Origin of the sequence: Paenibacillus sp. TAF43_2 (assembly GCF_052113545.1) — a bacterium.
GTDB lineage: Bacteria > Bacillota > Bacilli > Paenibacillales > Paenibacillaceae > Pristimantibacillus.
This window is the reverse complement of sequence record NZ_JBFRDK010000014.1, coordinates 1-57,671: the sequence shown is the minus strand read 5'-3', so window position 1 is coordinate 57,671 and position 57,671 is coordinate 1. Positions and strand designations below refer to the sequence as shown.

At 44.3% G+C, this 57,671-nt stretch carries 53 protein-coding genes (1 of these 53 running past the window's edge); 40 read left to right on the top strand and 13 right to left on the bottom strand.

Annotated elements, in window-relative coordinates:
• Both AB4Z17_RS05295 and AB4Z17_RS05290 read left to right on the top strand, forming a co-directional pair.
• On the top strand, positions 1-169 hold the 3' portion of the coding sequence (locus tag AB4Z17_RS05295; RefSeq protein ID WP_441958564.1) for a VOC family protein. It extends 194 nt beyond the left edge of the window; only the last 169 of its 363 coding nucleotides appear in the window; its start codon lies off the left edge, out of view; the stop codon is at positions 167-169.
• A 27-nt stretch (positions 170-196) separates the two neighbouring features.
• On the top strand, positions 197-628 hold the full coding sequence (locus AB4Z17_RS05290) for a DUF6526 family protein (RefSeq protein ID WP_441958562.1): 432 nt from the start codon (positions 197-199) through the stop codon (positions 626-628).
• A 62-nt stretch (positions 629-690) separates the two neighbouring features.
• Here AB4Z17_RS05290 and AB4Z17_RS05285 read toward each other — a convergent pair whose 3' ends face one another.
• Positions 691-1,362 (bottom strand): DUF2306 domain-containing protein, encoded by a 672-nt coding sequence (locus tag AB4Z17_RS05285; RefSeq protein WP_441908097.1) that lies wholly within the window; start codon positions 1,360-1,362, stop codon positions 691-693.
• A gap of 342 nt (positions 1,363-1,704) precedes the next feature.
• On the opposite strand from AB4Z17_RS05285, the gene AB4Z17_RS05280 reads away from it, so the two are divergent.
• From AB4Z17_RS05280 to AB4Z17_RS05230, 11 genes are all read left to right on the top strand, one after another.
• A complete protein-coding gene (locus tag AB4Z17_RS05280) occupies positions 1,705-2,025 on the top strand; it encodes a thioredoxin family protein (RefSeq protein WP_441908096.1) in 321 nt (106 codons plus the stop codon).
• 127 nt (positions 2,026-2,152) lie between these two features.
• Positions 2,153-3,583 carry an MFS transporter gene (locus AB4Z17_RS05275; protein WP_441958560.1) on the top strand — a complete coding sequence of 477 codons (1,431 nt, stop codon included), beginning with the start codon at positions 2,153-2,155 and terminating at the stop codon, positions 3,581-3,583.
• Between the two features lie 116 nt (positions 3,584-3,699).
• A complete protein-coding gene (locus AB4Z17_RS05270) occupies positions 3,700-4,029 on the top strand; it encodes a metal-sensitive transcriptional regulator (RefSeq protein ID WP_441958558.1) in 330 nt (109 codons plus the stop codon).
• 183 nt (positions 4,030-4,212) lie between these two features.
• A complete protein-coding gene (locus AB4Z17_RS05265; protein ID WP_339206702.1) occupies positions 4,213-4,350 on the top strand; it encodes a hypothetical protein in 138 nt (45 codons plus the stop codon).
• Between the two features lie 101 nt (positions 4,351-4,451).
• A complete protein-coding gene (locus tag AB4Z17_RS05260; protein ID WP_441958556.1) occupies positions 4,452-4,655 on the top strand; it encodes a cation transporter in 204 nt (67 codons plus the stop codon).
• Between the two features lie 50 nt (positions 4,656-4,705).
• Complete coding sequence (locus AB4Z17_RS05255; protein ID WP_441958554.1) at positions 4,706-7,135, top strand: heavy metal translocating P-type ATPase; 2,430 nt, start codon at positions 4,706-4,708, stop codon at positions 7,133-7,135.
• Between the two features lie 25 nt (positions 7,136-7,160).
• Entirely contained in the window at positions 7,161-8,039 is an 879-nt protein-coding gene (locus tag AB4Z17_RS05250; protein WP_441958552.1) for a hypothetical protein, read from the top strand.
• A gap of 147 nt (positions 8,040-8,186) precedes the next feature.
• Positions 8,187-8,885: a response regulator transcription factor gene (locus AB4Z17_RS05245; protein ID WP_441958551.1), complete on the top strand. Its 699-nt coding sequence runs from the start codon at positions 8,187-8,189 to the stop codon at positions 8,883-8,885.
• A gap of 1 nt (position 8,886) precedes the next feature.
• Positions 8,887-9,822, top strand: a complete 936-nt coding sequence (locus AB4Z17_RS05240) for a sensor histidine kinase (RefSeq protein ID WP_441958549.1) — start codon at positions 8,887-8,889, stop codon at positions 9,820-9,822.
• A gap of 95 nt (positions 9,823-9,917) precedes the next feature.
• On the top strand, positions 9,918-10,844 hold the full coding sequence (locus tag AB4Z17_RS05235) for an ATP-binding cassette domain-containing protein (RefSeq protein ID WP_441958548.1): 927 nt from the start codon (positions 9,918-9,920) through the stop codon (positions 10,842-10,844).
• Positions 10,841-11,533 (top strand): ABC transporter permease, encoded by a 693-nt coding sequence (locus AB4Z17_RS05230; protein WP_441958546.1) that lies wholly within the window; start codon positions 10,841-10,843, stop codon positions 11,531-11,533. Before AB4Z17_RS05235 ends, AB4Z17_RS05230 begins: the two co-directional genes overlap by 4 nt.
• Before the next feature lie 172 nt (positions 11,534-11,705).
• Here the strand turns inward: AB4Z17_RS05230 and AB4Z17_RS05225 are convergent, their stop codons facing one another.
• Positions 11,706-12,785, bottom strand: a complete 1,080-nt coding sequence (locus tag AB4Z17_RS05225; RefSeq protein ID WP_441958575.1) for an AI-2E family transporter — start codon at positions 12,783-12,785, stop codon at positions 11,706-11,708.
• 562 nt (positions 12,786-13,347) lie between these two features.
• Here AB4Z17_RS05225 and AB4Z17_RS05220 point away from each other — a divergent pair.
• The 5 genes from AB4Z17_RS05220 to AB4Z17_RS05200 are packed head-to-tail and all read left to right on the top strand — an operon-like array spanning position 13,348 to position 19,052.
• Complete coding sequence (locus tag AB4Z17_RS05220) at positions 13,348-14,361, top strand: ABC transporter ATP-binding protein (RefSeq protein ID WP_441958544.1); 1,014 nt, start codon at positions 13,348-13,350, stop codon at positions 14,359-14,361.
• On the top strand, positions 14,348-15,283 hold the full coding sequence (locus tag AB4Z17_RS05215; RefSeq protein WP_076268766.1) for an ABC transporter ATP-binding protein: 936 nt from the start codon (positions 14,348-14,350) through the stop codon (positions 15,281-15,283). Before AB4Z17_RS05220 ends, AB4Z17_RS05215 begins: the two co-directional genes overlap by 14 nt.
• A 5-nt stretch (positions 15,284-15,288) precedes the next feature.
• Entirely contained in the window at positions 15,289-16,251 is a 963-nt protein-coding gene (gene opp4B, locus AB4Z17_RS05210) for an oligopeptide ABC transporter permease (protein ID WP_441958543.1), read from the top strand.
• A gap of 26 nt (positions 16,252-16,277) precedes the next feature.
• Positions 16,278-17,183 carry an ABC transporter permease gene (locus tag AB4Z17_RS05205; RefSeq protein ID WP_441908084.1) on the top strand — a complete coding sequence of 302 codons (906 nt, stop codon included), beginning with the start codon at positions 16,278-16,280 and terminating at the stop codon, positions 17,181-17,183.
• Between the two features lie 12 nt (positions 17,184-17,195).
• Positions 17,196-19,052: an oligopeptide ABC transporter substrate-binding protein gene (locus AB4Z17_RS05200; RefSeq protein WP_441958541.1), complete on the top strand. Its 1,857-nt coding sequence runs from the start codon at positions 17,196-17,198 to the stop codon at positions 19,050-19,052.
• An 81-nt stretch (positions 19,053-19,133) separates the two neighbouring features.
• Here AB4Z17_RS05200 and mgrA read toward each other — a convergent pair whose 3' ends face one another.
• Both mgrA and AB4Z17_RS05190 read right to left on the bottom strand, forming a co-directional pair.
• On the bottom strand, positions 19,134-20,129 hold the full coding sequence (gene mgrA / locus AB4Z17_RS05195; protein WP_441908083.1) for an L-glyceraldehyde 3-phosphate reductase: 996 nt from the start codon (positions 20,127-20,129) through the stop codon (positions 19,134-19,136).
• 26 nt (positions 20,130-20,155) lie between these two features.
• Complete coding sequence (locus AB4Z17_RS05190) at positions 20,156-21,664, bottom strand: glycoside hydrolase family 18 protein (RefSeq protein WP_441958539.1); 1,509 nt, start codon at positions 21,662-21,664, stop codon at positions 20,156-20,158.
• 280 nt (positions 21,665-21,944) lie between these two features.
• Here AB4Z17_RS05190 and AB4Z17_RS05185 point away from each other — a divergent pair, with 280 nt between their 5' ends.
• The 6 genes from AB4Z17_RS05185 (at position 21,945) to AB4Z17_RS05160 (ending at position 31,329) form a co-directional block, all read left to right on the top strand.
• On the top strand, positions 21,945-23,096 hold the full coding sequence (locus tag AB4Z17_RS05185) for an ROK family transcriptional regulator (protein WP_441958537.1): 1,152 nt from the start codon (positions 21,945-21,947) through the stop codon (positions 23,094-23,096).
• A 155-nt stretch (positions 23,097-23,251) separates the two neighbouring features.
• Positions 23,252-24,787 (top strand): beta-N-acetylhexosaminidase, encoded by a 1,536-nt coding sequence (nagZ, locus tag AB4Z17_RS05180; protein ID WP_441958535.1) that lies wholly within the window; start codon positions 23,252-23,254, stop codon positions 24,785-24,787.
• 202 nt (positions 24,788-24,989) lie between these two features.
• Positions 24,990-25,856 carry an ABC transporter permease gene (locus AB4Z17_RS05175; protein WP_441908239.1) on the top strand — a complete coding sequence of 289 codons (867 nt, stop codon included), beginning with the start codon at positions 24,990-24,992 and terminating at the stop codon, positions 25,854-25,856.
• Between the two features lie 22 nt (positions 25,857-25,878).
• A complete protein-coding gene (locus AB4Z17_RS05170; RefSeq protein ID WP_441908079.1) occupies positions 25,879-26,772 on the top strand; it encodes a carbohydrate ABC transporter permease in 894 nt (297 codons plus the stop codon).
• Between the two features lie 84 nt (positions 26,773-26,856).
• Complete coding sequence (locus AB4Z17_RS05165; RefSeq protein ID WP_441958533.1) at positions 26,857-28,518, top strand: extracellular solute-binding protein; 1,662 nt, start codon at positions 26,857-26,859, stop codon at positions 28,516-28,518.
• 150 nt (positions 28,519-28,668) lie between these two features.
• A complete protein-coding gene (locus AB4Z17_RS05160) occupies positions 28,669-31,329 on the top strand; it encodes an S-layer homology domain-containing protein (protein WP_441958531.1) in 2,661 nt (886 codons plus the stop codon).
• 108 nt (positions 31,330-31,437) lie between these two features.
• Here AB4Z17_RS05160 and AB4Z17_RS05155 read toward each other — a convergent pair whose 3' ends face one another.
• From AB4Z17_RS05155 to AB4Z17_RS05135, 5 genes are all read right to left on the bottom strand, one after another.
• On the bottom strand, positions 31,438-32,445 hold the full coding sequence (locus tag AB4Z17_RS05155; protein ID WP_441908077.1) for an iron-hydroxamate ABC transporter substrate-binding protein: 1,008 nt from the start codon (positions 32,443-32,445) through the stop codon (positions 31,438-31,440).
• Positions 32,446-32,531: 86 nt separating this feature from the next.
• Complete coding sequence (locus AB4Z17_RS05150) at positions 32,532-34,181, bottom strand: ABC transporter substrate-binding protein (RefSeq protein WP_441958529.1); 1,650 nt, start codon at positions 34,179-34,181, stop codon at positions 32,532-32,534.
• A 158-nt stretch (positions 34,182-34,339) separates the two neighbouring features.
• Positions 34,340-34,609: a hypothetical protein gene (locus AB4Z17_RS05145; protein WP_441958527.1), complete on the bottom strand. Its 270-nt coding sequence runs from the start codon at positions 34,607-34,609 to the stop codon at positions 34,340-34,342.
• Positions 34,610-34,771: 162 nt separating this feature from the next.
• Positions 34,772-34,996, bottom strand: a complete 225-nt coding sequence (locus AB4Z17_RS05140) for a hypothetical protein (protein ID WP_076268884.1) — start codon at positions 34,994-34,996, stop codon at positions 34,772-34,774.
• A 73-nt stretch (positions 34,997-35,069) separates the two neighbouring features.
• Complete coding sequence (locus AB4Z17_RS05135) at positions 35,070-36,227, bottom strand: GNAT family N-acetyltransferase (RefSeq protein WP_441908075.1); 1,158 nt, start codon at positions 36,225-36,227, stop codon at positions 35,070-35,072.
• Positions 36,228-36,584: 357 nt separating this feature from the next.
• On the opposite strand from AB4Z17_RS05135, the gene AB4Z17_RS05130 reads away from it, so the two are divergent.
• The 5 genes from AB4Z17_RS05130 to AB4Z17_RS05110 all read left to right on the top strand — a co-directional run bounded on the left by AB4Z17_RS05130 (position 36,585) and on the right by AB4Z17_RS05110 (position 40,442).
• Positions 36,585-37,469 carry a helix-turn-helix domain-containing protein gene (locus tag AB4Z17_RS05130; RefSeq protein ID WP_441908074.1) on the top strand — a complete coding sequence of 295 codons (885 nt, stop codon included), beginning with the start codon at positions 36,585-36,587 and terminating at the stop codon, positions 37,467-37,469.
• A 136-nt stretch (positions 37,470-37,605) separates the two neighbouring features.
• The gene (locus AB4Z17_RS05125; RefSeq protein WP_441908073.1) at positions 37,606-38,049 is read left to right on the top strand and encodes an OsmC family protein; all 444 of its coding nucleotides are present in this window, start codon (positions 37,606-37,608) and stop codon (positions 38,047-38,049) included.
• A 190-nt stretch (positions 38,050-38,239) separates the two neighbouring features.
• On the top strand, positions 38,240-38,692 hold the full coding sequence (locus tag AB4Z17_RS05120; RefSeq protein WP_441908072.1) for a hypothetical protein: 453 nt from the start codon (positions 38,240-38,242) through the stop codon (positions 38,690-38,692).
• A gap of 237 nt (positions 38,693-38,929) precedes the next feature.
• The gene (locus AB4Z17_RS05115; protein WP_441908071.1) at positions 38,930-39,538 is read left to right on the top strand and encodes a TetR family transcriptional regulator; all 609 of its coding nucleotides are present in this window, start codon (positions 38,930-38,932) and stop codon (positions 39,536-39,538) included.
• 160 nt (positions 39,539-39,698) lie between these two features.
• Entirely contained in the window at positions 39,699-40,442 is a 744-nt protein-coding gene (locus AB4Z17_RS05110) for an SDR family oxidoreductase (protein ID WP_441958525.1), read from the top strand.
• Between the two features lie 103 nt (positions 40,443-40,545).
• Here AB4Z17_RS05110 and AB4Z17_RS05105 read toward each other — a convergent pair whose 3' ends face one another.
• Positions 40,546-40,935, bottom strand: coding sequence for an SET domain-containing protein (locus tag AB4Z17_RS05105; RefSeq protein WP_054026376.1), 390 nt, complete (start codon positions 40,933-40,935; stop codon positions 40,546-40,548).
• Between the two features lie 179 nt (positions 40,936-41,114).
• Between AB4Z17_RS05105 and AB4Z17_RS05100 the strand changes: the two genes are divergently transcribed.
• The 7 genes from AB4Z17_RS05100 (at position 41,115) to mglC (ending at position 50,172) form a co-directional block, all read left to right on the top strand.
• On the top strand, positions 41,115-41,711 hold the full coding sequence (locus AB4Z17_RS05100) for a hypothetical protein (RefSeq protein WP_441958573.1): 597 nt from the start codon (positions 41,115-41,117) through the stop codon (positions 41,709-41,711).
• Positions 41,712-41,979: 268 nt separating this feature from the next.
• The gene (locus tag AB4Z17_RS05095; RefSeq protein ID WP_441958523.1) at positions 41,980-43,632 is read left to right on the top strand and encodes a response regulator transcription factor; all 1,653 of its coding nucleotides are present in this window, start codon (positions 41,980-41,982) and stop codon (positions 43,630-43,632) included.
• Entirely contained in the window at positions 43,629-45,386 is a 1,758-nt protein-coding gene (locus AB4Z17_RS05090; RefSeq protein ID WP_441958521.1) for a cache domain-containing sensor histidine kinase, read from the top strand. The genes AB4Z17_RS05095 and AB4Z17_RS05090 overlap by 4 nt, the downstream gene beginning before the upstream one ends.
• Positions 45,379-46,362: a substrate-binding domain-containing protein gene (locus AB4Z17_RS05085; RefSeq protein ID WP_441908066.1), complete on the top strand. Its 984-nt coding sequence runs from the start codon at positions 45,379-45,381 to the stop codon at positions 46,360-46,362. The genes AB4Z17_RS05090 and AB4Z17_RS05085 overlap by 8 nt, the downstream gene beginning before the upstream one ends.
• 125 nt (positions 46,363-46,487) lie before the next feature.
• Positions 46,488-47,498 (top strand): galactose ABC transporter substrate-binding protein, encoded by a 1,011-nt coding sequence (locus AB4Z17_RS05080; RefSeq protein WP_441908065.1) that lies wholly within the window; start codon positions 46,488-46,490, stop codon positions 47,496-47,498.
• Between the two features lie 109 nt (positions 47,499-47,607).
• Positions 47,608-49,125, top strand: a complete 1,518-nt coding sequence (locus AB4Z17_RS05075) for a sugar ABC transporter ATP-binding protein (protein ID WP_441908064.1) — start codon at positions 47,608-47,610, stop codon at positions 49,123-49,125.
• A 30-nt stretch (positions 49,126-49,155) separates the two neighbouring features.
• Positions 49,156-50,172 (top strand): galactose/methyl galactoside ABC transporter permease MglC, encoded by a 1,017-nt coding sequence (gene mglC, locus AB4Z17_RS05070; protein WP_441958519.1) that lies wholly within the window; start codon positions 49,156-49,158, stop codon positions 50,170-50,172.
• Between the two features lie 137 nt (positions 50,173-50,309).
• Here mglC and AB4Z17_RS05065 read toward each other — a convergent pair whose 3' ends face one another.
• Positions 50,310-51,155, bottom strand: coding sequence for a Cof-type HAD-IIB family hydrolase (locus tag AB4Z17_RS05065; RefSeq protein WP_441958517.1), 846 nt, complete (start codon positions 51,153-51,155; stop codon positions 50,310-50,312).
• Between the two features lie 15 nt (positions 51,156-51,170).
• Positions 51,171-52,598, bottom strand: a complete 1,428-nt coding sequence (gene pdxR, locus AB4Z17_RS05060; protein WP_441958516.1) for a MocR-like pyridoxine biosynthesis transcription factor PdxR — start codon at positions 52,596-52,598, stop codon at positions 51,171-51,173.
• A 130-nt stretch (positions 52,599-52,728) separates the two neighbouring features.
• Between pdxR and AB4Z17_RS05055 the strand changes: the two genes are divergently transcribed.
• From AB4Z17_RS05055 to murI, 3 genes are all read left to right on the top strand, one after another.
• The gene (locus AB4Z17_RS05055) at positions 52,729-53,196 is read left to right on the top strand and encodes a RidA family protein (RefSeq protein ID WP_441908060.1); all 468 of its coding nucleotides are present in this window, start codon (positions 52,729-52,731) and stop codon (positions 53,194-53,196) included.
• Positions 53,197-53,322: 126 nt separating this feature from the next.
• Entirely contained in the window at positions 53,323-55,209 is a 1,887-nt protein-coding gene (locus AB4Z17_RS05050) for an LTA synthase family protein (protein ID WP_441958514.1), read from the top strand.
• A 152-nt stretch (positions 55,210-55,361) separates the two neighbouring features.
• Positions 55,362-56,159: a glutamate racemase gene (gene murI / locus AB4Z17_RS05045; protein WP_076268780.1), complete on the top strand. Its 798-nt coding sequence runs from the start codon at positions 55,362-55,364 to the stop codon at positions 56,157-56,159.
• A gap of 58 nt (positions 56,160-56,217) precedes the next feature.
• On the opposite strand, the gene AB4Z17_RS05040 is transcribed toward murI, so the two are convergent.
• Positions 56,218-56,988 carry an exodeoxyribonuclease III gene (locus AB4Z17_RS05040; RefSeq protein WP_441958571.1) on the bottom strand — a complete coding sequence of 257 codons (771 nt, stop codon included), beginning with the start codon at positions 56,986-56,988 and terminating at the stop codon, positions 56,218-56,220.
• Positions 56,989-57,208: 220 nt separating this feature from the next.
• Here AB4Z17_RS05040 and AB4Z17_RS05035 point away from each other — a divergent pair.
• On the top strand, positions 57,209-57,671 hold a 463-nt coding region (locus tag AB4Z17_RS05035; RefSeq protein ID WP_441958512.1), incomplete at its 3' end, for an alpha/beta fold hydrolase.

The window sequence follows — 57,671 nt, the reverse complement described above, 5'->3', positions numbered from 1 at the left end:
TAATTCAATTACCGTGGCGGATCTGGATGAATATTTGGGCAAGGTCGAGCGGGCAGGCGGCAAAGTTACCTCCGCCAAGATGGAAATTCCTGAAGTCGGCGACTTTGCTTATTGCGAAGACTCTGAAGGTCTTGCATTTGGCGTGATACAGTTTTTCAAAAAAGAATGAATTAGTCATTATATTGGGGGAATATTTATGAGCAATGTGAAAACGCAAAGCTATGAGAACCATGGGCAATATGCACCTTTGTATCATTTTATACTGGCGCCCATTGCGCTTATCCTATTTATTGCGTCGATTGTTCATATATTTAAAGAGCAATTCAGCTTCTCTTCGCTATTAATTTTTGGTCTTTCTGTATGTGCAGTTCTATTGGGTGCGGTTGTCCGTCAGTTCGCAACGAAGCTGCAGGATCGCAGCATTGTTCACGAGGAGAATTTTCGGCATTTCAGGCTTACAGGCAAACCATTGGATACAAGACTTAGCGTGCAGCAAATCATTGCTTTGCGTTTTGCGGAGGATGATGCTTTTCCTGCATTATGCGTGAAGGCTGTTGAAGCGGGAATGAATTCCGGGACGATCAAGAAATCGATTACGAAGTGGCGAGCGGATCATAACCGCGTTTAAAAGCAGGACTATAACAAGGAAAGAGCAAGGATGGGCTCTAGCCGTCCTTGCTCATTTTCTGTTTATATCTTTGGATATATACCGGTCTCATGCGTCGTGCCAATACGCTTTTTTCTACTCATTAGCATTTCAATAAACAGTAGATTTGGTACCCAGCAAATCCAAGCAATAACGAAGAATGATTCATTCGTATCCGTTATTTTCCAAATGCCAGCTGCGAGTGCAGTATACAAGCGGAGTGTAATTGCAGCGCAGGTAAGAGCATAGTTTCTCGCCATCCAGCGTCCATGCTCAGCCTTATTCCGGTGGGCGATAATGCTTTTTAACGCGCGATAAAGGGAATACAGCCATAAAATAGATAAGGTGCCGAAGCCAACCTTTGCGACCAGCCCGCCGTTCGCGTAAAAAGCGAGATACAGGCCAGTGATGCCGCCAATTCCAATCATTGCAGCATAAATATAGCCGATCGTGCGGTGTACTTTTGGCGAGCGATGCCGAAACCGCTTGATGAATTGAAACCAGCCGATTGCAATCGCTATTCCAGCAGAAACGGCATGGCCCCATAGAACGCTGTACCATAGGTCAGGCATGCTTCCTTTTTCTGTGACAAAGCCCTGCTCCTTAATGCCGTCAGGTGATCCGTACAAAAGCAAAGCGTATGCCCCAACCGCTAACGCCAAAAAAGCCAATATTCCAAGCGACCACGAACGACCGGCACTTCCTCGTACACGCATCAGTTTACCTCCGAATTTCATCGTTATTTACTGTTAATGAAAATGTATCATTTAAGCTTATTCCGCCTCAAGCGGCTGGCGACGGAGCTGCGGCTACGTCTTAAGTCTAATAGGTCGATCCGCTGATAAAGACCAAATTGCCTCAATTCCGACGGAGATTATGTTAACTTATAAATAGATTTTTATCTTAAATTTCAACTTGGCGATATTAGAGTTATTATAGTGTTTGCCAGATTTTATGAAGTTAAAGTATATTAAGATTCTCCATCAACATAAACTGTGTGTTGCGTGTGGTGGTTATGTACCTATCAGGGTGAATTACATAAGAGGAGGAATATAGCAATGACTATCTTAAATTTAACGGACAACACCTACGATAAGTTGGTTTCTGAACAGGATGCCGTCTTGGTGGAATTTTGGGCGGAATGGTGTACGCTCTGTAAACAAATGAAGCCGATTCTAGAGGAAATCGATCAAGCTTATGCAGGTAAAGTAACGGTGGCCATGGTGGATGTAGCCATGGAAACGAAAGTGACAGAGCAAATGGGAGTCATGAGTTTACCAGCTTTGTTTATTTACAAAAAGGGTGAGCTAGTCGGGAAAGTGACAGGATTTGTACCGAAAGAAACGTTAACGGGCGCCATCAATCAACTCATCCCATAGTGGATTTAAATCAAATCAAGTCACTGCTGATCTAAAGCCAGCAGCTTTTTTATGGAAATAGTTATTGACAATATAGGGTAGGGGGGTATACTATACGAATGTAAATCAAATCAAGGAGGAATACGAAATGTCAGGAAATTCAAAGGCTTTGACTAATGTGAATTCGCTAAGATGGAAGGCATTGTTTTTGCTATGCTTGGCTCAGTTCATCGTTATCATGGATACATCCATCATCGGGGTTGCTCTCCCAGCTGTTAAAGAAGCACTTGGTTACTCGCAAAACAACCTGCAATGGGTATTTAATGCGTATGTCATTTTCTTCGGGGGATTATTGCTGCTAGGGGGCCGACTTTCCGATCTATTTGGTCAACGCAAGATGTTTATGCTAGGGTTTATAATTTTGTCACTTGCTTCGCTGTTAGCCGGATTAGCTTGGTCCCAGGAGTCGATGAATATCGGCCGCGCCGTTCAAGGATTTGGATCTGCGCTAATCGCTCCAGCTGCATTGACCATCATCATGCAACTCTTTGCCGCTAACCCTAAGGAGTTAAACAAAGCTTTCGGCTTCTGGGGAGCATCCGCAGCAGCAGGCGGAACCGCCGGGGTTTTCCTTGGAGGAGTCATCACGGAATGGCTCAGTTGGAATTGGACATTCCTAATCAACATCCCCGTTGGTTTGTTCGCTATTTTGTACAGTCTGTATGTCCTTCCAAAAGGAACAAAAAGCAAAGGCAGCATTGATATCTTAGGCTCACTGACGGTCACAGCTGCGTTGGTGCTGGCGGTATATGCGATCGTCACTTCGGAGCATAACGGATGGGGGGCGCAAACATTTGGTCTATTGGCCATTGCTGCTGTACTGTTCATTCTGTTTCTGATCGTGCAAGCGAAGAAAAAAGATCCGCTCGTACCTCTACGGATATTTAGAGCTCCAAATCTACTTGCGAGCAATGTCATTTTGGCAACTCTTTCAGGTGCTTGGATTCCGCTTTGGTTTTTCTTAAATCTGTATCTTCAACAGGTTTTGAAGTATTCGGCATTCATGGGCGGGGTTGCTCTGGTGCCGATGACGATCCTCATCATGATCTTGATGGTCGCAGTCATGGGAAGGCTTGTCGGCAAGTTCGGCATCAAAGGAAATCTCGTCATTGGTATGCTTATATTAGCAGGATCACTGTTGCTGTTCGCTGGGAATACGCCAGAGGACGGAAACTTCGTTACCAACGTACTATGGGCTTCTCTACTCGGGGCACTTGGCATGTCAATGGCTTATATCCCGGCAACAATTTCCTCCTTGTCGGGGGCAAGGCCGGAAGAATCCGGTTTGGCGTCGGGCTTATCGAATATGAGCTATCAGATTGGTTCAGCCATTGGATTAGCTGTCATGGTTGCCGTATCCTCTTCCTGGACAAAAGGGGAGCTAGATAAAGGGATCGATCAAATCGCAGCATTAAATACGGGTTTTCACTCCGCATTCGTTGGAGCAGCTATCATAGCTATCGTGGGTGCGCTTATCGCGTTGATTTTTATCCGTAAAGGGAAAACGTCAGAGAATTGAAAATGAGATAGCATAATAATCAGTCGTGTTATTCACGGCTGATTTGCTGCTTTATCAGAGCTTTGCATCAGATAGGGTTAGGGGGTATAATAGAGCATAAGGGGAGGGGATAAGCCATGGAAAATGAATTAACGGTTGCATCCGCTGGACATGAAAATCATCACCATCATCAACATAGCCATCACTCCGAGAAGACCAAGATAAACCTGACCAGTCGCCTGAACCGAATTGAAGGACAAATTCGAGGGATCAAAGGGTTAATCGAAAAAGATACGTACTGCGATGACGTGCTCAATCAGATCGCGTCGGTTCAATCGGCTCTAAACGGCGTCGGAAAATTACTTCTCGAGAACCATATGAAAAGCTGTGTCGTTGAAAAAATTCAATCGGGCGAACATGGAGTCATTCATGAATTGCTGACGACAATAAATAAACTAATGAAATGATATTCGGAGCAAATGTGCGTGTGCACATTTGCTTTTAAATTTTATTCATCAACTTCGCTTGACAAATATAGGGTACGGGGGTATTCTATACTTATCGTTACCATTAATTACAAAGGTCGTGTTGGAGTCTTCGTAAAGCAGCTTTAGCAACCCCACTCTCATAAAGGTGCGGAAGAAGTGGGCATGCCATTCGTTCATTGGCTGGATGAAGCATTCACCGGCTTGGAAGTGTCGATTCTAATAAAATCGGATATGCAGGCTGCACCCTTGGAACAAGTGAACCGTTTGCGAAAGGGAAGTGTTACTAAGCTTGTCGGTTGAATCAACTTCAAGGAAGCCATCAATAATTTATTATTTTGTCGTTAATATACTATAGTGGGGTATTGTATGTTGACGAAACAAATGAGACGGAGGAATTAAAAATGAAAAACGTAATGTTAAATGTAGAAGGAATGACTTGCGGCAGCTGTGTTCGTAGGATTAAAGGTGCAGTCGAAACTCTCGGTGCAAAAGCAACTGTTGATCGAGCCGCAGGCCTGGTTGAATTGGTGTATGACGACAGTGAAATCTCATTGGATGCCATTGTCGAAACGATTGAGAAACAGGGTTACGATGTCGTGAAATAAAAACGTCGCATAGTTAAGATGGTAATACGACAGAAGAATAGGTGATGATCATGAGCAGTTCTAATCAAGCAGTATCTACCGGGCAAGCCACACTACAGATCACTGGCATGACTTGCGCAGCATGTGCGAGCCGTATAGAGAAAGGTCTGAATAAGCTGGAAGGCGTTGCACAAGCAAACGTAAACTTCGCCATGGAGCAAGCATCCGTCAACTTTGACCCTTCTCAAGTGAACATGTCCCAATTGGAACAGAAAATTCAAGCTCTGGGGTACGGTACGGTAAAGGAGTCCATTGACTTCGATATTGTAGGCATGACCTGCGCAGCATGCGCCACACGCATCGAGAAGGGCCTAAACAAAATGAGCGGCGTAAAAGCGACGGTAAACTTAGCTTTGGAGACGGCGCATGTGGAATTTATTCCATCCATGACAAGTGCTGCGGATATGATCAAGAAAGTCGAGCAGATCGGCTATAAAGCTAAACCAAAGAGCGAGCAGACGAATGAAAGCGATCATAAGAAAAAGGAAGTCCGCAGCCTGCAGATACGGTTGATTGTATCAGCTATTCTCTCTTTGCCGCTTCTCTGGGCTATGGTTGGGCATTTCTCCTTTACGTCATGGATATGGGTGCCTGAGATTTTCATGAATCCATGGTTTCAATTGATATTAGCTACCCCGGTACAGTTCATTATTGGCAGCCGTTTCTATGTCGGAGCCTACAAGGCGCTGCGCAATGGCAGTGCGAATATGGATGTATTGGTAGCGCTCGGCACATCTGCCGCCTACTTCTATAGTGTTTACTTAACGATCGAATCAATAAATGCATCCGCACATCATCAGGTTGAGATGTATTATGAGACGAGTGCTGTGCTGATTACATTAATTTTGCTGGGTAAATTATTCGAGACGCTGGCGAAAGGCCGATCTTCCGAAGCGATTAAAGCATTGATGGGCTTACAAGCCAAGTCGGCTATCGTCATACGGGATGGTCAGGAAGTTAGTATTCCAATAGAAGAGGTAGTAACTGGAGATGTATTCCTAGTTAAACCCGGCGAGAAAGTACCAGTCGATGGTGTAGTGCTTGAAGGGTTATCGGCAGTTGATGAATCGATGTTAACCGGTGAAAGTATCCCGGTGGATAAGCAAACAGGAGATCAAGTCATTGGAGCAACGCTGAACAAAAACGGCGTGCTTAAAGTTAGAGCGACCAAAGTCGGCAAAGAAACGGCGCTTTCCCAAATCATCAAAGTCGTAGAGGAAGCGCAAGGCTCGAAAGCGCCGATTCAAAGGGTGGCTGACGTGATCTCTGGCATATTCGTCCCGATCGTTGTAGGGATCGCGATCGTCACTTTCTTGATTTGGTACTTCGCTGTTGATGCAGGCAATTTCGCAGAGGCGTTGGAGAAGGCAATTGCCGTTCTGGTTATAGCATGCCCGTGTGCGCTAGGTCTTGCTACGCCAACATCGATCATGGCTGGTTCGGGTCGATCCGCTGAACTCGGTATTTTGTTCAAAGGCGGCGAGCATTTAGAATCCACGCATCGCATTAACACCATTATATTGGATAAAACGGGAACGGTAACGAAAGGCAAGCCGGAATTGACGGATGTACGGATTGAGCAAGGCTATCATCGGGAACAGCTCTTGTCCTGGATTGCTGCAGCGGAGAAGAATTCGGAGCATCCGTTAGCGGAAGCGATCGTGGCTGGCATTCAAGAGCAAGGTATTTCTCTCCCATCGACCGATTCCTTTCAAGCGATACCTGGTTTTGGCATTGAAGCTTCAGTTCAAGGGAACGAATTGCTAATAGGAACCCGAAAGTTATTGGCGAAAGCTAACGTGAACGCGGAGTCCGCTTTTGAGGAAATGAGCCGACTGGAGTCGGTTGGAAAAACAGCGATGCTGGTTGCGGTTAACGGAAAGTACGCTGGAATGGTAGCCGTAGCAGACACGATTAAAGATACGTCGAAGCAGGCAGTTGCCAGATTAAAGCAGCTCGGTTTGGAAGTCGTGATGATGACTGGCGACAATGAACGTACGGCGAAAGCCATTGCGAGCCAAGTTGGAATCGACCATGTGCTGGCGGAAGTGCTGCCTGATGGCAAAGCCAACGAGGTCAAGCGATTGCAAGAGAGCGGTAAGAAGGTCGCAATGGTTGGAGATGGAATTAACGATGCGCCGGCATTGGCAATTGCGGATATCGGGATGGCAATCGGAACGGGAACCGATGTGGCCATGGAGGCTGCGGATGTTACCTTAATGCGCGGTGACTTGAACAGTATTCCGGACGCGATCTCGATGAGTAAGAAAACGATGGTAAACATTAAGCAAAACTTGTTCTGGGCGCTTGCTTATAATGTCATCGGCATCCCGATTGCAGCGCTTGGATTCCTTGCACCATGGCTCGCTGGAGCAGCTATGGCTTTAAGCTCCGTCTCCGTTGTGCTGAATGCGCTGCGTCTACAAAGGGCAAAAGTTTAAAGTTATTCATATCCTGGAGGCTAAAATGAAACGAATTTATTTGATCGGATTGCTAGCTGTACTCGTTTTTGTTGCTGCTTGCGGAAAACAAAATAAACAAGAAACAGATAATCATGGTGCTCATGGCGGGCATTCTCAAGCTGCATCACCCGCTGCATCCAGTGCCGGAGAGCACGGAGCTCACGGAGGAGAACATGCTGGCGAGACGAAGAAGCTAGAGACGAATCCCGTTTGGAAATGGTCAGAAGAAACGCCGAAATCTGGAGAGAAAACCGTAATAACCGTACAAATTCAAGATACGGACGGAAAGGCCATCGAGGCATTTGATATTAATCACGAGAAGAAGCTCCATCTCATCGCAGTCAGCAAAGATTTATCTTACTTTGACCACATCCATCCGGAGTACAAAGGGAATGGGCAATTCGAAATCACGACATCGTTCCCTTTCGGTGGAGACTATAAGTTATTCGCCGACTATATTCCTACCGGCGGCTCCGCCACAACGAAGTCTGAATGGATCAAGGTAGAAGGGCTAGCCGCTGAACAAGTTCCGATTAAACCATCGGATGAACATTCCGTAATCGTGGACGGAGTAGAAATCACACTCGAAAACAATCATCCGGAAGCCGGTAAAGAAATGGAGTTGAACTTCAAACTTTCGGATGCGAAGTCCAAAGATCCGATAACGGATTTAGAGCCTTACCTAGGCGCAGTTGGGCACGTTGTGATTCTAAGCGAAGATACAGAGCAGTATTTGCATGTACACCCGCTGGAGGAAAAAGCGAAAGGCCCGGATGCGAAATTCATGACGACTTTCCCGAGTGCCGGTGTATATAAGATCTGGGGGCAATTTCAACGAAACGGTAAAACGTTTATCAGCCCTTTTGTAGTTGAAGTGAAATAAATGAATCTTAAGTCCGCGTAAAATCGCGGGCTTTTTTTTAGTTATTGGACAATGTTCCTGTCATCTGACACAAATAGGCTATGGTATAGTAAGGAAATAGATTGAAAATATATAATGACTTTACATAGATAGGATAGGTGGGACGGCTTGAAACAACGCATATTGCTCGTAGAGGACGATCGATCGATTAGCGAAATGGTAGAGGCTTATTTGACGTTGGAAGGCTTTCATATCGTACATGCGGCAGATGGTGAAGAAGCACTGCGGTTATTTTCTCAGGAAACGTATGATTTAATATTGCTGGATGTCATGCTGCCTAAGCTGAATGGCATTGATTTTCTGAAGAAGATTAGGGAGCATAGTCTTCTTCCAGTTCTCATTTTATCTGCTAAGGATGGCGATGTGGACAAAGCTTTAGGATTAGGATTCGGAGCGGATGACTATCTGGCCAAACCGTTCTCTATGATCGAACTGCTCGCAAGAGTAAAAGCTGCAATTCGCAGAGCAACGCTATACTCAGGTGTTCAGAATCAGGCAGCGCCTAGTGTACTTCATGTTCATGAGCTTATAATCGATACGGACAATATTGATGTAAACAAACGGGGCAAGTCGATTAAGCTTACTTCAAAGGAATGGCAGATCATAAAGCTTCTAACGATGAACCCAACCAAAGTGTTTACGAAGGAGCAAATTTACAGGTCGGTATGGAACGATGATTACTTTGGAGATGAGAACGTAATAAACGTTCATATCAGCCGTTTGAGAGAGAAGATCGAAGACGATCCATCATCGCCGCAATATATAAAGACGTTATGGGGCATCGGATATAAGCTGGGAGAATTTTAATATGGTTTATAGCTTAGTAGGTATCATTGTCATACTCGCCATTTTAAATGTCATTCAGTATCAAATGAAGCGGGCTAGAAGCTCCGACTTACGGTATATTGCAAACCAGATCAGCAGACAGCTGGAGCAGCACTCTTCGGAAATGCTGCTCCTCATGACAGATGATCGCGAATTGAAGCTGCTGCTGGTCGAGTTAAACCGCCTCTTCACAGATAATCAAAATAAGCTGGCACAGTTTACTAAAACGAACCATTCCATGAGGAAAATGCTTGCTAACTTCTCGCATGATCTAAAAACACCGCTAACCGTCGTGCTCGGCTATGCCGAGATGATACAAGGCAGCCGTGAGATGGCATTTGAAGAAAGAGAGCGTCTTCTGCGGCTGATTCATGAAAAAACGCTGGAGATCATTAAGCTGATGAACGGTTTTTTCGATTTAGCTAGATTAGAAGCGGGTGACAACGACATCACGCTATCGCGAATACATATGAACGAGCTGTGCAAAAAAAGCATTTTGTCCTTTTACGATCTGGTGCAGGCAAGCGGTTATGAAGCAGATATTCAAATTCCAGAAGAAGCGATCTATGCTTTAGGGAATGAGGAAGCGCTGGAGCGGGTGCTCAGCAATTTATTGTCCAATGCCATTCGTTACGGCAGCGATGGGAAGAGAATTGGGATTGCTATGAGCGTTGACGATTCGCATGTTAGGATTGACGTTTCGGATTGCGGCAAAGGCATTAGCGCTCGAAATCAGGAGCTTGTTTTTGAAAGGATGTTTACGCTGGAGGAGTCTAGAAACAAGGATTTCCAGGGAAGTGGATTGGGCTTAACGATTACGAAAAGACTCGTGGAGGAAATGAATGGCGAGATCACATTGCATAGCATCCCGTTTGAGAAAACGACGTTCACGGTTAAGCTCAAACGCATGACCTATTAGCAACTTAAGATTTTTGTTAGAAATAAGCAACAAATAAGATAAAGGTGTTCGATAAACTGAGAACTAGTTACAACATGGAAAGAAGGAGAGAACGAGTGGATTATATTTTGAGAACGAGCGGCCTGACGAAAGCTTTTGAGGGCAAAGAGGTCGTAAGCAATGTAAGCATGAGCGTGCGAAAGGGAGAAATATACGGCTTCCTTGGCCCAAATGGCGCAGGGAAAACGACCGTTATGAAAATGCTAACGAATTTGATTAAGCCGACTGCGGGGCAAATCGAATTGTTTAATGAGCCGCTTAGGCCTAACACGTATGATGTATTTAAAAGAATGGGAAGCATCATTGAAATGCCGGTTTTTTATGACAAGCTGACTGCCAAACAAAACCTGCAGCTGCATAACGAGTACATGGGCTGCCATGATGACAAGGTTATCGGAGAGGTGCTCGGCATGGTTGCCCTGCGTAACGTGGATGATAAAGCGGTCAAAAACTTCTCGCTCGGGATGAAGCAAAGACTGGCGATCGCTAGAGCGATTATGAACAGACCTGAATTGCTCATATTGGATGAGCCGATTAATGGGCTTGATCCTGCCGGCATTAAAGAAATTCGTAATCTGCTTCAAATGCTAAGTACAGATTATGGAGTTACTATTCTCATATCAAGCCATTTGCTCAGTGAAATAGAGCAAATGGCCAATACGATTGGCGTGATCAGCGGCGGCAGGCTCATTAAACAGGTGTCGATGGCAGATGTAAGGGGGCAGAACTCAGAATATATCGAGCTCATAACGCCGGATCGGACAAAGGCGTGCGCTGTGCTAGCCAACGAGCTCCAGCTCACTAATTTTAAAATTATCAATGACAATATGATTCGCATCTTTGAATCGGGAGCGATGCAGACGACGATTTCAAAGTCGCTTGCACTAAATGATGTGAATATCGAGTCGATGAACAAGAAGTACACTTCTTTGGAGCAGTATTTCCTCGATTTGATTCAAGGGGACGAGGTGAAGCATCCGTGATTAAACTTATGAAGCTGGAAATAGCGAAAATGGGATTAGGCTGGTATATGAAGGCAGCGATCATAGCGAATGTCGTAATTGTTGCGCTAATGTTCATGATCGGCTACTTTGAGGGTGTAGAAGTTAAAAACGAGATTGCAAATATTGGAGAGCTGTATATTATAGCTGGCGCTATGGTTAGATCGACGTTTATCGTCATGGCTGCCGTTCTAATTAGCAAGTTAATTATTGATGAGTATAAGAAAAAGACAATTCTAGTTATGTTTATGTACCCGGTTAGTCGCAAAAAGCTGTTTGCTTCCAAGCTGGCAATTGTAGCTATCCTTACTTTTGTTGCAATCGTCATCTCGCATATTTTCACATTGTCTATGCTTATTGGCATAAATCACTTTTTTCATATTATAGAGGAAGCGCCTGTACCGATGAATTATGCTGCGCAGCTAGCAAGCATCGTAAGTTTTGCCTTTGCATCAGCAGGAGCAAGTTTAGTGCCGCTTTATTTCGGCATGCGCAAGCATTCGGTCCCAGCAACTATTCTCTCTTCACTCCTAATCGTCATGCTGACGAGTTCGAGCAATCCTGTCTTCTCACTGGCAACCATCATTTACATTCCGCTTGCTTTAGCAGTATTTGGCGTAGCGATCGCCTGGTCAACGGTTCGGCATATCGAGAATAGGGATGTTTTGTAACACCAAAATCTATTAATTATCATAGAATATATGAGGGTGAATAAACTAGAATCGAGATTGGTGGTGGATGACGGCAATACGATTTTGGCAAAAACAGAAATCAACAATGGCTACGGGTAAGCAAAAGGGGACCACATCGATGTGATCCCCTTTTGCTTGTAAAGCTTAATACTTACGCGTCTTCCCATTTCTGTTTGAAGAACAGCTGATATACCTTGGTAACAACGATTTTCAGCATCATATATACCGGTATAATAATGATTACGCCTATGATTCCAAAAGCGTCACTGCCCACCAGCACCAATAGAATAGTTGTAATAGGGTGAATATCGAGCTGTTTTCCGAAAATATAAGGTGAAATAATATTATCCTGTATTTGTTGTGAGAGCAGAATGACCACTAATGACCAAATCGCAACAGATGGCGATTCAATTAAACCAATAATGACGATCGGTACAGCAGACAGTATGGCACCTATAAAAGGAATAAAGTTCATAATAACAGCAACGACAGTCAGTAAAAGAGCATAGGGCAAACCGATGATAAGGAAGCCGATATACATCAGAACACCGAGCGCCAGATTTACAACGACTCTTCCCACAATGAATCCGCTTAGAGCCGTATCAATCTCCTGCATCGTTTTTTCACCTTCAGCGTGGTATCTCTTAGGCATGAAGCTGACGATTTTCTGGCCGAATTTATCCCCTTCCTTCAACATGTAAAAAAGAAGAATAGGGAAGGTGAACAAAATGAGTGCGAAATTAGAAATAAAAGAAAACATCCCCGTTAAATAGTTAGTCAACAATGAAAATCCTTTATTCAGGTATTCGGTTATTTTTGAAAAAGGACTTACATCTTCAGGTAAAATGTCTGCTAAAAACCCGTTCTGTTCCAGATCTTGCAGCTGCTTGCCCAACGTATTGAAAAGATTAGGCGCGTTATTTACTAAATTGAAAAACTGAGTGCGAAGCGAAGGAAATACGCCAACGATAAATAAACTAAACAGCACAGCTGCTGCTAAATAAATAATGAGAATGACCCAAGGTCTCTTTAATTTAGGCTGCTCCATCCAGTTTACAAGCGGGCGTAATAGATAATAGAAAAAAGAGGCGAGCATCAACGGAATCATCACAATGCTGAACAAAGAAACGAAGGGCTTGAAAATAAAATCGACAAGTGAAGCTAAATAAATAATGGCAAGAACTAAAATAACAGCGAAACAAATTTTAATAAATCGGTTTAAAGAAATCAGGGTGCTCACTCCATCTGCTATGAATTGTTTTTAGTATCGAATATTATTATCGCCATTAATAAATTCGTTTAGACTAAGGGAAATCTTTTCTGTTTCTGTTTCATTTTAAAAGATTATGTACATATTATTGCATAAAAACTGAGAGGAATCTAACTCGTAAACTAATATTGAAAAATAGTTTATAAGAGTTTCGTTTGCTGAAAATTTCTTAAATATTTTTAAAGTAATGATTGAAGTAATGAGTAAAACGGAGATTATATTTACAAAAAGAAAATACATATTTTATAAAATGTAATTATATAACAGTATAAACCTAACAAATAACTACCGCCAAAATGTAATACATCACATTAAAGCTTGACAGCGTTTACTATAGACATTAGTATATGATCCATTAGAGTAATGAAATCCAAAAACAAGAATATATATATTGAATATGCTATAAATTATAGTTGCAGTTAAATTGTTTTATGCTTATATTAGATATGATAAATCTATGGTTTGAAAATTCGCAAAATTATGAATATTGTAAGTTTAGAATCACTACGTTAGGAGGATTCTATTGAAAAAAGAGCTGCTGAAAATTGAGAATTTGACGACTTCTTTTCGAATTGCGGATCGTTATTACGCAGCAGTGGATGATGTGACGCTAACGGTAAAAGAAAATGAGGTTCTTGCCATAGTGGGGGAGTCGGGCTCCGGCAAGAGTGCGCTGGCCTACTCCATCATGGGTCTGCATACGAGAGCAAAGATAGAAGGAAATATTTATTACCAAGGACAGGATATTGTCCAAATGTCGCCCTCCACGCTAAATAAGCTGAGAGGGAAAGAGATAGGCATGATCTTCCAAGACCCATTATCCGCATTAAATCCCCTTATGATTATCGGTTCTCAGATTGAAGAAGTTATTCTCCTGCACCAGCCCAAACTCTCTAGCAAGGAAAGAGCGAACAGGGCGATCGAGCTTTTAACTAAAGTGGGTATTCCTCGCCCAGAGCATACATACGGGCGTTACCCCCATGAATTGTCCGGCGGGATGAGGCAGCGTGTCATTATTGCCATCGCGATTGCCAATGATCCTAAGCTATTAATTGCAGATGAACCGACTACAGCGCTGGATGTAACGATACAATTGCAAATTCTTGAATTGCTGAGGCGATTGAAGGATGAAAGCAAGGCTGGCATCGTCTTAATCACGCATGACTTAGGCGTTGTGGCCGAGATGGCTGACCGAGTCGCTGTTATGTATGCCGGACAAATTGTTGAAATTGCCGATATCTACACAATCATTGCTAAAGCGCAGCATCCCTACACTAGATCATTATTGCAATCGATACCAACTGTCAATGAAGCAAAGTCTAAGCTCCATGTTATTCAGGGAATTGTGCCTTCTCTTCAGAACCTCCCGAGGCAGGGCTGTCGTTTTCGATTAAGGACGCCTTGGATTGCTGAGGCTGCACATGAAGCGAACCCGGAAATGCATGAGATTTCTCCGGGCCATTTCGTCAGATGCAGCTGCTACAAGCATTTTCACTTCCCTGACGAGAAGGAGGATCATCAACATGTCATTTCTTGAGATCAGCGATCTAAAGGTACATTTTCCGAATCGCGGGAGTCTTTTCAGTAAAAAGGGTCCACCGATCAAAGCGGTAGACGGTATACAATTCTCCTTGGAGCAGGGACAGACCTATGGACTAGTAGGCGAGTCTGGCTCTGGCAAGACCACGACAGGCAGGGCCATCATAGGCTTAAATGCAATTACATCAGGTAGTGTTCTCTTCCAAGGCCAGCAGCTTGCTGCTGGCGGACTTCGAAGCCATGCAGGCTTCCGCAGAGATATTCAAATGATCTTCCAAGATCCCTATTCCTCCTTGAATCCTAAGAAACGCGTGCTTGATATTATCGCTGAGCCGCTGCGAAATTTTGAAAAGCAGTCTGCTGGCGAAGAGAAGCGCAGTGTACAACAATTACTGGAGCAAGTGGGCTTGAGCCCGGAATCGATTTATAAATATCCTCATGAATTTTCAGGAGGCCAGCGGCAGCGAATCGGAATTGCGAGAGCCATCGCTTTAAAACCAAAGCTGATTATAGCCGATGAACCTGTGTCTGCGCTGGACGTATCCGTTCAAGCGCAGGTACTAAACTTCATGCAGGATATTCAGAAGGAGTTAAACCTTACTTATCTGATCATTAGTCATGATCTCGGCATTATAAGGCATATGTGCGATCATATTGGCATTATGTACAAAGGCCGTTACGTTGAACGAGGAACGACAGCTGATATATTCAATCAACCTCAGCATATTTATACGAAGCGTCTTATCTCGGCTATTCCTGACATTGATCCAACGAAACGAGAGGAAAAACACTCGTTTCGGAAGGCGGTTAAGGCGGAATATGAACAAGCCTATGAGAATTATTTTGACGAGGATGGTTTGGCTTATCCGTTAAAACCCGTTTCAGAAACACATTTCGTGGCTTTGCCTGGGAGAGGGTGAGGACGATGTGGCGCACAGTTTTACGAAGAATAGTCATTATGATTCCTCAAATTATATTATTAAGCGTTCTCGTTTTTATAATGGCCAAGGCTATGCCGGGGGACGCGCTGACGGGTCTGCTTGATCCGAGCATAGATCCGGCTGCGCTTGATGCCCAGCGTGAGAAGCTGGGGCTCAACAACCCATGGTATGTGCAATATTGGGACTGGATTACAAAGGCTGTTCAAGGTGACTTTGGGCAATCGTTTCGCTTCAAAATGCCGGTGTCTGAATTAATTGGCGAGCGTATGATGAACACCGTTTGGTTATCCATTGTAACATTAATACTTACTTACTTGATTGCGATACCGCTTGGGATTACAAGCGGACGATATAACGACACATGGGCGGATCGGTTTATAACCGGGTATACCTATATTGGATTTGCAGCCCCGCTTTTTATTTTCGCTTTATTGATGTTGTGGGTGTTTGGCTTTCATTTTGGTTGGTTTCCGACGGGAGGAAGCGTTGCACCGGGTCTGGTGCCTGGTACTTTCCAACATTTTATGAGCAAACTTTATCATTTGCTGCTTCCAGCCATATCGATGGCGCTTATCGCCACCGTATCAACTGTACAATATCTTCGAAGCGAGATTATCGATACGAAGCAAAGAGACTTTATTATAACGGCAAGAGCAAAGGGGGCATCTGAATCCCGCGTTTATAATCGCCATATTTTACGGAATTCGTTACTGCCGATCGCTGCTTTTTTTGGTTATGAAATTACGGGTCTCATCGGAGGTTCGGTGTTCATAGAGAGCATCTTCAGTTATCCGGGTATGGGTTACCTTTTCTTAAACTCTATCGCGCTGAGGGATTTCAGTGTCGTTACTGCGCTTGTTTTATTGTACGGAGTAGCCTCTATTATCGGAGCATTAATCTCTGACATCGTATTAAGTATCGTTGATCCGCGTATTCGAATTAAATAAGAACTCGAAACGTTGAGGTGAAAGAAATGAGAAAGACGAGCATTCCTATAAACGCGCTGCAAGAGTCGGACAAAAGTCCGTCAGGGTGGAAAATCGTTTGGCGAGAAATTATTCGAGACAAAATAGCCTTTATATCATTGCTGTTCATAAGCTTAATTATTTTATCTGTATACGGAATATCTGCTGTTCTGAATCAGGAGCAGATTGTAACGGTGGATTTGTTTTCATTGAAGAAGCCGCCGTCATCCGAGCATTGGTTAGGTACGGATTATGGAGGCCGCGATGTGTTTGGGCAGTTAATTGTCGGAACTCGGAATTCATTAACGATCGCTTTCATTGTTACTGTATTAACAGGTATTATTGGTATTTTTATAGGACTCATTTCCGGTTATTACGGAGGAAAAGTAGACAACATCTTTATGCGTTTTGTGGATTTTTTTATGATATTGCCGACTTTAATGATCGTTATTGCGTTTGTGACAGCTGTGCCCAAATATAATATCTGGTCTTTTTCGTTTATTATGACCGCTTTTTTATGGATGGGGATTGCCAGATTGATTCGCTCGAAAGCGCTGCAGGAGAAGGAGCTTGATTATGTTCAGGCATCCAAAACGTTAGGCTCGTCTAACTTTAAAATTATGATGGCACAGGTTTTGCCGAATTTAAGCTCCATTATTATTGTAACGATGACTTTGAATTTGGCGGCGAATATCGGTTTAGAATCTGGGCTCTCATTCCTCGGCTTTGGCTTTCCAGAGAGCATGCCGAGCTTAGGTACTTTAGTCAGTTACGCTAGAGACCCGCAAACGCTAGAGATGAGATGGTGGATATGGTTACCTGCATCGATACTGATTCTGGTACTGATGTTGAGTATAAACAATGTCGGTCAAGCGCTAAAGCGTGCGACGGATGCAAGACAAAGAAAAGGATGATAAGGGAGGAAAATGATGGTGAAGAAGAAAACAATGTTATCAAGGTCTTTGTTTCTACCGCTTATGCTCGCATTACTAGTCTTTCTTGCAGCTTGTTCATCTAACAATGGAAAAGTAGACACTCCGAGTCCGACTGATGGCGCGAAGCCGACAGAGAGTACCGCTCCTGCGGAAACCGAGAAGCCTGCTCCTGACGATGGTCTTTATTCTATTTCGGATTTCAGCAATGTGAAGAAAAATGAGGGTGAAGCCATTAAGGGGGGCTCCATTACATTTGGCCTTGTATCAGATACGCCATTTGAAGGGACGCTGAACTGGAACTTTTATTCCGGCGATCCGGATTCACAAGTGCTAAACTGGTTTGATGAAGGGCTGCTTACATGGGATAAAAGTTATGTTTATACAAATGATGGAGCAGCAACGTATGAAGTGTCTGAGGATGGCAAAACATTTACGCTTACGATCCGCGATAATGTAAACTGGCATGACGGCAAGCCTGTAACTGCAGAGGATTGGTTGTTMGCTCATGAAGTCATCGGGAATCCCAAATATGATGGACCGCGGTATGATTCAAATTTCACTAATATCGTAGGGATGACGGAGTTCCATGAAGGTAAAGCAAAAACGATATCTGGTATTGAAGTATTAAGTGAGAAGAAGCTGAAAATTACCTATATTCAATCTTCACCTTCCCTTTTGACTGGTGGTGTGTGGAACTATCCGCTAGCAAAACATATATTCGGCAATATGGACGTTGCTAAGATTTCTGCTTCTCCAGAGGTTCGTGTGAAACCAATCGGCTTCGGGCCGTTTAAAGTGAAAAGCATCGTTCCAGGAGAATCTGTTGTTTTTGAAAAAAATACAGATTACTGGCGCGGAGAGCCAGCCTTGGATGAGGTTGTTCTGAAAGTAATTAGTCCTACGACTGTCGTTCAACAATTAAAAACCGGCGGAGTTGATCTTGTTGATGCATTCCCGACAGATCAATACCCAGATAATGCAAATATATCTAATCTTGAATTCTTAGGTGCAATTGATCGTGCATATACGTATATTGGCTTTAAACTAGGCAAGTGGGATGCCGAGGCTGGCAAGGTCGTTCCTGATCCAAAAGCTAAAATGGGCGATGTGAACTTGCGGAAAGCGATGTGGCATGCGGTTGATAACGATCAGGTCGGCAAACAATTCTATCACGGCCTGCGCTGGAATGCGACGACACTTATTCCGCCTTCCCACCCTGAATACCATGATGCTACTAATAAAGGCCTTGCCTTTGACAAAGAACTAGCTAACAAAATTTTGGACGATGCCGGTTACAAAATGAATGGCAAATTCCGTACAAATCCAGATGGCAGCGAGTTAGTTATTAACTTTATTTCCATGACAGGCGGGGATATTGCACAGCCGCTGGCCCAGTATTATGTACAGTCATGGCAAGCAATCGGCTTGAATGTAAATCTGGAAATGGTGGAGTTCAACACTTTCTATGATCGTGTCGGAAGCACAGGAAAAGATGATCCAACAGTAGATGTGTATCAAGGCGCTTGGGGCGTAGGCATTGACGTCGATCCATCAGGCTTGTATGGGCGCGATGCGATCTATAACTTCCCGCGTTATGCTAGTGACGAACAGGATAGATTGCTTAAAGAAGGGATTTCAGAAGCGGCCTTTGATGTGAAGGTACGTCAAGGCATCTACAAGGAATGGCAGGAGCTGATGGTGAAAGATATTCCTGTATTTCCAACGCTGTATCGCGCTGTTATCGTTCCAGTTAATAAACGTATACTCAATTACGCCATTGGAGATGGAACGGGCGTTTATCTGCATCAGCTTGCCGTATCTCAAGATAAACCGGTTGTAGCGAAGTAAATGGCTGAGTTATAATTCTAAAAAGATTGCTACAGTGCAAGTGGCCCAACCTTTAAAGGTTGGGCCACTTGTTGTATAGGCTTATTCCGCATTTAAGATTTGATCAATGGCTATCAATTCACTTGAAGTAAATTCCAAATTATTTAATGCAGCAACGTTTTCTTCAATCTGGATAACTCTGCTTGCGCCAACAAGCGCAGATGTAACACGGTTGCCGCGCAGAACCCAGGCGATGGCCATTTGGGCCAAGGATTGCTCCCTTGATGCAGCAATTTCGTTTAATTGGCGAGTTTTATTCAAAACATCTTCCGTAATATGCTCCGGCTTTAGGAATCTGACTCCGCTTCCGGCTCTTGAATCGGCAGGGATCCCCGTCAGATATTTATTCGTTAGAAGTCCTTGCGCCAGAGGGAAAAATGCGATACTTCCGACTCCTTCATCCTCAAGCAAGTTAAGAAGTCCATTTTCAACTGTCCGATCAAGCATGGAGTAAGAAGGCTGATGAATTAAGCAAGGTGTTCCAAGCTTATTGAGTGCATCTATAGCTGCTTTAGACTCTGCTTCGTCGTAGGATGAGATACCAACATATAAGGCTTTTCCTTGACGAACGAGAAGATCAAGTGCGCCCATTGTTTCTTCAATCGGCGTGTTCGGATCTGGTCTATGATGATAATAAATATCTACATAATCAAGTCCTAAACGTTTTAAGCTTTGGTCGAGGCTCGCCACCAAATATTTTTTGGAGCCTTCATCCCCGTATGGTCCCGGCCACATATCCCAGCCTGCTTTGGTCGAGATGATCATTTCATCGCGATGAGACGCAAAGTCCAACTTTAATATTTTACCGAGGGTTTCTTCGGAGGAACCGCCTGGCCAGCCGTAGTTGTTGGCGACATCGAAGTGTGTGATCCCTAGATCGAACGCTCGGCTCACCATTTCACGGCTGTTGTTGAAAACATAGCCGTCTCCGAAATTATGCCATAGGCCAAGTGATATGGCAGGAAGTTTTAGGCCACTTTCGCCGCATCTGTTGTATTTCATGTTCTCGTATCTTTGATTGCTGGGTTGATAATGCAATGGAAGTGCCTCCTGTGAAGTCAATTTTAAGGTGTGCCATTAATCCAGTAGTCCGTAAATTGCTGCGTCTCGGCTACATTGTTCATTGAGCCGTTAAACCACCAAACTCCGGATCCAGCGACGCGAGCGCCCTCCAAGATCGCATCGTTGACGGCAACGGAATGGTTCTGAGCATTCTCGTAAGATTGATGGGAATCGGTAAGATTGTAAACGCCGGGACCAAGCGGTATGAAGGCGCAGGATGCAGGCAGAGCATTGCTGATTCTTTTAATATTTTCTTTCATAGCAAGCTTATAATTAGCAGCGTTTGTTGTAGAAGGGTTAGCTGGATAAGCTGAAACGGTCAAGTCGGCTGTATCGTAGTTCATCATTACAATCATATCGAGCAATGCGCCAAACTGAGCGATTTCATTATCAGGCATATAATTGGAGAAAGGATTGCCATCGATAGAAAGATGTTTATTCGGACCTATGGCTGCTCTTACTTTTTGTATCAGCTGTCTGTAATCGATGCTCGCCGTCCCTGCACTAACAGGCTCAAAGTCGAGATTGATACCATCAAGACCGTAGTAATTGACAAGGAAAGCACAATGCGACGCGATATTATCGTGCATTGCGGACTTAGAAACGGCTGGTGTGTGCAGAACATTGTTTCTATCTGTATACGGAACGCCTTGGACATGCAGCCACTTGTTACCGTTGACGACGCCAATCAGCTTCATATTGGGAGCGTACTGCCTGGATTTGTTAACCCAGTTTTCGAGTTCATCGTAGGCGTACCAGCTCATCGTTCCGTCGATGGGCTGACCGTCTTCATCCTCGTATTGACCTGTAGTGGAATCCCTGTCGAAGAAACCAGCGTCTATCATTTGATATTTGATTTTGTAATTGTTCATTTTGCTAATAACGTTTTGAATGAAAGCATCGGTTTGAGGTGACATGACCCATTCTGGATTGGTAAAGGTGACGTTGTTCTCGCGATAGGAGTTGTCAACAGACCATGTTTGAATTTCAACGTAATGGTTGTAGGCATTGATGCTGCTACCGTTGGAATAGATTCGGAGGTAGCGTGCTTTAACAGGATTAAATACAATCGTTTTGCCTGCGGCGCTCTCCGCGTATTCGGCATCTGATCCGGCGCCTTGACTAGAGCTGTTGTCCGCATCATTGTTGAACACTGTAGTAGAGCTGCTGAACGCGGAGTTCTCTGAAAGCTTAACGATGACATCCTTGTATGTTCGGCTGTCTGCGAAATAGTGCCATAACATAATCTTGTTTACATAATAGCTTCCCCCAAAATCAATTTGGATGTATTTCTTACCCGTTCCTGCTTCCGTGAAAGCATTGCTGTTATTGCTGGCTCCATCGGTTGCAAGGGAGGCATTCACAAGGCTGGCGTTGGAGGTAGGGGTTTTACCAGCAGCTATGTTCTGTGCGGCTGCTGCGTGCACGCGCTGTTCAGAAGCAAAAACGGTAGTGGCAAGTACGATAGCTAGCGTCAAAATGAGGCTTGTGCGAAACGATTTCATTTTCATAACGGTCATCCTTTCGTCGTGTTTTGCAAGACAATTAATTAATAAGCACACTGTACTAATTAATAAAATAATCCATTTTTCTTTTACTTGTCAATACTTAATTGATCAGTTTGTCCAGTCTATACAATGTAACAGGTTGAAATTTTGAGAGTTTGTGGATATTATTAAAGAGTCCTTATTAATTATAGAGACCTTGTCAGGCATAATGGATGGGATGAACAATCTTTATCTTGAAAGGAAAATGCAGAGTATGAAAGCTCAAAAAGGTAATTTACAATTGATGAAAAAAATTAATTGCTCCCTTATTCTTCATATGTTGCTTAGGGAAGGTAGTTTATCCCGAGCTGAAATAGCTCAGAAATCGAAACTGAGCGCAACAACGGTATCTTCATTGGTTGATGAACTGATCAAGCAAGGCCTTATCGACGAGGTTGGGGAGAAGTCGTCGCCTGGTGCGGGTCGAAGAGCGATTGCGTTAGAGATTAGTCGAGACAAAGGCTATATCATTGGCATTGCACTCGGCAACAATTACTTCCACGGAGCGCTGTTGAATTTCAGAAATGAGATCGTTTTTGAATTTACGGAGCCAGTCGTCAAAGGAAATAGTGACGTACTAGCATTCATGGTCACTGCGATAAACCGATTGCTCGAATCCGCAATGGTCAAAGACCCCCTGCAGGTAAAAGGGATTGCAATTTCTACCCCCGGCGTGATCGACGATCAGAGGGAGGTCATCGTCAAGTCCACCTTTCTTAGAATCGATAACTTGGAAATAAAGAGAATGCTTCGCAGGGAGTTTGAATACCCGGTCATCGTGGTCAATGATTTGAAGGCAGCGGCTTATGCTGAGTATTTTGAAGGGAAAATAAGAACAGATAATTTGTTATTCTTGTCTATTGATTCGGGCATTGGGATGGGACTAGTCATAGATGGCAAAGTCTATTCCGGATACAATGGATTAGCAGGTGAGATCGGGCATATGCTCATTGACCCTGAGGGACAGCGATGTGAGGATTGCGGTCAAAACGGATGCATAGCGATGGTGCTTACGGAGCCTGCTGTTTTGGCAAGAGCGGAAGCACTGGCAATTCTGAGAAATATAGAAAACGTTCCACAGACGTTTGATGAATTGCTAAGAAGGTATGAAGCAGGGGAARCGCTTGCTGAAGAGGTGGTCTCTAAAGTTTGCTCCTTGCTCGTAAATACGTTATCCGTATTTATAAACTTTATCAGTCCCGAGCTTATTGTGCTGCATGGGTGGATGTGTCATTCCGAGAAGTTTATGAATGAACTAAAGAAGGGACTTGCATCGTTTCCTTTTCCGCTGCCTTTCGAACAGAATAGAGTGGTACCCGCGACTTTTGAAGAGAGAAACTTCATCATTGGGGCATCAATACTTATGCTGCACAAAGTATTTGAAGATTATTTTTGATTTAAATGGGCTGTTTCTAGGGGCATTAATGACCTTGAAAACAGCCTTAATTTTTTGTTTGACAACATGTAAAGTTGATTGTATATTTAATTTGTAAAGTGTACGAATTAAATATTTAATAGTTCAATATTTATTGTTTTGGAAGGGGAATGCTAGTGAAGGCACTGTCCTTGGAAGAGAAAGTGGGGCTTATGTGCGTTGTGGGTATGCCCTCGAACGAAGTGACCGAGGAAGTTAAGAAGACATTAACCAGCAGACACTATGGTGGACTTGGACTGTTCCCACATAATTTCGAGAATGAAATACAATTGAAGAACATAATGTCCGACTTGAATTATTGGGCTAAGAGCAACCTACTGTTACCGGAACCATTCATGATTGCCATCGATGAAGAAGGCGGGTCACTCGCGAACTTCACAGAATTTTACACGGACGTTCCCGGCAATCGAGCGATCGGTCTGGCGAATGATCCACAGCTTGCTTATGCAAGCGGAAGATTAATTGGCAGCCAGCTTCACGAGCTAGGTTTCATGCTGAACTGGGCACCGGTTCTGGATGTTAACTCAAATCCGCTGAACCCCGTCATTGGTATCCGCTCATTCGGTGAGGATTCCGAACTAGTAGCTACATATGGAGCAGCCTATATTAGAGGGCTGAAGGAGAGTGGGATAGTCTCCACTGCGAAGCATTTTCCAGGACATGGAGATGTTGATGCAGATTCACATGTCGAGCTTCCTATTTGTAATTTGACTCTGGAGCAATTGCACGAGCGCACGCTTAAGCCTTTCAAAGCGGCGATTGAAGCAGGAGTAGGGGCAATCATGACCGCTCACATCGTATTTCCGAATATTTTGCAATCAAACAATTTACCCGCGTCCTTATCCCCATTTTTTGTTACTCATCTCTTAAGAGAGAATTTGCAATTTGAAGGCGTTATCTGTACGGATGATATTGAAATGCAAGCGATCAAGAATTATTACGAGCCTGAAGAAATAGGCGTGCTTGCTGTATTGGCAGGCAATGATCAAATCATCATGTGCCATACACGGCACTTCCAAGAGAAAGTATGCTTAGGGATTGTCAATGCGGTAAAGTCGGGGGTCATTACGGAGGAGAGGATTGATCAATCCGTCGAACGCATCCGAAAATTACAAAATACGATGCTGCAATATCATGAAGATGCGAAGGTTATTCCACAGTCGGCATGGGAGTCTTATGCAGCTCAAATCGCTGAGGCTGCAATTGTCGTCCATCGAGATCCTTTGCAGTTGCTTCCCTTGCATGATTGCAATTACATCATGATTGTGCCTGAGACGAAGCAGCTTACGCAGGCGGATACGACTTTCAATAAAGCGTTTATGCTGCATCATTATTTGAAGGATAAAGGAATAAAGGTGGAAATGGTTTATACCTCCATGAACCCCGATGAAGCAGAGCTATTGGAGGTAGAGAGGAGGATCAAGCAGGCTGATGCGATTCTCCAAGTAACGAGAAACGCTCATATGTTTAGAAATCAATTGTCGCTTGCGCGATTATGCGCTGCTTCAAAGCCGCATGTGTGTATCGTGTTGCGCAATCCATATGATGCTGATGAGTTGCCGGAAGAGAGCTCTGTTGTCCTCGTTTGTACTTCGGGTAATGAAAGTATGAAGGCATTGGCAAGGAAGGTTTCTGGTCTACCGGTAAGGTAATGGGCAGGAAAAAGTCCATATTCTGCAGAAATTTAATATAAAGTCTTGAGTACCATATAATTAATAAGGACACAGTACAAAATAAAATAATATTAATATTACCATGTGAAATACAAACACGCGTAATGAATTGGAAAACGTCTATTTCCGGTAAGGGGGAGTGCATTTGATCAGGAGAGTGCTCAAGCAATGGGACATTCAGATGATGGTTGTCCCGGCCATATTATTTATATTGATCTTCAGCTACATACCCATGTATGGTACGCTGATGGCGTTTCAAGACTTTAATATTTTCAAAGGTTTTTGGCAGAGCCCTTGGGTTGGATTTAAACATTTTGAAATGTTTTTTCATTCACCGGATTTTTGGAACGTCATGCGGAATACCGTCGTAATCAGCCTGTTGAAGTTTGCTTTGGGTTTTCCTGCACCAATCTTTCTTGCTCTGATGCTGAACGAGGTTCGAAAAATAGCGTTCAAGCGAATCGTGCAAACGATTAGTTATTTACCACATTTCATGTCATGGGTCATTGTTGCTGGATTCACAATGTCGATGCTCTCAACAGATAACGGAAGCGTTAACATGCTGCTTCAATCACTCCATTTAATCGATGAACCAATTAATTGGCTCTCAACATCGAGCTACTTCTGGGGGATTCTGATCAGCACGAACATCTGGAAAGAAATCGGATTTGCGTCGATTATATATTTGGCAGCGATTGCAGGAGTGAATCCCGATATGTATGAGGCGGCATCTATGGATGGTGCTAGCAGACTGAAGCAAATGTTTCTAATTACCATTCCGTCCATTATGCCCGTTATTATCATATTCATGATTCTGGCAGTCGGCAATCTTCTGACCGCCGGCTTCGAAGATATATTGCTGCTTGCAGCCAATCCAGCTCTACGGGATGTCTCAGATGTCCTTGATACCTATGTGTACCGGGTAGGGATCAAAAGCTCGAGATTTTCATACGCAACAGCGGTTGGCTTGTTTAAAGCAATAATTAGCATTGGCTTGCTGACCATGGCTAATCTTATTGCCCGCAGGTCAGGTAACAGCTTGTGGTAGAACAAAAAAGCGGGGGTTGTCGATGAACTACAGTGTGAGTGACCGGATTTTGTCGGTGACGATTTATATCATTCTCGTATTGCTTGCGTTTGTTACCTTTTATCCTTTTTGGAATGCAATGGTTATCTCGTTAAACAGCGGATCTGACACAGCATTAGGTGGAGTAACCTTCTGGCCACGCGCGTTTACGATGGAAAACTACAATATCGTTTTTCAAGATGATCGAATTACGCATGCTTTTTTTATCTCTATACTGAGAACGACCATAGGTACATTCACCTCTATTCTGTGTACGGCGGTTTTTGCATTCGGCATGACGAAGCGCGAACTAGCCGGACGCAAGATTTACATGGTTGTCGGCCTTATTACGATGTATTTTAGCGGAGGATTGATTCCTTCATACATGCTGATGAGAGAGCTTGGGTTAACGAATTCATTTTTGGTCATGATCATTCCTGGCCTTATCAGTGTGTGGAATATGATTATCTTCCGAACTTTCTTTATGAGCCTGCCGCCGGGTCTTGATGAGTCTGCGAAGATTGACGGTTGCGGCAACTGGGGAACCTTCCTTAGAATCGTTCTTCCGTTATCAGGGCCAGTCATTGCAACCCTCTCCCTTTTTACCGCGATTTATCATTGGAACGATTGGTTTACACCTAGTATTTATATCACAAATGAAAAATTGCTGCCTATTCAAACCATGCTCAAGCAAATTCTAAATGCTAATATTATGTCCGAACAAATGGCGCAGCTCGACTCCGCAGCACAAAGCGCCGCAGAGCGCATGAAAAGCGTTACGTCCAAATCTCTTTCAATGGCCACGATGATGGTCGCTACACTCCCGATCGTCATGGTTTACCCTTTTGTACAAAAGTATTTCGTCAAAGGTGTCTTGATCGGCTCCATGAAGGAATAGCCGAGGGCTTAATGTGTGGTGTTTGAAGCCATATGGCTTATGCACATAGAAGATTAGGTTTACATGAGAGAGGGGATTAAAGAAATGAAGAAGCTGTTAATGAGCTCCATTATGGCATTGCTTGTTTCTGCTGTGGTATTGAGCGGCTGTTCAAAAGGAAATGGAACAAATTCGAGCAAAGAGAGCACGAACACTCCAAGCACGAAGACAAGTGAAACCGCCGCTCCAGAAAGTGCATTTGAGCTTGGAACCACGCCTGTGCAATTTACTTTCTATGGCAACTATGACTGGTACACGATGCCGCCATGGGGAAATGATCTAGCGACTGCCTGGATTAAAGAAAACAAGAAAGTTAATATTACCCCAGTGCAATCCGGCGGCGATGCAGCAACCAAATACAACATGATGATTGCCTCTAATGAGCTGCCTGACGTGATGTGGATGGAGCGGGGGCCGGATGTTGAGAAGCTTCGTGAGGCTGGTATGCTTGTATCCTTCGATGAGTATTTAGATAAGTATCCTAACTTAAAAAAATGGCTTGGAGAAGATGGCATTAATATGCTTCGTTCCGAGGACGGCAAGTTATATCAATTCCCGAACTGGTATACGGGTCAGCCAAACGGAAATGCCGGATATGTCATCAACAAAAAAATCTACACGGAGCTTGGTTCTCCTGCTTTAGAAACGACTGACGATCTTTATAACTATCTTAAATTAGTAAAAGAGAAATATAAGAACGTTGTTCCGTTTGAAGTCGGTTTAGCCGCGCAAGGGGATGGGCTTGATGTGCTGTTCTCCGCTTTCGGCGAAGATTATTCGGTCAGATATCTCGGTATGCGGGCGGTGCCGAAAGACGACACATTGACATCTCTTTTCACAGATCCGGTTTTTCGTGAATCCATGCAATATTCCAATAAGTTATTCCGCGAAAAATTAATGACGCAAGATGCGATGAATCAAACAGCTGATCAAGTGAAGGAGAAGGTACTAAACGGCCGAGTTGCTGTGTTTGCTGGAGCTAGCCCTACTAAATATGCTGATCCAGGGAATGCCATTTTGAAAAAAGATGATCCTGAAGCTGGGTATTTCATGATCTGGCCGATCCATAAAGCAGGCTTAGACAAAAATAAAATTTGGCCAGGTACGTATAATCAGCTTGGTTGGAATGTGAGCGTTATTACGAAAGCGGCTAAAGACCCAGAAGCCATCTTTGCTTTCTTGGATTGGCTCACTGGTCCTGAAGGGCAAAGTGTAAGCATGTGGGGTCCTCCTGGTCTGTATTGGGATGGATTTGATACGGAAGGTTCACCAAACTTCACCGAAAAATATTCGTCCGACAACGAAGGCAGAGACAAATTAATGGCTGCGATTACAGATTTCCAATGGGCAGGTAATACTGTGTTCGTGGATAAGTCTAAAGCGAAATTTGAAATGTCGCTGCCGGAAGATAAGCGCAGTTGGGCTACGGAGCAGCAAACTACAATTACATGGAAAACACAGTCGGATGCTACGCAGTTTGTTAATTTAGATCCGCTGCCGGAATCAGAAGAAGGAATTATCTGGAAGCAACTAGATGACCTATTTAAAGAGGTACGTGCGAAAGCATTGCTGGCTAAGAGTGAGGCAGATGTTATATCTATCTTGGACAAAGCAGAAGCAGATGCGCAGTCTATGGGTTACAGCAAGCTCCAATCCTTCATGACTGACAAATGGCAAAATAACTTGAAGAAAATGAACGGCAATTAGTATCCATGAATTGAAGCAGCAGGGCTGTTCCAATAGGTCTGTTCTGGCCTATTGGAATAGCCCTTTCATTAAAGGTAATGAAGTCAATCATTTATCAGATTAACATGAAAGCGATCTCATAACAGACGTTAACAAATGGAGGTTATAGTGATGCTATTGAAAAAAACAACTTCTTTAACGCTCTCATTGATTATTCTAGTGTCAACGGTCTTCTCTTACGGAACAGTATTCGGCGCAAAAGCCTCTGATGTTTTAGGCCATTGGGCGGAGGAGCAGCTAGCGGATTGGATAGCCGAAGGTTATATTACCGCCTATTCGGATGGCAGCTATAAGCCGGACAAAGCGGTGACACGGGCTGAGTTTGTGACGATGATCAACCGTTCTTTCGGTTTTGCAGAGGAGGCTTCCATTGATTTCAAGGATGTTGCCAGCTCCAGCTGGAAATATGCAGAGATCGGGAAAGCGTTGAAAGAAGGTTACATAAGCGGATATTCGGATCATACATTTCGCCCAGACCAAAAAATCAGCCGTCAAGAAGCAGCACAAATCTTAAGCAACCTGCTCAAGCTTGAAACAAAGACTGCCCCGCTTGAGAGTTTAAATCGTTATAAGGATATGCAGAAAATCGCAGCGTGGAGCAAACCGGCAATCGCAGCCGTCGCAGAAAAAGGATTGATGAGAGGGTATGAAGATGGAACCTTTCGCCCTGAGGGAGAGATTACTAGAGCGGAAGCGGTTGTATCTCTAAGCCGAGCTTTACGTGCGAAAGAGTCCGTTCCAACGTATACACCTACACCGACACCAACAACAGCACCAACAACAGCACCAACAACAGCGCCAACAACAGCCCCAACCATGTCACCATCACCAACGCCCTTTAACGCAGCAGCAGGGAAGAGCCTGACCTCAAATGCGCTACTAGTAGACAGTACGTTGGCAACTGACGGGAAAATAAATAACACCGATCTGTTTACCGAGGCGGAATCCGGGCTGAAATATATTCAAATAGATTTTGGTGCAAATCAGACGATCAACTCCATTTATCTATGGCATTATTTTGGAGATGGTAGAACGTATCACGATGTCATAGTCCAGCTATCCAACGATGCTGATTTTACTGCTTCCACAACTGTTTTTAATAATGACATAGACGGTTCTGCTGGTCTTAATGAAGGCACAGATGCTGAATATGCTGAATCCGAAGAAGGCAAAGCGATTGCTGTTCCTGCTGTGAACGCAAGATATTTAAGAATTTACTCTAACGGCAGTACAAAACAAAACGGAGGTACAAGCGTGTATAACCATTATGTTGAAGTTGAGGCATGGACGACTGCAACAAGACCAGTAGAGCTGCCAGAGCCTATATTGTCACCAGTTAAACCGAGAAATGTGGCTGCTGGCAAAATTTTGACCTCTAATGCTGCAGTTGTTGATTCAGTGTATGCTACTGACGGGATCACAGACGATCTTAACTTGTTGACAGATGCGGATTCTGGATTAAGCTATATCCAAATTGACTTTGGCGCTAGCTATAATATTAATGCGGTTAACCTCTGGCATTATTATGGTGATGGAAGAACCTACCATGATGTAATTGTTCAGTTATCCGATGATCCTTCATTTGGCTCGTCCACGACGGTTTATAATAACGATACAGATGGTTCCGCGGATTTGGGCATAGGCATGGACGGGGAATACGCGGAAACAAGCGAAGGGAAGGCTATCTCATTTGCTAAGGTTAATGCTAGGTATTTAAGAGTTTACTCCAATGGAAGCACCAAGCCAAATGGGGATCTTAATCCGTACAATCATTATGTTGAGGTTCAAGCATGGGCGGAGCCTCCTGAATACCGAACGAATAATGTCACATTCCTAAATCCGGAATGGGTGATGTTCCCGCGTACGGATAGCTTCATTCAGCAAACGGTAGAAAAAATGACTTCTTATCAAATCAAATATCAAATGATAGATGTAGGCTTTTTTGATCGGGTGGCGAATACAGCAACCTTCGAGGATACAGTCGAGGACGGTGCGATCGACGGAACGCTTGATCCTGCTGCCTATGCAGAACTTCAGCACTGGGTTACCGTATCAAGAGCGACTAATCCTGATATTAAATTAATCGGGGCATTAAGTGGGAACAGCTTTATGCACATTCAGAATCTGTCTTGGACCGATCGGTTTGGCAATATGCATACTCCTGCTGTAGATAAAGCGACGATGCATGATAGAATTGCAGCGCAAGCCAAATATTTGGTTGATACATTTGGCTTAGATGGCATCAACATTGATTTTGAACCGCTGAGATCAGGCTCGTCGGCCAATGATTATCGGGCTTTAATTGTTAAAGTTAGAGCAGCCATCGGTCCCGGCAAACATCTCTCAATCTGTGGGAACCCGTTCCCGCAATATATGCCGGATCATGAATTAACGCAATACGGCGCTTTGTTGGATATGATCATTATGATGGATTATGACACAGGTGCAGATGAGCCAGGAGCGCCTTGGCCTGCTAGCCCTTTTACGACAGATGCCGAATCCTATCAGCTTGCTATAAAAGAGAATACGATTCGAATCAGTAATGCTTTGAGCTCTACCAACTGCCAGTTTATACCACTCGGAGTTGGTGTAGATACGATAGATATTTATCACCCGGCTTATGAGAACTCGATGAACCACTCTACTGCTGTGAATGATGCGATTGCGGCAGGAGCAAACGTAGCAGGTTCTGGCGTATGGTGGTGGGAGAAAGCGAAGGATGACGAGACGGAAAAGCAGCAATTCATCGATTATTGGATCAATGGTCAATAGCAAAGACATCCTTACATATATATAAGATGTCTTAAATCGGTATTTGCTGTTCTATTAAATAAGCCTTCAGAGCCACCTTATCAGTGGTTTTGAAGGCTTTTTTTCGTTTTATTTGACCCGATTCACGAGCCACTCTGTCAGCTCTTCAGATTGAGCTAGAACAGCGATGGGGTCAAAATACCAGGATCGCTCTTCAGGCCATATGTAGATGTGACCGTTTTTTACAGCCGGAAGATTGCCCCAGATCGGATCATTTTGAAAATATTCTAACGTACGGTCATTGGATGTCAAAATAATATAATCGCCAGCGTACTTGGACAGCATTTCTGATGAAATTTCAGCCCACTGCTTCTTCATGATTTCATCGGCAACATCGGCAGGTGGTTTACGGCCTAATGATTGATAGATGGGCTGGCCRCCGCGACCGAAGTTGTCACCGTAAACCCAAGTCGTTTTATCGCTGTACTCCATGATGGAGAAGGTTGCACCCGCTGGAATAGCTTTATCAACTTTAGCTTTGGCTTCCGCAATGCGGCGATCATATTCGGCCAGCCATGACTTAGCTACATCTTCTTTGCCGAATAAATCTCCGAAATAGGTCAACTCTGCGTGAACATTCTTTAATTCTCCGTATGGAATAACAATCGTTGGCGCAATTTTTCGGAGCTGCTCGTAGCTGTCTCCGTTGGCTGTAATGATGAGATCGGGGGAGAGGCTGATTATGTTTTCAGCGGATGGCTCTCCATAAACTCCTGTATCTGCAACGCCAGCCAGCGCTTCTTTGAAATAGTAGTTTTCTATCGTAACACCCGGAGATCCTACCGGAATTACATCAAGAGCAATAAGGCTGCCCAAGTATTCTTCAGCTACAATTCGCTTCGGATGAACCGGAATTTCGATGTCGCCTTTAACCGTGGACACCGTCTTGAATTTCGCAGCTTCCGGCACGGCCGTTTCCGGTGTGGTCTCTTCGGTGCTGCTTGATGGTGCTCCAGCGTTGGTTGAAGCTTTTTCTGTTCCACAAGCGGAAACTAGAACCGCTAACAATAGTAATGAAACGGCAAAAATGAAACGACGGCTGCTGTAAAACTTCTGTTGAAAAGAAAACAATGCCATATCCCCCTTATTTAAAACGATAATCATTCTCATTAACACTTTACCGTGTAATCTTGGAAATGACTATGGACAAAAATGATGTTTGGTCATGCAAATTTGTGACGTGAGGTCATCGCACGAAGCAGCTCTCGAAGCTGCGCTTGCGTAGAGATCGGGTCGTATCCGCAAAACATATCTGGCTCATTGAGCAGGTATACCTGCTTATTCTGGACAGCTTTCAGCTCAATCCAGCGAGGGGAGCGAAATAAACGATCCATTTGGCTCAGTTCACGCGGGCAAGAAGGCAATGAAGTAATGAAAATATGGTCGGCCGGATAAGAAGCAATGGTTTCGATATCTGCTTCCACATATCCGCGAGCGAAAAAGCCTTGTTCCAGCAATTCGGAGGGAGGCTGAAAGCCGAGATCATCATAAAGAATTTGACTACCTCTGCCGTGACTGCTGCTGCAGCAATAAGCTTTGTTCGAATGAATCTCCCATACGACGGCGGTACCGCGAAAGCCAAGCTGGCGATCCAGCCTATGATTGCTTCTAATGATCAACTGATCATAATTGGCGAGCCACGCTTCAGCTGTCTGACGTTTATCTACAATGTCAGCAATCATAAGGAATTGTTCGCGCCAGTTCATCGTCATAAAAGGAAGTTCCACCACTGGCGCGAGCGGAAGCAGGCCTTTATTCTCTTCAGCCATGTTGTAGCTGATAATGACATCAGGCCTTGCAGCGGCGATCGCTTCATAATAGGTGGAGGGAGTTTGGCCATAGGTATTTAACTTCTGACTGGTGTTTACATTCAACTTGTTATTGGAATGCTCCAACCAGTTTGTATAGACGCCTAGCTCTGGGATAACGCCGAGCGCCATTAGGCTAGCGGTATGATTTAGATTCAATGCGGCAATCCGTTTGTGCTTGCGTTGATAAGCGGTGGGGGAAAGCCCGACAGCTTCTTTGAATTTACGGCTTAAATAAAAGCCTTCCTTATAGCCGACTTCTTGAGCGAGAGTATTCAGATCAGGAGCTCCGACAAGGATACGCCGCTGCGCGCTGCGAATTCTCAGCAAGGTCAGATAGGCATTGAAGGTGCGTCCTGTATTTTTGCGGAATGTACGTGAGAAATGCTCTTGGCTTACATGAGCTTGTTCAGCCATTTGCTCCCGCGTCAGATCCTTATTATAATGCGTCTCCATATATTGAATGGCATGCTCCAGCCAGTAGTTGGACGGCTGCTGCAAAGCATTACGTTCTTTGTACAGCTCGGCAAGCAGCTCAATAAACAACTGTTGAGACTGAAGCGGTACACTTAATTGGGGCTCTCTCCACACCGTTTCCAGCTCGCCGGCTAATCTAAGGATTCCGACCGGACAGCGATGCAGCGGTGCAGGGTGATTGAGCCCACGATGCTCGGAGCCCTCCGAAGTCAAGCAGCGGTAAGCAATCTGGATACCGCGCAGCGAGGGAGATGCCTTCCATTTTAATCGCTGATGGGCATCGCATAACACGACGCTTCCACGCGTTATCTCATACAGCTGATCGTTAATAGAAAGCTCAGCTGTACCGCTTGATACGATGAGAATACGGGAAAATGGCGCCAATTCTTCAAAGAAGCGGTCTGCCACCGTTTCATTATCTATTCTAGTTACTTGGACAGGCATATAAAATAAATGGGAGGCAAGGGACATTTCTTCACAAGCAGGGGACATAGGCAGTTCACTCTTTCTGGATGATGATAATTCCATCGACTTCTATCATTATAAATGATAACTATTCTCAATTACAATGGATAGCGCTCATCATAAAGAAAAGGGGCTGTCCCATAAGCATCAAGTTCGCGGAGGAATAGCTCGCGTTGAACGGAAGTATTGGAAAATATATGAAAAATAGCAGTACAGGAGATCTATTCCTGTACTGCTATTTTTAGCGTAATTCTCTTCTCCACCATATCCAGCATCTGCGATGCATGTTGTATGATTGTAATGTGCGTGAACCGATAGTGGAGAGTAAACAAGTGCAAAAGTGCACCTGTTTTTAATAAACAAGATTGAAATGATGCAAATAGGTGTACAAATACCTCTAATTGAGCAGAATTGAAAAAGATTTGGTTAAATAAGTGCATTTCTGTGCTTAGATGAAGCTGCTGCAGGCGCTGCCGCAAAAGTCTTCGCATGACAGGGGAACATCCTCGTTTTCAAATGAAAGGACCCCTAATTCCACTGTATAGTGGAGCTGGAGGTCCTTTTTCTCGAAGAAAATAAGTTATAAGTAGTGCTCAAAAATCGCAATATGACTTTTAAAACGCCCCGTGCTCTTGGTGATCATTGATTTGGTATTAGAATAAAGGACCAGGCACGCTGCAGCCTGGAAAGGAATTAACATCTTGAATCGTATTAAGGGGATATTGCTTCGTCGCAAATTGACTCTGATACAAGTATTCCTGCAGCACTAAATTACCCCCGGTAATGCTGCATAAAACGCCCGTTACACCTTGTCCGTTCAGTAAAGAGACCCCAACTGGCTGGCCGACTAATCCCAAAGCCTTCGAATACCATGACATTTGAAGCATAAAAGAATCACCTCCACCATGCATTGTATGTTAGACATTGGCGGAGGGTAACAGAGGTCAACCTCTATGACTTACATGCTTCAGCGAAAATACGAGCCATCTGCTCACTGTCCGCTTCTCTATAGACATAATCATGATAATGGGGCTTATGAATGCCCTGCCAACCTTTTTCCACCGCGCTTTTGTAATAATGTATGGCACGATCCTGCTCTCCGGTCAAATAAAACAAGCAAGCGGCATTCCAATACAGCGCGGCATCTCCGTTCCAATCCCAGCCTTGATCAAGCGCTTGTGCGTAGCTCCATGCTGCACGGGCATAGTCTCGTTCCACGCCATATCTCGTGTCTCCGCGCAGATAGTGGTTCCCGTTAACGAGGAGATTGTTTAGAGGCAGATTCCATCCGAACAAAACGGGGAAATCAATAAGCAGCTTGAACCCAGCAGCTATAGCGGTTTTTTGCGATCCTATATTGCTTGACCAGCAATGCCAGCCTACTCTTGTCATGCCTCGTTGCTTCGCAAGTGACAGTGCGCCTAACGCTGTTTTTCGCGCCCATCCGTTGCCTCGATAATGTTCATCTGTTTGAATGCCAAGCTCACATTCATCCCCGACTACCCAATCGGTCAGGCACCAGCTGATGATGGAGGGTCCTTCATCCGTGTCTTGAATTGCAGCGCATCCAAAACCTCTATCCTCATAAGCTTCAATGGAGGCCCAGCCGCCTTGAATTTCACTGATGACGCCATCGAGCCCTATTAAATCTTTTCTTTTAAGAAAGCTGCTATCTATCGGGAAAATATGATCAGCAAGCGTAGTCTCTATTCCGTCAAGATCGTGAGTAAACGTCATTCGGCCGCTTCGCAGAGGCAGCAGATCCTTCATCACGAGTCTGAGCATATTTTCCCATTTCTCATCCGAGGGATAGAAGAGCACATAATCCAGCCGTCCGACCGCTGCAAGCTTCGGCAAAAGCTCTTCTTTAAACAGCTTGTTAACTTCTTCAAAAAATAAATGGTTTTCCGGGCTCCCGCCTAAAAATATACCTTGAGGGCTTGTTAATACAGCTGTCGCGCTGTCAATGGACAAGAAAACTCTGCCGTGCAAAACACCTTCAATGACACCTTGAATCGATAAATGGTGCTTCAAAGCTCCAAAAAGTGCTGCTGCTTTAGAGAAGTTTTCGCTGGCAAGTTCCGTTCCTATCGCTTTCGAAATATACATAAACTTATTTCCTCCCAGAAGTATGTGAGAGGTTTATTTAATTATAAATGTAAACCTCTCACATGCTTTTTGATTTGATTGCTCTTATTCAAACATCATCACTCCTTTTAACGTAGTAGAGGTGATACCCTAGGTGCTGTTGATACCATGCCTAAATTTATTATGCTTAGTGGAAATAGGCACGGCAAGGTGCTGTTTATTTATACTTAAACTTTACTGATTTCACACAAGTGTAATTTCACCAAAAGTGATTTTTACTAAAATAGAGAATTAAGCTTGCAGCAATGATAACTTAGCAAAAAATATCAAAAACAGCCCTCTTCCTTCTGCTATTCTAGAGTCAAAGGAGGCGCACCGTTGATTACTCACAACATCATTCAAAAAAGTATCCAGTACATGGAGGAAAACCTTCAGGATGAACTGACACTTGAACAAATAGCTGCACACGCTGGTTTTTCTCCATACCATTTTCACCGTTTATTCCGAAAGGAAGTAGGCATAAACATAGCGGATTATTTGAGAAGCCGCCGACTTTGTTATGCATCTAGACTGCTGCTAAACACGGATGAAACGATCATTGCGATTTCGTTGACCTGCTATTTTGAAAGCCAGGAAGCATTTACAAGAGCGTTCAAGAAGATGTACAGCATGCCGCCGGGCCGTTACCGTAAAATGTTTGCACCACATACGTATTCTACTTTAGGAGGAGATTATATGGATCAAGCTTCACCTGTGAAAGACTGGTTCCTGACGGGAAGCCAGCCTCAAAACTATGAAATGGGGGTTGACCGCAGCATTGTTCATCAAGGAAATGCATCGGGGTATTTGAAGGCGCTTATTGCAGAGGACCCGGGTCAATTTGGTACGATGATGCAGCAATTTAAAGCTGAGAAGTTTGTTGGTCGCAGAATGAGATTCACAGGTTTTGTAAGGACAAGCGGGGTACAGGAATATTGCGGCTTGTGGATGAGGGTGGACAACAACGCTCAGGATATTTTGCAGTTTGATAATATGAATAATAGAAAAATTATTGGCGATACGGGCTGGAATCATTACGCTATCGTATTGGATGTTCCTGCTAACAGCGCGACCATATCTATTGGTGTACTGCTTATGGGCAAAGGGCATGTATGGGTAGATAGCTTCAAGTTCGAAGAGGTTGATCTCAGCGTGCCAACAACTAATCTTGAGATGGAAAGCGAGCTGCTGGATGGGCCGTCTAATCTTTCATTCGAGGAATAATAAAGAGTAGAAAAGCTGCATGGCTGCGATTCCAAGGATTGACATAAATTTAGAATAAACATATAATACCTAGTAAATAACTTGGTTTTTTGTAATTGGTCTACAAAAAAACAAATGAACTAGAGGAGACTACAAAATGGCTGTTCAAACGTTTAAAGCAACTGCTCAATTACAAGAGGGAGTAAAGGTTTTAACGAAGTCTAGACATTTCGAGCTCACGATCGATGAGCCCAAAAGCTTGGGCGGGACAGATACGGGGATGAATCCCGTTGAAGCGCTGCTCGCTTCATTAGGAGCTTGCCAATCGATTGTTGCTAGAGTTTACGCTCCAAAGTTTGATGTTAAACTGGATGATTTCCGAGTAGAGGTAGAAGGCGACATCGATCTTGATGGATTTTTCAATAAATCGGATGTGCGTCCTGGCTACTCGGATATTCGCTATACCTTCTATATCAAAACCGATTCGCCAAAAGAAAAGGTTGAGGAATTCGTGAAGTTTCTAGAGAGCAAATGTCCAGTTGGCGACACAATCGCACATCCGGTTAACGTGAAACTAGAAAGCATCGTTATTGATCATTAATTTTAAGCTGTTCGCTATCATTAAATGTTCATACATAAAGAAAAAGAAGGCTAGGTTTCCCCTTTATGAGGGGGGACCTGGTCTTTTTTTGTGATATACATTTTTTTCTCTTTTTGGATAAATGATTACTCGTAAGGGMATTATGCTTAAAGGCAACAAATACTTCACTTATTGAATAGGGAGGAACAAAATGAGTAAGTTTATGACAAGGCTCGTGTTGATCAGTATTTTTGCTCTGGCGATTGTTGCTCCTCAGGCAGCAAGCGCTAGGGAGCAGACCATACCAATGCTGCGCGAGGTGAAACAAACAGCACCTAATCAACTGCTCATCACTTACGACCAGCCAGTTGATAAAACAAAAGGCATAACGCCAACAAATTATTGGATTCAGAGCACAACGGATGTTATGCCAACAGGCATCGCAACCCTTGGCAAAAATGATCAAGTGAATCCTAGCAATTCATTAACAGCGAGTAAAGTATCGATAGCTGCGGCAGACAGTCAAAACCAAAGCTTTGTGCTTACCTTTAACCAGAACATTTCCAAGGGTAAGTCCTACAAAATGATTATTTGTTATGTAACAACGCCTGGCGCACCTCCTTTTACAGGTGATAACGGCTCTGCAACCTTTATTGGTCAATAGCTCTCTATATAAAGCCGAATGCCTCTTATTGGAGGACATTCGGCTTTATTGTAATATTATGACCTCAATGTTTTGATGTTTAATGGCTTATTACAAGATTTAAAACGACAGTAACAATATGAAAACGAATAACAAAATAACGATATTGTCATTACACTCTTGATTTGATATAGTAGGCTAAAATCACCGAGAGGGGGAGAGAGCTGAGCTATTGGATTATCCAGCTGTCAGAAGCGGATGAATCGCTCGCTGCCCAATATGACAAATGATCTTCCGTTGAATAAGGAAACGATTTTAGATGCAGCTGAACAGGTGCTTAGACGCTATGGGCCCGATAAAAGCTCGGTTGTGGATGTTGCTAAGGTGCTGCAAGTGAGCCATGGAACGTTGTATCGCCATTTTGCAAGTAAAGCTGCATTGCGAGAAGCGGTAACGGGGCGCTGGCTGGAGAGATGCATCGCATTGCCTTTAGAAGCGATAGCCAATCAAACCGGCGGCAGCTCTTCAGATCGTTTGCGTTTATGGATGGAGACGCTTATCCGCAGCAAACGGAATTATGCAGCCAATGATTCAGAGATGTTTGCGATGTACGCGGCTGTCACTGTAAATGCGGTTGAAATGATCACCGATCATGTGAACCGCTTGATCAGGCAGATCACGCAAATCATAGATGAAGGAATACGTTCAAACGAATTCAAGTCTGGACAAGCTGAGAACTTAGCGAAGGCCGTGTTTTTTGCAACGTCGAAATTTCATCATCCTGCACACGCCAATGAATGGTTGGCAGAAGACATTGATGAACAGTTCAATTTCGTATGGAATTTACTGCTTAGTGGAATCCTATAATGTGAAGCCCCATGATGATTTTAATCAGAGGGGCTTTTTTTATTTAAAGATAAATCTTCTTCAAACTTAATGACAAATAATAAAAATTGTCACTTGATATTTGTCTGTGGCGAGAATATAATCAGAGCATAATATTGTAGAGGCCAAGGAGGGAATGTTTTTGGAGAAGCGTTTAGCTGGGAAAGTAGCATTGGTAACGGGAGCGTCAAGGGGAATTGGTCGGGAGATTGCTGAGCAATTAGCGGGTAACGGTGCAAAGGTTGTTGTGATCTTCACGAGTAGCCCAGGCAAAGCAAAAGAAGTAGTAAATGGCATTAAGCGTTTAGGTGGTGAGGCTATAGCGATACAAGCTGATATTAGCATCGTGGCGGAAGTAGAGGCTATGTTCAGCAAAACATTAGAAGCTTTTGGACAAATAGATATTCTTGTGAATAACGCGGGTATTATGATTACGAAGCCGATTGCTAATATGACGGAGGAAGACTTCGATAAGCAGTTCGCTATTAATGTGAAGGGCACATTTTTTGCTTGCCAGCAAGCGGCTTTGCATATGAACGCTAACGGAAGAATTATTAATTTCTCGACTTCGGTTGTTGGTGCGATGTTTCCGACGTATAGCGTGTATGCAGCAACGAAAGAAGCAGTTGAACAGATCACTCGCCAGCTGGCGAAGGAGCTTGGTCCAAAGGGGATTACCATTAATGCCATTGCACCTGGTCCTGTTAACACGGAGCTCTTTAAGGTAGGGAAATCAGAGGAGCAAATATTGGGTATTGCCAATATGAATGCATTCGGAAGATTGGGTGAACCTGAGGATATTTCGAGTGTGGTGCTATTTTTGTCCAGTGACGAGTCACAGTGGATGACAGGTCAGACGATCCGGGTGAACGGCGGTTTTGTATAATATTGTTGTGAACGAAAAAGACGAGTCCGATCGCAGTTTCTGCGGAAAGGACTCGTCTTTTGTTACGCCGTGAAGCTTAGAATAAGGGCTGAAAGCTCACTTGCTATTTTTCGTCCTCATTCACTTTCTCATCAAACCACATCGGATCATCGTTATCCACGTTGTAGTTGATTAGTAGCTCTTCGCCAGCTTTCACGTCTGAGTAAGTAAAGAAGTTAACGACATGATTGTCAAAATCAAGATCGTGATAAGCATTTGGGGTATAGGAATGGTTGAACAACATGCCGTATCCAAGCAGGATCGCAGTGTGATTAGCGCCATACTCAAACACATAATCAGCAAGCATCGTTTTCTCTATGTGCTCATGCTCCTCATTCGGGAAAGGAATGACCGGGGCTTCATGAAACAGTACGCCTTTTGCAATATCAACCTTCGCAAATACTCCTCTATTAAATTCTCCATCGCTAAGCTTAGAAGTCTTTACCTCAATCATGTTAGTCACCTACGGTTCTTTAGTCTAAGGAGCTCGTTGCCATTGCATTAAGCTCGCTCACCTTAGGTAATATATCAATTTAATGAGTAAATAGCCAGCGGCTTCGGTAAACGTTATTTCATAACGATCCATTATTGTGGGAACATTTATCATTTTCAGCCCGTCTAGGTTATGAGGTGATGATGATGAACCGAAAATTTTTGCTATACCTTTTATGTGGAGTCATTCTGTTAAGTACAGCACTTATTGTTAACCCTAAAGCAGCTTTCGCATGCTCGTGTGCAATGTCGCCGTCCGCAGAGACGCAGGTAAAAGATGAGCTTGGACGCAAGAGCGCCATTTTCACTGGAAAAGTAATCAAGGTAACACAGCCTCCTAAGAAAAAAACGATGTCATCTGCTGATCTCGTTCAAGTAGACTTTGAAGTAGCAACGGTATGGAAAGGAAAACTCAAGCAGCAGACAGCTGTATATACAGCGATGAGCTCTGCAAGCTGCGGATATGAAAAATTTAATACAGGTGATACCTATATCGTGTCTGCTAATGACAGGTCAGGAAAGCTTGAAACAGGAATATGTGATTTAACGAAGCTGGTTTCTGCTGCAGGAGAAGAGTTGAAGGTACTAGGCAATGGTTATAATCCGCTGCCCTTAAGCGCTGGCGAGGTTTTGCATGCTAACGAAAGCGGAGTAACAAAGCTGCAGATCATCATAGGTGCGCTAGCCCTTTTTATGATCATTGGGGTTGTTGTCGTGCGAACACGACGTCGTCAATAAAGGAAGCAAGGATGTTGTAATTATAGGGTGTAAATGTGCAAAAAATAAGCCGTAAGCTCCTCTTGAGGATTACGGTTTTTTTGCATGCTCTTCTAGGCTTCAAAAGTTATTTTCATGCATGAATAAGAAGACAGGAGTAAGACATACCCTAACCTAATCCATTGATTTCTTATTTACATTCATAAAATCTATGGTTAAATGGGGAGTGGCGAAACGAGGTGTTTGAACAGGTGCTTCGTCAAAAAGCAATAATTTTGGAGGGGTACATGTGTACAAGCTGCTGCTCGTTGATGACGAGCCGGAAGTTACGGAAGGATTAATGAGTGAGATTGATTGGAAGAGCTGCGGGTTCTCAGAAGTTAGAACGGCAGGGAATGGCAAGGAAGCGATGGAGATTTTTGAAAAAATGGAGCCTGATGTGCTCATTACAGATATTAGCATGCCATATATGAACGGTTTGGAGCTCTCGGAATGGGCTAGAAAGCTGTATCCTATTACGCGAATTGTCATTTTATCGGGTCATGATGAATTTGAATACGCGAAGCAGGCCATACATTTGCAGGTAGAGGCTTATGTTTTGAAACCGTTCTCGGCAAAGCAGCTGACGGACACAATTGCGGAAGTAGCGAAGCGCATGGATGAGGAGCGTGAGAAGCGAACCAATATTGAGCTTCTGGAGGAGCATTACCGCACCAGTCTGCCTATCGTTCGTGAGAAATTTCTTTCCTCTTTAATTACTCGCAAACAGTCTCATAAGGACATTTTTATAAAAGCAGCGAAATACGGCATGGAGCTGGATGGCGAGGGGTACATTGTCTCCATTATTGCAGTTAATCATTCTGAGCATCAGAAGGATGGAGAGTTTCAGCCACCCTCACATTCACTCGCTTCGTCAACGGATTTGGACCTAAAGCTGTTCTCCGTATGCAATATTGCGGCTGAAATATGGAATAGGCATGAGCTTGGCAAAGTTTTTATTCATCAAGATCAAGTTGTACTGTTCACGGTCAGCCCAGAGCCCAATAAGGGACTGGTTATGGAGCAAACGCAGGATGCGCTAAAGGAAGTGTTGCAAAGCATCGAGAGGTTTTTGCGTTTTCCAGTTATGATTGGCGTTGGGACCTTCACACAAGATGTGGGAAATCTCAAGTATGTCTATGAGGCAGCAACGGTTGCTCTTGATTATCGCCGGATTCTTGGCAATAACCTTATCATTTGTATCGATGATATGGAAAGTCGCATGCATGACAAGCTTCTCTTCGACGAATGGAAGGAGCAAAATCTAGTTCGAACAGTGAAGCTTGGTACCGAGAGAGAGCTGGAAGAAGTAATTGATGGACTGTTTGATGAAATATCCCGTGTCCAGGCTCCTGTACACGAGTATCAGCATTATTTGCTCGAAATGGTAACGGCAATTATTAAGCTGACCAAAGCTTATGAGAGTGACAATGATGATATTTTCGCAGGCGGGTGGGGCATATTGAATCAATACCAGAAGCTGAACAGCATGCAGGAAACGAAGGCTTGGTTTGGAGATTTATGCGCTAAGGTGAGAGCTCGTATCGCCAGCCGCAGGCAGCATACCTATAAACAAATCGTAGAGGATGCCATTCATTATACGAAAGAGCATTATCACGATAGTGATTTGTCCATTGCGAAGGTGTGTGCTCATTTGCATATCAGCGCAGGGTATTTTAGCGGCTTGTTCAAGAAAGAGTTGAAAATGACGTTCGGTGCTTATTTGCTGCAGCTTCGAATGGAACAGGCGAAGGAGCTGCTTCGCACGACAGAGCTTAAAGCATTTGAGATTGCGGAGAAAATCGGATTTGCCGATCCGAATTATTTTAGCCTCAGCTTTAAGAAATATGCCGGATTGTCTGCCAAGGAATATCGCAGCGGCTTAATGGGACAAGAGAAATGATAAAACGAAAAAGCATACAGTTTATTTTAACCGTTTCTTTTACGATATTTTCTGTGTTTATTATATTGCTTGTCAGCGTTGTACTATATGGCCGTTTCTCTGCAACCGCGCAGGAGAATGCCTTTCGCAACTCACAGCAAATTGTCGATCAAGTAAGCTATAATCTTGAAAATTATATAGAGGTCACCTCTGACTTATTCAACATGATGCATCATTCCATCGGACAAAGCGCTGATGTAAAGTCTGATGGGATGCGCCATCAGTTGGAGTCAATGATGTCGACACGTTCGGACACGGTATCACTCGCCTTATTCGATGAGAAAGGTCAGATGCTAATCGATTTACCTAATGTAGAGCTGAAGGAAACGTTGAAAGTGACGGAAGAAGGCTGGTTTCGAAGCGCACTCGATTCAGCAGGTCACTTATCCATATCGCTTCCTCATGTTCAAAATTTGTACAAGCAGCAATTTCGCTGGGTCGTATCCATGAGTAAAAGCATCACTGTCCAGCATCAGGGCAAGCAGGTTCATGGCGTTTTGCTGATGGATGTCAATTTCAATACGATTGACGAGCTGTCCGAACGAGTGAGCTTGGGGCAAAAGGGTTACGTGTACATGCTGGATGAGTCTGCGGGCAACATTGTATATCATCCGCAGCTGGAGCTCATCTATGCGAAGCTGAAAGATGAGAATGTCGAGCTGGCGCTTAAGCATACATACGGCAGCTTTATTGACGATTCTACGGATGAAGCAAAAATGATAAGCGTTCAAACGATTGGCAACGTCGGCTGGAAGGTAGTGGGCGTATCCTATTTGGATGAGGTGATGACGACAAGCGGGCAATTGAACCGTTCGATGTCCAAGCTTGTTATCGGACTAGCGCTAATCGTATTTTTGATATCAAGTTTAGTGGCACGGAGAATCTCAAGACCGATCAAAAGACTGGAGCTTTCGATGAAAAGCGTAGAGCGGGGCGACTTCAACCTGGCCGCCAGCGGCGAAGGGCCGCTTGAGATCAAGCGTCTTGCAGATCGGTACAACATTATGATCGGTACGATCAAGCAGCTGATGGACCGAATTGTAAGGGAACAGGAGAGCAAACGAAAGTATGAGCTGGAAGCGCTGCAAGCGCAGATCAATCCACATTTTTTATACAATACGTTAAATACGGTCGTACGCATGGTGGGCATGAACAAAAATGAAGAAGTGATTACGACGATTACGTCGCTGTCTAAGCTGTTTCGCATTAGTATAGGCAAGGGGAAAAGCCTAATCACGCTGTCAGATGAGATGGAGCATGCACGGAACTATTTGGTTATCCAGCAAATGCGGTTCAAAAATAAATTCGACTATTCCTTTGATTTGCAGCAGGAGGCATTGTCGCTTGCTACCTTAAAGCTTATTGTTCAGCCTCTAATTGAGAACGCGCTCTTGCATGGCATTGAGCCCTCCGTTGACAAGGGGCATATTGCTATTTCCATGAGGCTTGAAGGCAGTGAAATTGTGGTCAAGATCGTTGATAATGGGCTTGGCATGTCGGAGGAGAGACTGGGTAAAATTCTCACAGGTGCAGTCGTAAGCTCGAAGGGATCAGGTGTTGGGGTTATGAATGTGCAGGAGAGAATTCGGCTGTTCTTCGGTCCTTCTTATGGCTTGCATTTCGAGAGCGAGCAGGAAGTGGGCACAACCGTCACGATTCGGTTCCCTGCGCTTACGCTGCAGCAAGCAGAAGGAGGGGGAAAGCAAAATGGTTAATTTCAAAGGCTGGGTCATAAGCTTGCTGCTCTTCATCATAGCTGCCCTCTTATTGTATTCCGCTCTTTACCCGGGTCCAGAAGTGCCAAAGCAGGAGCAGACGGGGAAGACAATTCAGCTTATTCTTCGGACGAGCAAAGGCGACTACTGGAAAAATGTGACGATGGGCGCACAGGCCGCCGTCAAAGAATTTGGCATAACTCTGCATGTTTCTGCTGGCGCGGATGAAGGGGACATCAAAGGGCAGCTGCAATCAGCCATGCAATCGCTGGAGACTCGGCCAGATGCAATTGTACTTGGAGCAAATGATGATTCAGCATTTCAGCCTTTTTTGGAGGAAGCAGCAAAGCGGAATATACCAGTTATCGCAATGGACAGCTTGCTAACCTCGGGGAAGACAGCTTCCTATGTCGGTATGGACAATTACTTGGCTGGCAAAGAAGCGCTGAGGGAAATCGCTAGACAGCTTGGGGGCAATGGCGATGTTGCGATAGTAACGTATAGCAAGGGTGGAATTAATGGCATTCAGCGGGAGCGGGGCATCCGTGATGCAGTTAACGAATATGAGGGCCTCCACCTTGTGGGCAGTCAATTGTGCTCGGAGGCGTACCAAGAATGTGAGCAAACCGTCAGCAGTATTTTAGATAAGCAGAAGGTAGACGGCATATTAACACTTAACACAGAAACGTCGATAGGAGCGGCGCATGAACTGAAGCGCAGGCAAGCGGGCAATAAGATCAAGCTAGTAGGCTTCGATAGCTCTCCGGAGCTGCTGGAGCTGCTTCAGGAAAATCAGCTGCAAACATTAATTGTACAAAATCCCTTCAGCATGGGCTATCTAAGTGTCAAACATGCATTAGCAGCAGCAAATGGACAAGCGGTTCCCGAGAAGGTGGAAATGAGTATGGAGCTTATAACGGAAGAGAATATGTTTTGGCTTAAAAATCAGAAGTTATTGTTCCCTGTTGTGCAATAATGCTCATTTTATATACAAATAGATGAGGATATTAATAAAAGTGATGAGGATATTACATGTGAATCCCTCCAAAATTACGACATAATGAAGCAGTAGTTAATTCATCCACCAGGGGGATATAAATAATGAAAAAGTGGACAGCAGCGCTCGTTATTGGAGCATTAGCAGTTACAGCAGCAGGTTGCGGAAGCGCAAATGGCGACGGGAGCGCAAGCAGCTTGCCTAAGGCAGGCGTAGCCATTTATAAATTTGACGACACATTTATGAGCGGTGTGCGCAGCGCGATCGATACAGCGGCAGAAGGTAAATTGGCAGTAGATATCGTAGACAGCCAAAACTCGCAGCCCACACAAAATGATAAAGTAGATTTGTTTATAACTAAAAAAGTAAAAGCAATGGCAGTTAACCCGGTTGACCGTACAGCTGCTGGCATCGTTATTGATAAAGCACAAAAGGCTAATATTCCGGTAGTATTCATTAACCGCGAGCCGCTTGCTGATGATTTGGGTAAATGGGACAAAGCGTTTTTTGTAGGCGCAAAAGCGGAAGAGTCAGGCACAATGGAAGGCGAAATCATCGCTGAGTATTGGAAGGCGCATCCGGAAGCGGACAAAAACGGTGACGGCGTGCTGCAATATGCAATGCTGAAAGGCGAGCCGGGGCATCAAGATGCTGAACTTCGGACTAAGTTCTCTGTCCAGGCGATTCAAGATGCTGGCATCAAAGTCGAGAACATAGCTGAAGATACTGCGATGTGGGATCGTGTTAAGGGCCAAGAAAAGATGGCAGCATTCCTTGCTTCCAAAGGCGATAAAATCGAAGCTGTTCTAGCAAACAATGATGACATGGCGCTTGGCGCAATTGAAGCATTGAAGGCTGCTGGCTACTTTAAAGACAATAAATTTATGCCGGTTGTTGGCGTAGATGCAACAGATCCAGCAAAGCAAGCGCTGAAAGAAGGCACTTTGCTCGGAACCGTTCTAAACGATGCGACGAACCAAGGCAAAGCAACGGTTGAGCTTATGCGCGTTCTTGCTGCAGGCGAAACACCAACGAAAGAAAATACAGGCTTTGAAATTACAGACGGTAAATATGTTTGGATTCCATACCAAAAAGTAACACAAGAGAGCAAATAAGATAAGCGGTAAAGATGGATGATCAAGAGCGGGGGAATAACGTCACTTGCGTTGCCCCTGTTTTTTTTCGCCTACTTTCTTGGCGGGCTGGACAAAAGGAGGCTAAACGATGGCAAAGCAGCATCCTTATTTGCTAGAAATGAACGGAATTACCAAGACGTTTCCAGGTGTTAAGGCGCTAGATGATGTTACGTTAAAAGTACGGCCAGGCACGGTTCATGCGCTCATGGGCGAGAACGGTGCAGGTAAATCTACATTGATGAAATGTTTGTTTGGGATTTATAAGCCGGATAACGGCGAAATCATTCTCGATGAGCAAAAGGTTGATATTAAAAACTCCAAGGACGCATTGAATTACGGCGTCTCAATGATTCATCAGGAGCTGCATCCGGTGCCGCAGCGCAGCGTGATGGAGAACATTTGGCTTGGCAGATTTCCGGTAAGAGGCATTGCGCCTTTCCGGTTCATTGATCATAAAAAGATGTACCGCGACACAGCTCAGCTGTTCGAGGATTTGAATATGACGATTGATCCGAACCAGCTGGTCGGTGAATTATCGGTATCCAAAATCCAATCGCTCGAAATTGCCAAAGCGGTATCCTTCAATTCAAAAATTATCGTAATGGATGAGCCCACCTCATCACTTACAGGCAATGAGGTAGAGCAGCTGTTCGACATCATCAATAAGCTGCGTGCAAGAGGCGTCTCGATTATTTATATTTCGCACAAAATGGAAGAAATATTACGAATCTCCGATGACGTGACGATCATGCGCGATGGTAAATATATCGGTACATGGCCAGCACCTGAGCTGACCATCGATACGATTATTACACGTATGGTAGGCCGCGATTTATCGGATCGTTTCCCGGAGCGTACGAACATCCCAGGAGAAATCATGCTGCGCGTGGAGGGATTAACCTCGCCGCATGCACATTCCTTCAAGGATGTATCGTTCGAGCTGCGAAAAGGTGAAATTCTCGGAATAGGCGGACTGGTTGGGGCTCAGCGTACTGAACTGATTGAGGCGTTGTTCGGGCTTCGATCCGTAAAATCAGGTGTCATCTACAAGGACGGAAAATCGATTACGATTAAGTCGCCAATCGATGCAAAGCGCCACAAAATTGCACTATTAACTGAGGAGCGCAGGGTGACGGGGATTTTTCCGGTGTTGTCCGTAACCGAGAACACAGCGATCGCTAATCTCGATTTATATCAGAATCGCTTTGGTTTCTTAAATGAATCAAAGATGAGATCGGAAGCAGCAAAAGGCGTTGAGAAATTCAAGACGAAGACGCCGTCTGTTGATCAACTGATTCGCAACCTATCCGGCGGTAATCAGCAGAAGGTGCTGTTAGCTCGCTGGCTGCTTACAAATCCTGATATTTTGCTGCTGGACGAGCCAACACGGGGCATTGATATCGGAGCTAAATATGAAATTTACAATATTATTATTGAGCTTGCCAAGCAAGGGAAAAGCATCATAATGATTTCGTCCGAAATGCCGGAGCTCATTGGCATGTCCGATCGCATCATGGTGATGTCGGAGGGTCGTGCCACAGGCATTCTTGAAGGCAACATGGCAACCGAGCAAAGTATTATGCGGCTTGCAGCACAGACGGGCTAATGATGAAGGATTTAAAGGAGGTTTACGGCAATGGAAGCAGCTAAAGGTTTAAAAATAAAAAATGCATTTTCGCAAAATGCCATTTGGATTGTACTTGCTGCATTAATTTTAGGAATCGCCATTATTGATGCGAATTTTTTGTCGATAACAACGCTTAGAGATATGATGGTGCAATCATCGACGCGAGTCATTATTGCGCTTGGCGCTGCATTTGTTCTTATCACAGCGGGAACTGACTTGTCAGCAGGGCGTGTTGTCGGACTTAGTGCGGTCGTGTCCGCATCGATGCTGCAAATGCCTGAATATGCAAGCAAGTTTTTTCCTAACCTGCCTGAACTTTGGGTGATCATCCCGATCATCATCGCTATTACAGTTGGTTTGCTGGTCGGATTATTAAACGGTTTAATCGTAGCGAAATTTAACGTACCGCCATTTATTGCTACACTCGGTACCATGGTTGCAGTATACGGAGCGAATTCTCTGTACTTCGATATGCCCCCAAACAACTCGCAGCCAATCGGCGGTTTGCGCAGTGATTTCACTGAAATTGGAACGGGTGCCGTGGGCAGCGGTCAATTCTCTATCCCTTATATCGTCCTTATCGCTATTTTTGTAGCGTTTATCGTATGGGTAGTATTCAATAAAACACGTCTTGGTAAAAACATGTACGCCATTGGCGGCAACATTCAAGCGGCTCATGTATCCGGCATTAACGTGGCTAAAAACTTGATGTGGATTTATGCAATTGCGGGTGCTTTGTACGGCTTAGCTGGCGTGCTCGAAGCAGCGCGTACGGGCGGCGCGTCCAACAACTACGGCAATATGTATGAGCTTGATGCCATTGCTGCATGCGTGGTCGGCGGCGTTTCAACAACTGGCGGCGTCGGCAGAGTGAAAGGGATCATCGCAGGTGTTCTTATTTTCACTGTCATCAACTATGGTTTGACTTATATCGGTATTAACCCGAACTGGCAGCTGATTATCAAAGGTTTGATCATCGTTGTTGCTGTAGCGTTCGATATTCGCAAATATGTAGCGAAGAAGTAAGAAGAGAACGAAGAAGAAGCTGTCACAGAAGGTCGATGACCTTGGGGCAGCTTCTTCTTTCATTCACACGAAAGGTTTTATTGTTCTTCGCACAACTAAGGGCAGCTATCCAGCAATGATGCTTTTAGATATACAGCTTAAGACTGCTCCTCAATCACACGCTCAATATACTTCGCTACACCATCCTTATCGTTGCTCTCTACAACTAACGTGGACAGCTCAATGAGAGTAGGGTGTGCATTGGAAACAGCGACCTTGGTGCCGGCAGCTTCAAACATCCCTAAGTCATTCAGATTGTCACCGAACACCGTAACATCCTCAGGAGAGCATTGCATCAGCTCCGCCCACTGCTTCAAGCCTTCTTTTTTATTGGCTTTGCTGTGGCTGAATTCTAGAAAATAATGATCTTTTATATATTGATCCTTCATGAGATGAACATGAACCCGATCGCCGAATGTGCGCTGTACTTCATCCTTAAGCGGCTTAAGCTCATGCAGCAAGCCAATATAGGTCACAATCAGCGTCCTAAAGGCATCCGAGCATTCGAGCAGCGGCATTTCTCCAAAACGAGGATCATTAGGGCGGCTCTCGTAGAAGGTTATGTCGCCAATTCGCAGCAGCTTCTCGTGGAATACACGTTCCTTATCCTCCGCATCAAGCGCGAACAAGAAGGGAATTAGGCCTTGTTTTCTTCCTAGATCAATAATTTGATTTGTCGTTTCGTTATCCAGCCAGTATCCGCCTATGACCTTGGATGAAATGGGATCAAAGACAACCGCGCCATTATATAAAACGATCGGATATTTCCACGGGATAACAGATACGATTTTGTTGGAGCTCATATAGCTTCTTGCCGTTGCATAACTAATGATGATACCTTGCTTCATCGCATGGTTTATGACGTTAATCGTATACTCGGACAAGGTAGCATCCGATTGAAGCAGCGTTCCATCGAGATCTGTAAGGAAATGATTGTTTGCCATTAATAAAGCCCCCTGTTATTCATGATTAGGAAGTAGGGCTCCCGCCCATGCTTTCACGAGCCGGCGCAACCCTCGTTCCATTTCTTTCTCGTTTAGTCCGCCGAACCCCAAGTATAATCTTGCAAAACGACCGGGCAGGATAGGCGTATCCTGTGCAGCATAAACGTAAACATCCTCCGAAGCAGCAAGCTTAATCAGCTCCTCGGCACTGCACGTTGTTTGAACAGCGATTTCCACATGCATCCCTGCAGAATCTCCATGAACCTGCACATGCTCGGGCAAATAAGTGTCAATGAGCTGAAGCAGCTTTGCACGTTTTTTACGATAAAGATTGCGAACCTTCCTTACATGCCTGTACCAATGCCCTCGTTCCATGAACAGCTGCATGGCCCACTGATCAATGCGTGATGGACTCGTAAGTGTGTGCTCTATAGCTTGCAGCTTGCTGAGCAGCTGAGTCGGAACAACCATATAGTTCATACGCAGCGCGGGTGTGAAGGCTTTGGAAAACGTCCCAATATAAATGACGCTGCCCTGATGATCCATTCCTTGGAGAGAAGGGATGGTTTTGCCTGAATAACGAAACTCTCCGTCGTAGTCATCCTCAATGATATAGGCGCTGTTTGTGCTTGCCCAGTGGAGCAGCAGCTGCCTAGTGGAATACGGTAATGAGCTCCCATTAGGGCGATGTGAAGGAGTGACATATAAGATTCGAATTTGTTTGTCTACTAATATAGAAACGAAGTTCTCCATGTTATGGACGGGGACAGGAGCGACATTGTAGCCGTGCTGCTGAAAGGCAGCTCTAACCTGAGCGATACCGGCTTCTTCGACTGCAATTGTAGATGCACCGTTTAGCAATTTCGCGAGAATTTGTGTGCTGTAAGAAAAGCCTGATCCAATAATGATTTGTTCAGGCGTGCAATTGACGCCTCTTGAACGCTTTAAATAGTAAGACAATTGCAAACGCAAATCGTATTCGCCTCGCGGATCGCCATACTGATGAACATTACTGGCATGGTGAGATAATGCATCATGAAGAACGGATTTCCATGCCCGAATGGGGAATGATTCACCATCCACGGCTAGCAGGCTGAAATCAATGACTGTGCCGTTCTGGGTAGGAAGCGGAATGGAATGGCGATGTATGCTAGCTTTTTCTTCTAAAATCTCTGTATGAACCATGGCAGCAGCAGGAGTTAATTGTGACTGTATAACAAATAGACCGGCGCGCGGCTTGCTAACCGCATAACCTTCTTCCAGCAGCATGTGATAAGCCGTTTCAATTGTCGTTTTACTAAGCTTCGATTGCTCGCGGAGCGATCGAATTGATGGAAGCTTTGTTCCATCCGCTAGAGCGCCAGATTGGATGAGTTTCCGTAAATGTCTGTACAACACCAAATAGACAGGACCTTGCTCTTCTTCTGAAAGGTTGATATCCATCTTATCTCCACACAATCTGACCCTTAAAATTCATATAAATCTGACACTGTGGTAGAGGTCAATTTCAGTATAAACTTTGGCATAGGCTTCCATCAATAACAAGAAATATAAATGGAGAGAAGGGGTTGCTATGCCGCAAGTAGAAGGAACCGTTGAAAGTAGATTGGCAACATTAGGGATTATTGTACCAAAGGCGAGCGAGCCCGCAGCTAAATATGCTAACTGCGTATTTTCAAATGGGCTTCTGTTTGTTTCTGGCAAAGGACCTGCGGCCGCGATAAAAGGGAAGCTTGGCAACGAGTTTACGACAGCAGAAGGTTATCGACTCGCTAGGCAGACAGGAATTGAAGTTCTCGCCGTATTAAAGCATTCACTAGAGCGGTTGGATCTTGTGACTCGCGTCGTAAAGGTACAAGGTTTTGTGAATGCTGATCCCAGCTATGAAGAGCATCATAAGGTACTCGATGGCTTCTCGGATTTGATGGTGGAGGTATTTGGCGAGAGAGGAATTCATGCACGTTCGGTTATGGGGGCGAGCTCCTTAAGAAACCAGCTGCCGATCATTGTTGATTCTATTTTTGAAGTGGCCAGGGCTTAAGGTCTACTAATTATTAGCCGTTGCATTTGCATTTATATTGCCTTAACATTAGAGTTTAAGAAAGCCGTCAGGTGATGACGGTTTTTTTATATTTAATGAAGTGCAAATTTCTAAGGAGTGAGCATCTTGCAGTTTTTCCCTAAACGTTATGACAGATCACTGTTTATCGTTATATTCTTCTTTATGATGTTGAAAATGCTCCTGTTTCGCCATTTCGTCTTTTCGGGCATACAGGTGGAGAGCTTGCTGCCTGATGCTGCAGCCGTACTTGCACTGCTTATGCTGCTGGAGCTAGTCACCTCTGCGAGGTGGAGAGGAGCCGTATTTGGGCTCGTGAATGCTGTGTTTTCCTTGCTGCTATTTGCTTCAACGGTGTATGTCAGTTATTACGGAACAGTACCTACGTATACCGCACTGCACGGACTTGACCAAGTGCTGCAAATTAGGACAAGTGTAGGGTCTATTATTTTGCCTGCTTATTATGTTTACTTTCTGGATGTTGCCGTCTTGGCAGCTCTATATATCGTTAAACGTGCCAGAGGAGTACACAGCGATGGGCGCAAGCGAATTGCAAAACCTCTGTATACAGCTGTTGCAGCTGTTCTATGTATTGCGATCTCGGGTGGATTCATTTGGTCCGCGAGTACGATTCCGAACGAGATTGTGAAAGCTGAGAATTTAGGCTATATCAATTATCAGGTAGCGGCAGCCGTTAAGGCGAGCAAAGAGCAGGCTGCGCTGAAAAATGGCAATGTAGAAGAAACAGGGGCTGATGCGATAGCGCTCAAATCCTCCTATTTTGATCAAGCTGGAGATAAGGTCGTTGCAGGCATGCCTAATTATTTCGGATCTGCCGAAGGTAAAAATGTAATTGTCGTTCAAATGGAGGCCTTCCAAAACTTTGCCATCAATTTGTCTGTCGGTGGTCAGGCGATTACGCCTGTTCTTAATCAGCTAGCGAAGGAAAGCTTCTACTTTCCTTATGTATTCCAACAAATTGGACAAGGGAATACTGCGGACGCTGAGTTCATGTCAAATACTTCTATCTATCCAACCGGGGATATGGCGATGTCTACAGGCTATGGTGATCGAGAGCTGCCGAGTCTTCCGAGACTGCTTGGAGAAAGCGGGTACGAATCGGGCACCTTTCATATTAATGATGTGACATTTTGGGATCGCAACCGAATGTATCCTGCGCTAGGTTTTACGGCATATTATGATAAAGCATCATTTAAAAATGATCATTTTAATTCTTTTGGCGCATCGGATGAGGAGCTTTACAGGGTCGGTCTTGAAAAGCTTAACGATATGAAGGAGCAAGGCAAGTCTTTTTATGCTCAATTCGTAACTGCATCCAGTCATCATCCTTTCAAGGTTCCAACGGAGCTTCAGCATATTACGATGCCGGATTCCTTGCAAGGAACGCAGCTGGGCAATTATTTGACGGCATTAAATTATACCGATTATGAACTCGGCCGTTTTATTGAGGGGCTCAAAGCGAGCGGCATGTGGGAAAACACGATTTTGGTCGCCTATGGCGATCACGCTGGTCTACAAACGACAGACAATGATCCTGCATGGGTTAGTGAGCAGCTTGGCATCCACTATGATGAGCAAATTAGCCGCTTAAACATCCCGCTTATTGTTCATGTACCAGGCGTAGAGGGAAAGACCGTTAATCAGGTTGGCGGTCAGGTTGACATTATGCCGACCATTACAAATCTGCTAGGCATATCGCTTGATGATCAAGCTTTTACGACATTTGGACATGACTTGCTTAATATTTCTCAAAATGTAATCGGTATGCGGTATTATTTGCCGACAGGTTCATTTTTTAATAATGATATCTTATTTATACCTGGAAAAGGCTTTGAGGACGGTACTGCCGTCGATATTAGAACGAAAAAGCCAGTAGCTGACTTCAGCAAATATCGTGGAGATTATGATTATATACTGGAGCTCATGAAGCTTTCGGATGATTATGTACGTCTGCTGCCGAAGCGGGCACCATAGAAGCAGATGAAATGCCTCTTGTCTATCCGGACTTGAGGCATTTTTTTCTTCGCAAATGCAATTATAAGCTTTTATGGAGGCAGGCAATGAGGTAAGATGGATATAGCTACAGAAGGTACTCTATTCCATTAAACGTAAGGAATCGATGAGACATGCGAATTGGTTTTTTTGATTCAGGGCTTGGCGGGCTTACCGTATTAGCGGAGGCACTTCAAAGACTACCTGATAAGGATTTTCTTTATATGGCGGACACGCTCCATGTTCCCTATGGGACGAAGTCAGAGGAAGACGTGAAAGCGTACATTTTTGAAACGGTTGGTTTAATGATGGAAGAGGGCATAGATGCATTGGTCGTGGCTTGCAATACTGCGACCAGTATTGCAATTAACGAGTTAAGAGAGCGTTATTCCCTGCCCATTGTCGGCATGGAGCCTGCTGTTAAGCCAGCAGTAGAAATGAACCGAGCAACAGGCAAAAGGGTACTCGTTTTCGCAACGCAGTTAACGCTACAATTGCCAAAATATTACGCACTCGTGTCACGCGTGGATGAGATGGGAATCGTGGATTCACTGCCTCTGCCTGAGCTTGTGCGTTATTGTGAGGCGCTGCAATTTGATAAACAGATTATTAACGAATATTTCCGGGCAAAGCTCGCAAACTATGATTTAGACAATTACGGAATTATCGTACTTGGCTGTACACATTATCCTTTCTACAAGGATATATTGAGGGAGCTGCTTCCTGCTCATATCGAGATTGTGGATGGGAATGTGGGAACGGTGAAACGCCTATCCGCATTATTGAGCCGCTATGGCATTCCCGGAGGCGGAGGCAATGGTAACGTACGCTTTATGTGCTCGGGCCAAGAGCCTGCTTACATGGACAAGATGCAAAAGGCGCTTTCGATTTTACGTGAAAAAAATGTTTTAACACAGTCGCTTCAAAGCTAATTCGAAGCAAAAGGCGGGCAGCGCTCATCATGAGTGCTGCCCGCCTTTTTTATGACGATTATATGATTGCCGGCGGTTCTTCCAAAGTAAGCAAAACAGGACAATGATCGCTGCCCAAAATATGCGTGTCAATGGACGCATCGATGAGCAGTGGGCTCAGTCTTGAAGAGGCTAAGAAATAATCGATCCGCCATCCCACGTTCCGCTCGCGCACCTTCATCATGTACGACCACCAGCTGTACACATCTGTACGATCCGGGTAAAAATGTCTGAATGTATCGAGGAAGCCAGCTGCCAGCAGCTCTGTCATCTTGCCGCGCTCTTCAATTGTAAAACCGGAGTTTCCTAAATTAGGCTTCGGATGCTTAAGATCAATTTCTTGATGGGCTACGTTCAAATCACCGCAAACAATGACAGGCTTTAAGGCATCAAGCTGCTGAAGATAACCGCGGAAGCGATCTTCCCATTCCATTCGGTAATCCAATCGCGATAAGTCGCGCTTGGCGTTAGGCGTATATACGGTAACTAGATAGAATCCTTCAAACTCCAGCGTAATGACTCGTCCCTCGGGCTCCGAGTTTTCCTCAATACCATAGTGCACGGAGAGAGGTTTTATTCGGGTGAACACCGCAGTGCCTGAGTAACCCTTCTTAATCGCGTAATTCCAATATTGCGAGTACTCATCACCAAGCTCCATGCTGATTTGTCCATCCTGCAGCTTCGTTTCTTGCAGGCAAAAAATATCTGCATCCGTTTCCTTGAAATAATCGTTAAAGCCTTTCGTTACGCATGCCCGTAAACCATTTACGTTCCAAGATACTAGCTTAATCATGATCTATCTCCTTACGTTTTCTAGCATTACGTACTAGTTTATCATATTTTCTTCAAAGGACTGTTGGAAACTAAAAAATCATTAGCAAACGTTATATACAGTTAAGGATTTTAATGTAAAAATTGATAGTGACGATAATGTAGACTTAAGCAGCATTCCAACGATAGATAAGATAGCTTATAAGAACGGTAAACGTTTGGAGAAGAAGGAGACTTTCATGATAAAAATATATAAGAGTGAACTAGGAAAAGAACAGGTTCTGCGTTCCTATAATGAGCTTTTGGAGCTGTGGCCAACGGAATTTGAGGAGCTGGACATTAACACCAAATACGGCGTCACGCATTGTATTATTGCAGGTCATAAGTCGAATCCACCGCTGCTGCTGCTTCATGGCGTTGGAGATAATTCGGCGGTGATGTGGATGCTGAACATAAAGGAATTATCCAACCATTTTTATTGCATTGCAGTAGATACGATGGGTGGACCAGGAAAAAGTGTGCCTAACGAAAACTTTCAGAAAAAGACGTTTGATCAGGTGGAATGGATCAATGAAATCGTTGATCAAATGGGATTGGATCAATTTCATATCGCTGGTGTGTCGAATGGAGCTTATATGGCTTTTAATTATACGGTTAACGAAGCAAGTAGAGTGAACAGAGTCGTTTGCATGGAGGGAGGGA

Excerpts from the sequence above, each read along its gene's own strand:
- AB4Z17_RS05290 (WP_441958562.1), top strand. The coding sequence starts at position 197 with ATGAGCAATGTGAAAACGCAAAGCTATGAGAACCATGGGCAATATGCA.
- AB4Z17_RS05285 (WP_441908097.1), bottom strand. The coding sequence starts at position 1,362 with ATGCGTGTACGAGGAAGTGCCGGTCGTTCGTGGTCGCTTGGAATATTG.
- AB4Z17_RS05280 (WP_441908096.1), top strand. The coding sequence starts at position 1,705 with ATGACTATCTTAAATTTAACGGACAACACCTACGATAAGTTGGTTTCT.
- AB4Z17_RS05275 (WP_441958560.1), top strand. The coding sequence starts at position 2,153 with ATGTCAGGAAATTCAAAGGCTTTGACTAATGTGAATTCGCTAAGATGG.
- AB4Z17_RS05270 (WP_441958558.1), top strand. The coding sequence starts at position 3,700 with ATGGAAAATGAATTAACGGTTGCATCCGCTGGACATGAAAATCATCAC.
- AB4Z17_RS05265 (WP_339206702.1), top strand. The coding sequence starts at position 4,213 with ATGCCATTCGTTCATTGGCTGGATGAAGCATTCACCGGCTTGGAAGTG.
- AB4Z17_RS05260 (WP_441958556.1), top strand. The coding sequence starts at position 4,452 with ATGAAAAACGTAATGTTAAATGTAGAAGGAATGACTTGCGGCAGCTGT.
- AB4Z17_RS05255 (WP_441958554.1), top strand. The coding sequence starts at position 4,706 with ATGAGCAGTTCTAATCAAGCAGTATCTACCGGGCAAGCCACACTACAG.
- AB4Z17_RS05250 (WP_441958552.1), top strand. The coding sequence starts at position 7,161 with ATGAAACGAATTTATTTGATCGGATTGCTAGCTGTACTCGTTTTTGTT.
- AB4Z17_RS05240 (WP_441958549.1), top strand. The coding sequence starts at position 8,887 with ATGGTTTATAGCTTAGTAGGTATCATTGTCATACTCGCCATTTTAAAT.
- AB4Z17_RS05215 (WP_076268766.1), top strand. The coding sequence starts at position 14,348 with ATGTCATTTCTTGAGATCAGCGATCTAAAGGTACATTTTCCGAATCGC.
- opp4B (WP_441958543.1), top strand. The coding sequence starts at position 15,289 with ATGTGGCGCACAGTTTTACGAAGAATAGTCATTATGATTCCTCAAATT.
- AB4Z17_RS05205 (WP_441908084.1), top strand. The coding sequence starts at position 16,278 with ATGAGAAAGACGAGCATTCCTATAAACGCGCTGCAAGAGTCGGACAAA.
- AB4Z17_RS05190 (WP_441958539.1), bottom strand. The coding sequence starts at position 21,664 with ATGAAAATGAAATCGTTTCGCACAAGCCTCATTTTGACGCTAGCTATC.
- AB4Z17_RS05175 (WP_441908239.1), top strand. The coding sequence starts at position 24,990 with ATGATGGTTGTCCCGGCCATATTATTTATATTGATCTTCAGCTACATA.
- AB4Z17_RS05170 (WP_441908079.1), top strand. The coding sequence starts at position 25,879 with ATGAACTACAGTGTGAGTGACCGGATTTTGTCGGTGACGATTTATATC.
- AB4Z17_RS05165 (WP_441958533.1), top strand. The coding sequence starts at position 26,857 with ATGAAGAAGCTGTTAATGAGCTCCATTATGGCATTGCTTGTTTCTGCT.
- AB4Z17_RS05160 (WP_441958531.1), top strand. The coding sequence starts at position 28,669 with ATGCTATTGAAAAAAACAACTTCTTTAACGCTCTCATTGATTATTCTA.
- AB4Z17_RS05150 (WP_441958529.1), bottom strand. The coding sequence starts at position 34,181 with ATGGAATTATCATCATCCAGAAAGAGTGAACTGCCTATGTCCCCTGCT.
- AB4Z17_RS05145 (WP_441958527.1), bottom strand. The coding sequence starts at position 34,609 with ATGCGAAGACTTTTGCGGCAGCGCCTGCAGCAGCTTCATCTAAGCACA.
- AB4Z17_RS05140 (WP_076268884.1), bottom strand. The coding sequence starts at position 34,996 with ATGTCATGGTATTCGAAGGCTTTGGGATTAGTCGGCCAGCCAGTTGGG.
- AB4Z17_RS05135 (WP_441908075.1), bottom strand. The coding sequence starts at position 36,227 with ATGTATATTTCGAAAGCGATAGGAACGGAACTTGCCAGCGAAAACTTC.
- AB4Z17_RS05125 (WP_441908073.1), top strand. The coding sequence starts at position 37,606 with ATGGCTGTTCAAACGTTTAAAGCAACTGCTCAATTACAAGAGGGAGTA.
- AB4Z17_RS05120 (WP_441908072.1), top strand. The coding sequence starts at position 38,240 with ATGAGTAAGTTTATGACAAGGCTCGTGTTGATCAGTATTTTTGCTCTG.
- AB4Z17_RS05115 (WP_441908071.1), top strand. The coding sequence starts at position 38,930 with ATGAATCGCTCGCTGCCCAATATGACAAATGATCTTCCGTTGAATAAG.
- AB4Z17_RS05105 (WP_054026376.1), bottom strand. The coding sequence starts at position 40,935 with ATGATTGAGGTAAAGACTTCTAAGCTTAGCGATGGAGAATTTAATAGA.
- AB4Z17_RS05100 (WP_441958573.1), top strand. The coding sequence starts at position 41,115 with ATGATGATGAACCGAAAATTTTTGCTATACCTTTTATGTGGAGTCATT.
- AB4Z17_RS05090 (WP_441958521.1), top strand. The coding sequence starts at position 43,629 with ATGATAAAACGAAAAAGCATACAGTTTATTTTAACCGTTTCTTTTACG.
- AB4Z17_RS05085 (WP_441908066.1), top strand. The coding sequence starts at position 45,379 with ATGGTTAATTTCAAAGGCTGGGTCATAAGCTTGCTGCTCTTCATCATA.
- AB4Z17_RS05080 (WP_441908065.1), top strand. The coding sequence starts at position 46,488 with ATGAAAAAGTGGACAGCAGCGCTCGTTATTGGAGCATTAGCAGTTACA.
- AB4Z17_RS05075 (WP_441908064.1), top strand. The coding sequence starts at position 47,608 with ATGGCAAAGCAGCATCCTTATTTGCTAGAAATGAACGGAATTACCAAG.
- mglC (WP_441958519.1), top strand. The coding sequence starts at position 49,156 with ATGGAAGCAGCTAAAGGTTTAAAAATAAAAAATGCATTTTCGCAAAAT.
- AB4Z17_RS05065 (WP_441958517.1), bottom strand. The coding sequence starts at position 51,155 with ATGGCAAACAATCATTTCCTTACAGATCTCGATGGAACGCTGCTTCAA.
- pdxR (WP_441958516.1), bottom strand. The coding sequence starts at position 52,598 with ATGGATATCAACCTTTCAGAAGAAGAGCAAGGTCCTGTCTATTTGGTG.
- AB4Z17_RS05055 (WP_441908060.1), top strand. The coding sequence starts at position 52,729 with ATGCCGCAAGTAGAAGGAACCGTTGAAAGTAGATTGGCAACATTAGGG.
- murI (WP_076268780.1), top strand. The coding sequence starts at position 55,362 with ATGCGAATTGGTTTTTTTGATTCAGGGCTTGGCGGGCTTACCGTATTA.